Origin of the sequence: Streptomyces sp. NBC_01390 (assembly GCF_045040105.1) — a bacterium.
Taxonomy (GTDB): Bacteria; Actinomycetota; Actinomycetes; order Streptomycetales; family Streptomycetaceae; genus Streptomyces.
Genome location: NZ_CP109551.1, coordinates 4,478,032 through 4,535,296, shown reverse-complemented (window position 1 = coordinate 4,535,296; position 57,265 = coordinate 4,478,032). Strand labels below are relative to the sequence as shown.

The window sequence follows — 57,265 nt, the reverse complement described above, 5'->3', positions numbered from 1 at the left end:
CCGCGGTCAGCCCGGCGCCGCGCGGCCAGGCGTGCAGCTTGCGGCCGGGGCCGCCGCCGCGCACGGTCCCGGTGCGGTCGGCGTAGCCGTGGCAGAACCAGTCGAGGTCGGGGCCCGGGGGCAGGAACGCCTGGAGCAGCAGTCGGCTGCCCGCCTCCTCCGTCCGCAGATACAGCTCGCGTGCCTGCCGGGCCGAGCGCACGACGACCGTGCTGCGCAGGTCGCTGTCGGGCGGAAGCAGCCAGGGCCGGCTCCACTTCGCCACGGCTGGAAGCCCGAGGTGCCAGGCGGTGGCGGCGGCGTCGGCCGCGCTGTCCGGGATCAGTGTCAGCGGGTGCGGTACGTCCACGGCCGCGCACAGGGCGGCCAGTTCGGCTTTGTCGGCCACCCGTTCGGCCAGCGCGCCGGGCTGCTCCGGCAGCAGAAAGGCGGGCGCCAGCTCGGCCCGGGCGCGGCCCACCGCGACGGCGCTCGCGTCGTCGAGCGGGATCAGCACGGCGGGCCGCGCGATCTGGGAGGCGACCCGCAGCAGGGTGCGGGCGATGTCGGCGGGGGCGGCGCCGGGCGGCGGCGGATGCAGTTGGCGTACGAAGCGGGATCTGCGTACGGGACTTCCGGCGACGTCGGCGATCAGGTGGACGTCGACGCCCGCCCGGCCGAGTGAGCGTACGGCGCCCAGTGTTCCGTGGTGAAAGGGATTCCGGTCGGTCCGCACCAGGACGGCGGGGACGCGGGTGTCAAGCAGCGACACGGACATGTGTTTTCGGGTTTCCTTCGGGTCGGTTCACTCGTGCGGGCGAGCGGAACACTCGAAAGTCTCAAGCGCGGTGGCGGAATTCATACTCATATGACTGAGTGTCAGTAGGTGAAAAGACAGGACGAGAACAGGCAGTGCGGAAAGCAGTGCGAAAACAGGCAGTGTGAGAACAGGGAGTACGCGCGTGGAGGAAGGAGCAGGCATGGCCCCACACAAGCGACGGGCCCGCACCGGACGGCTGGCGTTCCTGGCGGCCGCGGTCGCCGCGTCGGCCGTCCTGGCAACGGGGCCGGGACACGCCGTGGGCGCGGGGGTGGCCGATCCTCCCGTCCCCGCACCGGACACGGTCACGCAGCCGGCACCGCCCACCGGGGTCGTGGCGCCGATCGCGCCCGTGACCCCCGAACCCCCGGTGGCTCCCGACCCCCCCAACCCGGAGCTGCCGCAGCCCCCCGAGCCCCCGGAACCGCCCCGGCTCCCGGCCTTCGGCGCCTACGTCGACTACGACGGCGCCCGGGGCGCGGCCAGGATCGCCGAGCTCAGCCGCTGGCTGGGCGGTGCCGATCTCAAGGTCGGGCACACCTACCTGCCGGGTGACCGGTGGAGCAACATCGAGGGGTCGCCCGGATTCCTCGACGTGTGGGCGGACTGGCGGCGGGCCGAGGAGGACCGGCTGTTCGTCCTCAACGTGCCCATGCAGGAGCGCAACGAGGAAGGCCTCTCCAATCGTCAGGTCCAGGTGCAGCTGAGGCGCGGCGCGGCCGGTCTCTACGATCACCACTTCCGCGCCCTGGCCGAGCGGCTGGTCGAGCTGAAGATCCCGGACACGGTGATCGTGCTCGGCTGGGAGATGAACGGCATCACGTACACCCATCGCTGCGGGCCGGACCCGGAGGCCTGGAAGAGGTACTGGAACAGGATCGTCACCACCATGCGGGCGGTGCCGGGCCAGAAATTCCGGTTCGATTTCAATCCGACCCGGGGCAAGGACGCCATTGCCTGGACGCAGTGCTATCCGGGGGACGACACGGTCGACATCATCGGCATGGACGCCTATGACCAGCCCCGGGGACTGTCATTCGACGAGCAGGTGAGCGAACCGTACGGACTTCAGGCGCATGTGGATTTCGCCAAGGCGCACGGAAAGCCCATTTCCTATCCGGAATGGGGACTGTTCCGTAACGGCGACAATCCGGAGTACATGCGGCGCATGCTCGCGTGGATGGACGAGCACAAGCCGCTGTACAACACGCTGACCGACTACTGCCCGCACGGCGTGTGGCAGTGCGGGAGCAATCCGAAGGCGTCCGAGGTGTACCGCCAGATCCTGACGGGCCGTAAGGACACCGAGCCGACTGTGCCGACACCGGTGCCGCCGGTGCCGACGCCGGTACCGACCCCCGAGCCGCCGAAGCCCACGGACCCGGTCACCCCGCCCGTGCCGCTGCCGCCGCCCAACTGCTCGCCGCTGGACCTGGGCGACTGGGTGGAGTACTGGATGGGCGGGAAGCTCTGCCTGAAGTTCGACTGGTTCTCGCGCAACCGGTGACCGCCCGGTGGCGGCGGGTCGTTCACGATCCGCCGCCACCGTCGTCGCCGCTGTTTCTGTTACCGGTTCCGTTTCCGTCGCGTTCCCGCAGCCGGCGCAGGAGTTCCTTGCCCCGGCTGCGGGCGGCGACATCGCAGACGACCGCCGACATCAGCGGTGCCGTCAGCCGCCGGGCCAGCAACAGCCGTTGGTTGACGACGGGTTCGGGGCGCCAGTGGTGCTTGTACGGCTCGTCACCGCGCAGCAGGCTCAGCGTGGCGTGTTCGCCGGACCCGGTGTGCTGGGCGCAGGCGTCGAGCAGCATCACGGCGACGTCCGCCTTCCGTTTCCGCAGGCCCGGATGGGCGCCGTACAGATAGCCGCCCGCGAGGCGCCCGGACAGCAGCGTCAGATCGACGGCGACCACACTGTCGTCGAGGCGGAACTCGGTGACCACTGCGTCCCCGGAGCGCACCATCGGCCCGACCGACCGGGCGAGGTGCTCACGGAACCGGGGCTGGAGATGCTCCGACGTCACCTTCCGTCCCTGCCACTGGAGTTGGTGCAGTTCGAGCAGACGGGCCAGGGCCGCGTCGACCTCGTCGGGGCGTACGACGCGGCGCTCGACGCCGAGCGCGGTCAGCTTGCGCAGCTTGGCGCGGACCCGCTGGGCCTTCGAGGAGGGGAGGCGGGAGACCAGGCCGTCCATCGAGACGGCGGGCAGCTCCAGACACACGGAGTCCCTGACCTGGCGGCGCGGACCACGCCAGCGCTCGTACACGCGTTCCGCCGCGCCGCCCGGCCGGACCTCGCGGAGGTCGATCAGCGCGGTACGGGCGGCGGCGGACAGGCCCTCGGCCAGGGCGGCGGCGGCCTCGTCGGCAGTCTCGTCGTCGAGGAGCACGTCACCGTAGTCGGAGATCGCGCCGCCGAGCGGCACGAGCGCGGGCAGCGGGCGGTGTACGCGCATCAGCGGGGCGGCGGCGAGGAGTTCGCCCTCCGGATCGCGGACCACGACGATCCGCAGCCGGCCCGGGACGCCGTACGACAGCCACCACGAGTGCAGCCAGGCATGGCTCTGGAACGGGGTCGCCGCGCCGCACCGCCGGTACAACCTCCCCCAGGCCGGGGCGAGTTCGGCGAAAGCGGTCTCGTCGCTGACGACTTCGGTGCGCAGGGCGCCCGTGGCCGTGACCGTCACAGCTGGCCATGTGCGTCGGCGGCGACGGCCGGGCCCGGTACGGAGGCGGCGAGTGCCGGTTCCTCCGTGCGTCGCCGGGGCCGTACCAACAGCACCAGTCCGCCGAGCAGCCCGCCCGCGCTCGCGCCGACCAGCCCGGTCACCGCGGCCGGGGCCGAGGACGGCTCGGCCGGCTTGACCGCGCGCGAGAACTGGAGCAGCTCCACGTGCGTGGACTGCTTGGTGTCGTTGGCGTGCCGGGTCAGAGAGCGGGCCACGGCGTTCGCCATGTCGGCGGCGAGGTCGCGGCGCGTGGAGGTGGCCGAGACGGCGACCATGGGCGCGTCCGGCGAGGTCGCCGTCTGCACGCTCGACCGCAGCGTCGACACCGGCACGCCCGCCCACACCTGGGCGTCCCCGAGCACCGCGAGCTGCGTGGCGACCCGGCCGTAGGCCTGGGCGAAACCGAGCGCGGACGCCGGGTCGGACTTCTCGGTCGGGACGGCGACGACGTAGCTGGTGGCCGTGTAGGTGGGCGCCTTGAGGGTGCCGTACGCGCCGCCGAGGAGGCCGCCGAGTACCGCGCCGGCCACGAGGAGGGACCAGGGGGGCAGGGCGCGGGTGCGCGAGCGGGGGGTGAGGTGGGGGACTCTGCTGGCGTTCTCGGTCATGAGGATGGGGCTCCCTGGGATGACGGGGACGGGTTGAGGGCAGGAGCGGTCGCCGCGTACACGTTCATGAGCTGGGCGGCGCTGCGGGTGATGTCGTAGTGGTGGGCCGCCGCGGGAGGCGTGCGGTCCCGTGGGCCCAGCGCGCGGGCCTCGGCGAGGGCGCGCGCGAAGGAGTCCGCGCCCCCGGGTACGCGCCGGGCGTTCTCGGCGGCCTCCGGGGGCAGGTCCTCGACCGCCGGGCAGGAGACGTACCGGACGGGCAGCCCGGCGGCCAGTGCCTCCACGACCGCGAGGCCGAAGGCCTCCTCCGGGCACGGCGAGGCGAGGACGTCCATCGCGGAGGTGAGGGAGGGCAGATCGGGGCCGGGGGTGCCGTCCGGTACGCAGGGCCGCTCGCCGGTGAACAGCACCCGGTCGGCCACGCCGGCCTCGCGCGCGGTGCGCCGCAGCGCGTGCTCCTCTGGGCCGCCGCCGACGAGCAACAGCCAGTAGTCGCCCGGGAGTTGGGCCAGGGCTTCGATGACGTCACCGAAGCGCTTGCCCGGCGCGAGCCGGCCGATGCCGCCGACGACGTACGCACCCTCGGGCAGCCCGAGCTGTTCGCGGGTGCGGCGGCGGGCGTCCGGGTCGAAGCGGAAGCGGGCCAGGTCGATGCCGTTGGGGACGACCTCGATTCGCGGCGCGGGTACACCCCAGCGGCGGAGCCGCTCCGCGACCGTGGGGGACACGGCGACGGTGGTACGGCCGAGCCGCTCACCGGCGAGATACAGCGCACGGACCCCGGCGGTGAGCCGCCGCCCCTCCATCTGGGAGTCGCCCAGGGAGTGTTCGGTGGCGACGATCGCCCGTACGCCCGCGAGCCGCGCGGCGATCCTGCCGTAGACGCAGGCCCGGTAGAGGTGGGTGTGCACGAGGTCGTAGCCGCCCGAGCGGATGACGTCGACCAGACGGGGCAGGGCGGCGAGATCCCGGTTGCCGGCCATGCCGAGGTGGACGACCCGGACGCCGTCGGCGACCAGACCGTCGGCGACCGAGCCCGGGTTGGTGAGCGTCACGACATCGCAGTCGACCGGCAAGTGCCGCAGCAGCAACCGCAGTTGCTGCTCGGCGCCGCCGACTCCGAGGCCGGTGATGATGTGCAGTGCCTTCACCGCCGTCACACTCCCTCGACCGGTCGGCGCCGCAACCGGTGCAGCCGGTACTTGAGCTGGAGGCGTACGGCGGTGTCGTTCTCGCCGATGTGGACGCGGGGGAGGGTATGGACGCTGCCCAGCTGCCCGGGGTCGATCGCGCAGCCGTATCCGTACCCGGCCGCCCGTACGGCATCGGCGGCCCGCTGGTCGACCGTCCCGTACGGATAGCAGAACCCCGCGACCGGAGCGCCGCTCAACTCCGCGAGCAGCGCTCTGCTTTCGGTGACCTCGGCGCGCAGCAGCTCGTCGTCCGCCTTCGTCAGGTCGACGTGCGTCAGCCCGTGCGAGCCGAGCTCGATCCCGGCCCCGGCGACGGCACGGATACCGTCCGCCGTCAGCAGCGGCTTGCGCGGGCCCAGCGGATCCCAGGCGTTCTCCCCGCCGAGCCGTCCCGGCAGCACGAACAGGGTGGCGCCGCACTTCCAACGCCTCAGTACGGGAAGGGCGTTGGTGACGAAGTCGGCGTATCCGTCGTCGAAGGTGAGCCCGACGAGCCCGCGTCCCTCGCCCCGGGAACGGGCGGCGAGCAGCTCGGCCACGCCCACACCCCGCAGCCCGCGTCGGTGCAGCCACCTCAGCTGGGCGTCGAGACGCTCGGGCGTGACCGTGACGCGGTACGGGTCGTCCGAGCAGTCGCCCACCGAGTGGTACATCGCCACCCAGGGGACGGAACCGGCGCGGGCGGCTCTTCGGGCGCGGTCAGCGGACCCGGTCGCGACGGCTGGGACGGGGGCGGGCGTGGGCGCGGGTGCGCTTGCGGACATACGGAAGCCTCCGGGTCATGGAGCGTGCGGAACGGAGTGCGAGGACGAAGCTCTGCACGGCCTGGGCCCGCATGAGCCGGCCGAGCAGGAAGTAGACGACGGCCACGGTCGCCGTACCGGCGGCGAGTCCCGCCACCGGCCCGTCGATCCGGCTGGTCACGAACGCCCCGGCGGCCGTCGCGCACAGCGCCGCGCGCACCGGCTTGCTCAGCTCGACGAGCACGTGCCGGGTCCGGATCGGCACACTGCGCGGGCCCATCCCGTACAGCAGCAGCGCCGCCGACAGCGTGATCCCGGCGGCGTTGGCCGCGGCGATCCCGCAGACACCCCACGGACCGACCGTCCAGGCCCCGATCCACGAGGTCGTGATGATGCCCGCGGTCATCGCGGCCAACGGGTACCAGGTGGGCCGGTTGGAGGAGAAGTACGAGCGGATGAGCGCGCCGACCAGGGTGTGTCCGAGCAGCCCGAGCGCGTACACCCGCATCACGGCGGCGGTCGCCTCGGTGTCCGCGGCGGTGAACGCACCGCGTTGGAAGAGGACTTCGATGATCTGCGGCGCACAGGCGATCACCGTGCCCGCGCCCAGCAGCACCACCCAGGCGGCCAGCGCGAGATCCCGCTCCACCCGGCTGCGGGCCCGCTCGGTGTCGCCCTCCGCGATGGCCCGCGCGACCACCGGGAAGGTGACCGTGCACAGCATCAGCGACAGCGTCATCGGGATCTGCGCCACCTTCTGCGCGTAGTTCAGGTGCGAGATGGCCCCGGCGGGAAGGGTGGAGGCGAGGAACCGCTCGACGAGCACCTGCGACTGCCGGGTCAGCGCGAAGAGCAGCACCGGCGCGACGAGCGCGAACGCCATCGGCGCCGCGGACGTCTCCTCCACCCCGACCTCGTCCGGCACGGCCGACCGGCGGCGCCGCAACTGCCGTAGCACGGAGGGCAGCTGGGTGACGACCATCAGCGCGCCGCCGACCGCCACCCCGACCGCCGCCGAGCGCACCCCCACGCTCGGGCCCAGCACGAACATCGCCGCGATGATGCCGGTGTTGTAGGCCACGTAGATCGCCGCCGGGGCCAGGAACCGCCGGTGTGCGCGCAGGGCCGCGCTGCAGTACCCGGCGAGGCCGAAGCTGAGGACGCAGGTGGCGGTGAGGCGGGTGCAGTCCACGGCGAGCGACGGGTCGGGCAGGCCTGGGGCGAGCGCCTCCACCAGGTAGGGAGCGGTGGCGATGAGCAGCGCGCCGACCGCCGCGAAAGCGAGCGTGAGCCGGGGCAGCGTCGTGGCGACCAGCGCCCGCACCGGGTCGCCCGGGGCACCGTGGGCGCGCCGGGCCAGCGCCATGCTGAACGCCGGGATGAGGATGAAGGCCAGCCCGTCCTCGATGAGTAGCGTCGACGCGAACTCCGGCACGGTCCACGCGACCAGGAAGGCGTCCGTGTCACTGCCGGCCCCGAACAGGCGGGCCAGCGACTGGTCCCGGACCAGCCCGAGCAGGGCCCCCGCGACCGAGAGCACGGCGGTGATGAGCGTGGCCTGGGCAAGGAACTTCCGTGAAACAGGGGCGAGTTCGGCGGGATCACCGCCGGCGTCGTGATCCCCTCCGTCTCCGTCCCCGTCTCTGCTGCCCTTCGGGACCGGCGCAGCGGCGCGTGCCGCGGGCAGCGTCACCCTGGTCTCTCCCTCGGCCCGAGGCGGCGTCGCGTTCATCGTGCGGAGGCCTCGGGGACGTCGTCGCTGCCGACGAGGGCCCACCAGGCGACGAGCCCGAAGAGGACGGCGGTCAGTACGGTCGCGGGTCCGCCGATGTCGGCGTACAGGAAGTCGATCAACTGCCAGATCAGCAGCCCGCAGGCGACGAGGGCGCAGTCGAGCCCGCTACCGGACGTCCACCGCCGGGTCCGCGCCAGCCCCCGCAGGCCGCACACCAGCAGCGCCAGCCAGCTGCCCCCGAGGGCCAGCAGCCCGACGAGCCCCTGCTCGCTCAGCACCAGCAAGTACATGTTGTGCGGGGACAGCAGCGGCTGCCTGCGGAACGCGGCGCCCGCGCCCTCCGTGTCGCTGCCCGAGGACAGGGCCAACGAGGCGTGTCCGTCGCGGTGTTCGGGGAAGCCCTTCAACCCGACGCCGGTGAGCGGGTGTTCGCTCCACATGTCGGTGGCCGCCGCCCACATCGTGTACCGGTCGGTGACCGACTGGTCGGGGGCGTCGGTGACCTGGGTGATGCTGCTGATCCGCTCCTGGAGCATCGCCGAGCCGAGGCCGAGGCCGCCGACGAGGATCACGGCCGTGGCGGCCACCACGGCGCCCACCTTCAGTGCGCGCCGCATCCCGGCCAGCATCAACTGCACTGCGCAGGCCGCCGCCGTGGCGATCCAGGCGCCCCGGCTGAAGGACAGGGCGAGCGGGGCGAGGAGCGCCAGGGCGCAGCCGGCGGCAACGGCCCGCTGCCGGGCGTCGGCCGACCCCAGGGCCAGTGCCAGCGCGCACATCAGCCCGAAGGCCACCACGGTCGCCATGCCCATCACGTCGGCGGGCCCGAAGGTGCCCACCGCGCGGATCTCCTCGCCCTGGTAGGAGGCGCCGGTCCCGGTCACGAACTGGTGCACCCCGACCGCCCCCTGGAACAGGGCGAAGGCGACGAACGCCCAGGCCAGCACCCGGAAGTCGCGCTTGTCCCGGATGAGCAGCACCACAGCTGCCGGGACCAGGACGAAGATCTGGAGGTAGCGCCCCAGGCCCCCGATCCCGGCCGCCGGCGAGGAGGCCCCGACGGCCGCGACCGCGAGCCCGACCACCGGCAGCCCGAGCACCACGGCCGCCGTACGGGACAGAGGGCGCCGCCGCTCCCGTACGAGCCGGATCGCGCAGTACAGGACCACCAGCCCGGAGACGGCGTCGGCCGGGGTCGCCCCGCCGTCGGTGCCCTGCGCGGCCGGCAGGGCGAGCAGGGCGACCACCAGGAGCACGGGCAGGAGCGGAGCGAACGACGCGAGGTGTGCGAAGGGCACTCGGCGCGGCAATGGCAGCGCGGGGCTGTGGCTCACTGCGCTCAACTTCCTGTCGGGCGGACGAGCGTGGCGGCGGTGCGGAGCAGGATGCAGATGTCCTGCCACAGCGACCAGTTGTCGATGTAGGCGTTGTCGAACCGGCAGCGGTCCTCGATCGAGGTGTCCCCGCGCAGCCCGTGGATCTGGGCGAGCCCGGTGATCCCGGTCTGCATCCGGTGGCGGGCCGCGTAGCCGGGATAGGTCTGGCTGAACTTGCCCACGAAGTACGGGCGTTCGGGCCTCGGCCCGACCAGGCTCATATCGCCCCAGAGGACGTTCCACAGCTGGAGGAGCTCGTCCATCGAGGTGCGGCGCAGGAGACGGCAGAACCAGTTCATGCGCTGCTCGTCGGCGACGCTCCAGCGGGTCGCCGCCTCCATCTCGTTCGCCGGGCGGTGGGTGCGGAACTTGAGGAGGGTGAAGGGCCGCCCGTCCTTGCCGATGCGCTCCTGCCGGAAGACGACGCCCCGCCCGCCGGTCAGCCGCAGCACCACCGCGCAGAGCAGCAGCAGCGGCGAGAACAGCAGCAGCAGCGTCCCGGAGACCGTCACGTCGAGCAGCCGTTTGCCGAGGCTGCCCGGCCGGTCGGGGCCCATGGCGAGCCGCCGGCAGGAGAACCCGGCGAGCCGCTCCGCGCTCTCGTACGAGGGCGACTCGGCGTCGATCTCCCACAGCGTGCAGCCCGACTCGGCCAACGCCCGCAGCAGGGGCCCCTGTTCGGCCCGTACGGAGGGATGGACGGTCAGCACGGCGCGTACGCCGTTCTGGATCAGCGCCCGCTGGACCTCCTCGCCGGTGGTCAGCACGGGCAGGCCCCCCACGCCGTCCGGATGGTCGGTGACCAGTCCCACCGGCCGTACTCCGCACGCCGGGTGGCGCAGGAACGCGGTGGCCACCCGCCGGGCGGTGCCGGCCGGTCCGATGACGAGGGCGGTGTGCGGGCGCCGCAGCAGTGCCCGGCGCCGCCGCCAGTGGATGGTCGCGCGGCCCGCCGCACTCGCCGCCGTCTGTACCGCCCAGCCCAGGACGAGGGTTTTCGCGGACAGCGGGTCGACGGGCTCGATCGCCCCGACCAGGGCCGCGAGGGCCAGCCAGCCCAGCGCGATCCGGCCACAGACGGCGGGCAGTTCGTCGAGGAACGCCGGCACGGACTCCGGCCGGTACAGCGAGGCCCGCGCGTTCAGCGCGACCACACCGATCAGCAGCGCGCCGACGATGACCGGGTGGCGCTGCGGTCCGGTGAGCGCCAGGACGCCGAGCAGGGCGGCGGTGCCGTCCGCGGCGAGCAGCGGCAGCGGGGAGGCCGGCCGGAGCGCGGGACGCCGGCCGGCCGGGAATCTGAAGCCGCCGACCGACTCACGGGGCGGGATGACCGAGACGGCCGACACTGTCGAGAACCTGTGCTCCCGCGGCCCTCCGCCGGGGGAAGGGACGGTACTTTCCGCAGTCACGAGTGGATGGACTCCCTGTACTCGGCGCGCACGGGCCGCACGGCGTGCGCGGTGATCAGCTCGCGGTACACGCCCGCGACGGCCTCGGCGGTGTGCCGTACGTCGTGCGCGGACAGGATGTGCCGACGCCCCAGCTGCCCCAGCGACTCACGCAGCGGGGGATCGAGCAGCAGTTCGGAGACGGTCCCGGCGAGCGCGGCGGGGTCCTCGGCCGGTACCAGACAGCGCGGTGCGAGAGCGGCGGGCAGACTCTCGCGCCCGCCGTCCACGTCGGTGACGACGACCGGACGCCCACAAGCCATCGCCTCCAGCGGCGCCAGCGCCATGCCCTCCCACCGCGATGGCAGGACGACCAGATCGGCGGCCCGGTACCAGGGGACGGCATCGGCCACGGCCCCCGCGAACAGCACCGAGTCGGGGGCGAGAGCCCGCAGCCGCCCGGCGTCCGGCCCGTCACCGACGAGCACGAGCCGGGCCCCCGGCACCCGCCGCGCCACCTCGCCCCACGCCCGGAGCAGCACGTCCTGCCCCTTCTGCCGGCACAGCCGCCCCACGCACACGACCAGCGGAGCGGCCGGATCGACCGACGCGAGCAACGGGATCCCGGCCCGTACGGAGTCCACGGGAGCCGGGTGGAAGCGCTCGGTGTCGATCCCGTTCGGGATCACCCGCCACTGACCGGCGATCCCGGCACGGACCCCGGTCGCCCGTTCGGCGTCGCTCACGCACACCACCCGGGAGGCCCAACGCGCCCCCCACCGCTCCCACTTCAGAGCCAGCGCCGCGGTGGGGCCGCCGACCGCCTCGAACGACCAGGCGTGCGGCTGGAACACCGTCGCCACCCGCCCCCGTACCGCCGTCCGGGCGGCGAGCCCGGCCTTCGCACTGTGCGCGTGCACGACATCCGGCCGCACCTCCCCGACCACCCGCCGAAGCCGCCGCACCTCCCCGACGAGCGAGGGCCCCGGCGCGCGCGTCGCGTGCCAGGGGCGTACGTCGGCGCCGAGCGCCCTCAGTCGCGCGGCGAGGTCACCGCCGTCCGGGCAGGCGACCGTTACGTGCAGACCGGCGGCGAGCTGGGCCCGCGCCAGGTCCGTCACGACCCGGGCCACCCCGCCGTCCACCGGCTGGGTGACGTGCAGGACCCGTGGCCGGGGGTCCGGTGCGATCAGTTGCATGCGCGGTTTCCTCGCTCAGGGATGGCGGTGCCGGACGCACCTCGGCTACTGCCGGGCGTCGACGGCCACGAAAAGTGCGCCGGCCCACGCCGCGTCCCGCTGGGAAACGAGCCGGAAGGCCAGCTGGTCACCACCCCGCCGTAGCGCCGTATCCAGTTCGAACACGTCCGAGTCGTAGCCGAGAGTGTTCGTGTACGCCGGAACGCGCTCCGGGACGGGCTTGCCGATGGTCGAATTCAGCACGTCGTCGAGGGGGTTGGCCGCGTCCCCCAGCGCCGTCGTACGCCCCGCGACCGACACTGTCAGGGAGTCTCCGGCGCTGCCGCGGTCTCCGTCGTAGGCGACCAGACCCGCGCGTCCGTTCGCGCCCGCCGGGAACGGCAGTTCGGCCAACCGGACCAACGGGGCGTCACCCGTCCGGTCCCGCAGCGCGTCGAACCCGTCCCACACGGCGAGGTGCCGCAGCGGCTCCGCAGCGTTCTCGTACGCGACGACCAACGTCCAGCCGCCCCATGCCCCGGCCGCCGACTTCCCCATCGCGACATTGAGCTGCGCGACGGTGTACAGCCCCGAACCGCTCTCCCGGACCAGCTTCGTGACATCGGCGGAGGCCTGGTACGCGTCGGCGCCGTGTGCCACCCGGTGCCCGACGACCGTGTCCGCGAGCAGCTCCTTGTACTGGCCGCCGGGCTCGGCGATCAGCACCCGCCCGTTGTCCTTCGGCGGCTTCTGCTCACCGACCTTGAGATTGCCGCCCCAGTACAGCCGCGCGTAGGTGGCCCGGCCGCCCTTCGGCATCCGGACCTCGGCCCGGCTGGAGTTGTAGGTGTTCGGGTCGCTGTCGACATCGACGTAGAACATGTCGAGGTCACCGTTGACCGCCGCCCGGCTGCCGCCGCCCGTTCCCGTCGCGAGGATCTCGCCCCCGCGGATGCCCGCGCAGGTCGCGAGGGTGGCGCGGCAGCTGATGGACGCGTTGGCCGCGCGGACGATCCCGCCGTGCTGGAGCACGCGGTAGCGCTGGGCGAACGGGAGTCGCACCGCCTCCTGGGCGGGCTCCTTGGATTCCCCGCCGACGGGCGGCGCGGCCGTCGACGTACCTCCCGGAGTCCAGATCGCGGCGAGGGCAAAGACGCTCACCATCGCACGGCGCAGCGGAAGACCCGGGGAGATACGCATGACCGGCGTTGCCCTTTCGGGAAAGAGGTCGTGGACCGTTGGACGGCTGGCGGTCGACCTTTTGGGTGGGTCTGGGGCGGCTGGCGGAAGGTGGGTAACTCTAGCCGCTATGCGTATTTATTGGTGATACATGCCTTCTGTGTCGGAATCGCGCGGTCGGACGATTCGAAGGATCACCCCATTGGCGGCACAACCAGGGGGCGCGCCACGCGTTGACACAGCGCTGGGCATTTCCGCCCGGACGTTTGTGACAACTCCCAAGGAGCACTTCTCCATGTCGCGTATCGCGAAGGGCCTCGCCCTTTCCACCGTTGCCGTCGCCGCCGTGGCGGGTACCGCCGGTGTCGCCGCCGCCGACAGCGACGCGCACGCCGTCGCTGCCCACTCCCCGGGTGTCCTCTCGGGCAACGTCCTCCAGGTTCCGGTCCACATCCCGGTCAACGTCTGCGGCAACACCGTCAACATCATCGGTCTGCTGAACCCGGCGTTCGGCAACACCTGCGTCAACGACTGACGTAAGTCGGCGCGGACCCTTCTGCCGGCCGCTCTCCCTTCGGGGAGGGCGGCCGGTTCGCGTTTGCCGGGTGGCTGCCCCGAATGGCGGGCCGGGCGGCCAACTCGCGAGGCGGGCTTGACACATGCCCTCACCAGCGATGACGCATGGAACCCTGCCGACGGACAGTCACTTTGCGTGCGCGACCGGTTGCGAATGGTGACGGTGGATCTGACGGTGGATCCGACAGCCCCTCACCGAAAGGAATCCTCCCCATGCGTGCTCTGCCCGCACGGCGTATCGCGTCGACCGCACTCTGCGCCACCCTCCTGCTCGGCATAGGCGCACCGGCCGCCCTGGCGGCGCACGGCGACACGGCCCGCGAGCGCGGTCACGCGGCTTCACAGGCACCCGTCCCCAACGCCGACGCGCTCCTCGCGCAGGTGGATTCGCTGGGCGACCTGGGCGGCGTACTGAACCCCGTCACCGATCTCCTGACCGCCGTACTCAAGGCGGACAACGGCCAGCTGCCGCTGGACGAGGCGACGAAGCTGGGCGACGGAGTGAAGACGGCCATCACCGCGGCCACGGCGCCGGCCCCGGCCACTCCGCCGGTCTCCCTCCCGGCGACCCCGGAGGCCCCGGCGGCTCCGGCGCTTCCCACGACCCCGGCGCTGCCGACCGCTCCGGCACTGCCGACGGCCCCTGCCCTCCCGGCGAAGCCCGCACTGCCCGCCGCCTCCACGCTCCCGGCGCCCGTCAAGGACGCCAGGGCGACCAAGGGCCCGCTCGACATCAAGGGGGACGCGCTCGCCGCGCTCCAGAAGTCGGTCGACACGCTGGTCACGGCGGCCACGTCCGGCGATGTCGCCAACGTCGTCCCGGCCGTCACCGGCGTGTTGACGAGTGTCGTCGGCTTCGTCGCCGCCACCCTGCTCGGCGGCGGCCTGCCGGCGCCGGAACTGGCGGGCCTGCCGCCGCTGCCGAAGCTGCCGGCGGCGGTGCCGCCGCTGCCGGTCCCGGTGTCGCCCCTGCCGACCCGCTAGGTCCCGGCCGTGGTGCCGACCGGTGGGGCCACCGGTCGGCACCACGGGTGTTCTTCCGCCCTTCTGCCGGGGCGTCAATTTCCATTTGTGCGTCAGTCTTCTGAGCCACATTCGTGTTCGCAATCACATGCACCGCAGAAATTTTCTGCTTACGGAGTTTCCGTCGCGACCAGGGATCGTTAGGCACGGCGACAGAATTCGCTCTGGTGACATGAGTTGCCGAAGAAAGGAACACGATGAAGTCCCTGAAGGCTGCCGCTGTTGTTGCCGGTTCCATGGTCATCGCCGGGGTCGCCGCGCCCGCGTTCGCCTACGAGACCGCCGACCTCACGCCCACCAGCCTCAACGGCGCCGTCAACACGCTCACCAAGGGCCCCCTCGACGTAGAGCAGCTGCAGCCGCTTCAGCACCAGTCGAACGCGCTCGACACCGAGAACAAGGACTCGATGCTCAGCACGGTCAAGGGCGCGACGACCGCCCTCAACTCGAGCGGCGGGCTGCTCGGCGGCCTCCCCCTCCAGGGCTGACACGAGTGTCGAAAGGACCGATTCCGCCGCGCGGAATCGGTCCTTCGTGCTGTTCGAAGCCTGTCCCTCTTTCGTGTGGATACCGGCGGGAAATCCCCCGGTCGAGTGAGAACGCGGCCGGACCCGTCGAATTCCGCCGATAGGGTTCCGCGGTGACCTCAACCTCAAGCGAAACGCGCCCTTTCCGCATCTCCGACCTGGGCACGCTCGTCGTGATGGCCTGGAGCGGTGAGGCCCCCGACGGCGACATGCCCTACCTCCTCGCCTACTCCCTCGGGGACGGCGAGGGCGGCCCGGAGGCCTCGACCGTCGCCGTCGAGCAGCTCCTCGCCAACACCGGTCTGCCGGTCGGCGGCGACATCGTCGACGGTTCCACCCGCCCGAGCCTGCCGGTAACCCTGCTCGTCGAGTCCGGTTCGGCCGTCGTCAACATGCCGCAGCTCAACGCCCAGTGCACGCCGCCCCCGGAGTGGCTCACCGCGGTCGCCGAACGGGGCTTCGCCTACCTGGTGTTCACCACCCGCCCCTGGCCCGAGGGCCAGCCCGGCAAGCCCATCGAGCCGGAGGCGCTGGCCGCATTCGCGGGCGCCGACGAGACCCTGACGGCCGCGGCCCACGTCATCCTCCCGGCCCGCAGCCTGCGCTGACGGCCGGGCCGGCTGTTCGAGCCGGTTCGCTCCTCCGGGCTGATCGGACGACTAATGCACCACTCGGGGGAATCTTGAGCTGATGCGGTTCCCAGGATCGTTACGCGATACGGACGTACACCCCCGATTCCTGTAAAGGACCGCACCTGCCATGAAGTCGACCACTCGAATCCTTGCCGCCGCTGTTCTCACCGGCGTGGCGGCGGCGGTGGGCTCCGCGGCCCCCGCCGTCGCGGCCGGCACGGTCCCCGTACCCGTACCGCTGGACGGCGTCGAGAAGTCCCTCAACGTGAGCCTGCCCAAGGTCGGCGGCGAACTGCCGCTGCTGACGCCGGGCGTGCCCCAGGGGCCGCGGTACGTCGAGGGGCAGATGATCCCGGCCAGCGCGCTGCCGCAGGTGCCGATGGGTGCGGCGCTGCCCGGTCTGTCGGCCCAGGCGCCGCTGCCGCAGGTGCTCGGCAAGGGCTTCGACGAGGCCGGCGTCAGCGTCCCCGCGGCCGACCTGCGGACCCTGACCCCCGGCCTGTCCGTCGACACCCCGCTGACCGCGCCCAACCCCGAGGTGTTCGGCCTGCCCATGCTCAAGCAGCCGCAGGCCGCCGTACTGACCCCGCTGCTGCAGACGTCCCCCACGGGCGTCCTGGGGCTCGGCTCCATGTAGCCAGGGCGGTCACGGAACCTGACGAACTGGACCCTCTGGACCCGGAGTCGACAGCCGGGCCCGGTCTCCGGGCGGTCGCCGCAAACGAACGAACCCGAACGAGGAGATGGGGAGAGAGTGTTGTTCGTCAGAAGAGAACCACGGGGCCCGGCAGGGCCCCGTGCCTGTTCCGGGACGCGGCGGGAGGCGCTGCGTGCCCTGTGCGTGTCGGCCCTCGCCCTGGCCGTCGTCCCGGTCGTCGCCGCCGCGTGGCCCCGGGGGAAGCCGGACGGTGACGAGGCGTCGTCCTTCGACGAGACGTACCGGGGCCGCCGACTGCGCGGTCTGAAGACCGACGCCGGGGGCGCGGATCACCTCGACCACATGGCGCAGGCGATGCGCGCGCCGGGCGAGGGGCGGTGGCACGTCACCGTGGACGGGCGGCCACTGCATCTGATGCGGCGCGCGGACGGGACGTATCTGAGCATGGTCGACCACTACCGCTCGTACCCCACGGCCCTGGAGGCGGCCCGCGCCGCCGTCGACGAGCTGGGGCCCGGGCGGCAGTTGACGGTCGCCGGCGGGGGAGAGGTCGGTCATGGCGTACACGCGTAAGGACGTCAGCACGCTGACGCGCGGTGAGCGGCGGCGGTTCGTCGGGGCGCTGATGGAGATCAAACGGCGGGGCGAGTACGACGAATTCGTGCGCACGCACATCGAGTACTACGTCTCCGACGGCGAGAAGGGCCTGCGTACGGCCCACATGGCGCCGTCCTTCCTGCCCTGGCACCGGCAGTTCCTGCTGGACTTGGAGCAGGCGTTGCAGCGCGTGGACCCGTCGGTGACGCTGCCCTACTGGGACTGGACCCGGGACCGGACGGCCGCCGGGTCCCCCTGGAGCGAGGATCTGCTCGGCGGTACCGGGCGCTTCTCGGACCAGCGGGTGATGACCGGGCCGTTCGCCTACGACCAGGGTGACTGGACCATCAACGAGAGCGTCACCGACGGCGAGTTCCTCACCCGGGATCTCGGCCGGGTCCGGGAGCCGATCGCGCTGCCGACCCGGCAGGACCTGGAGTCGGCCCTCGCCGATCCCGTGTACGACGTGTCGCCGTGGAACTCGACGTCCACGAAGGGGTTCCGCAACAGGCTCGAAGGGTGGGGGAGCGGGCGGGGCCCCGGCTCGTGGCGCAACCACAACCGCGTCCACCGCTGGGTCGGCGGGCACATGGTCGGCGGTGCCTCCGTCAATGACCCCGTCTTCTGGCTGCACCACGCCTTCGTCGACCTGTGCTGGTCGCGCTGGCAGCTCCGGCACGGGGCCGCTACCCGCTATCTGCCCGACCGGCCGCCAAGGGTCGGCGACCCCCAGCGCGGCCGGGTCGTCGCCCGGCACGAGAAACTGCCGCCGTGGGACCTGACCCCGGACGAGCTGGAGGACCACAGCGGCATCTACCGGTACGCCTAGGTCATGAGGTACGGATGCGGAAGAGCCCCGACGGTGGGTCCGTCGGGGCTCTTCCGGTGTGTGCCGTACGGCGTGTCAGCTGCCGTATCCGCCGGGGCCGGGGTTGCCCTTGTGGCCGTCGTGGTCGCTGACGTTGACGCAGGTGTTGCCGAAGGCCGGGTTCAGCAGGCCGATCACGCTGACCGAGTTGCCGCACACGTTGACGGGCACGTGGATCGGGACCTGCAGGACGTTGCCGGACAGGACGCCGGGCGAGTCGACGGCCGCGGCCTGGGCACCGGCGTCAGCCGTGGCCATACCGGCACCGCCGAGCACCACGGCACCGGTGCCGAGCGCGGCGACGGCTGCCTTCGCGATGCGAGACATCACGTTCTCCTTTGGTTCGATGAGTGCGGACGCTCGACTCGCGCCCGCACTTCCCCTACAACGCGCCCGCTCACGCCTGGTAACGGCGTTCCGCCCGGTGTCACCCTTTTCGAAGAGCGATCAGGAGAGCGGTCCGGGGAACGGTCCGGAGCGCGGGCGGGAAAAGGTGACGGGAAAAGTGGTGGGAGGCCGTCCGTGCACGCGTTAGCCTCGCGGGCATGGCATCCGAGCAAGCAGAGCAGTACGAGCGGCAGCAGATCGAGAACGTGTTGCGGACCTTCGTACGGGAGGACGGCTCACTCGTGCGGCTGCCCGCCCGCTGGAGCCGGAAGCTGATCGTGCTCCGGCACATCGCCGAGGAGACCTTCGAGCCCGGCATCGAGTACGCGGAGCGGCTCGTCGACGAGCGGCTGCGGGTGTGGTGCGAGGGCGCGAGCCGTATCGACCATGTGACGCTGCGCCGCTATCTGGTGGACCTGCAGCACCTGCGGCGCAGCGAGGGCGTCTACTGGCGGCCCGCCGAGGGCGGTTCAAGCGTCGCCGACGCCGCCTGAGAGCACGTACGGAGGGCCCGCTCCCCGGGAAACCGGGGAGCGGGCCCTCCGCGCGTCCGGGTGCCGTCGGGGTCCTGACCGTCGTGGGCCCGTTCGCGAATCCCTTGTGAAGGTCTCCAAGTAAGCGTAAGCGGAACCTTTTTGACGGTTACTTGACTGATAAGATCATCCCACTTTCAGTAGGCTGAGGCGCGCCACGCGCACGGGGGACAGTCTCTAAGGGCCCCCATCGCGAAGGAGTAGCTGAGTTGGTCCGCCGGTAAGGTTCGCCACCGGGCGGGGCCCTAGTTACGGGCCAGGACCCATCGGACTGCAACTGCTCCTGTCGCAAGGCGACTTGAAGAGAGTCTCATGACGTCATTGATCCAGGATCCACTGCTGTGGATCTTGCTCGTGGTCCTGGTCGCTGCGGTCGTCGCAGTGATGCGGGCCCGGAGAACCAACATGGCGCTCCGCAGGAAGAGCAACGACCTGCAGAGCGCCCGCGACGCCGCACAGAGTGAACGCGACCGCCTCTATGCGGAATACACCCAACTGAACGCACAGCACGCCGGCGACCTCGCGGCCGTGCGCAAGGACGCGGAGGTAGACACCAAGGCAGTCCTGAAGTCCGCGATGCGGACCCTCCAGGTACTCGCCGACGAACAGCAGCTCATCATCGAGAAGTCGCAGCGCCGTTACGGCGACGACGAACAGGTCCTCGGCGACCTGATGATGATCGACCACACCAACAGCCAGTTCGGCCGGCGTGCCCAGGGCATCGCCGTGCTGTGCGGCGGCTGGCTCGGCCGACGCGAGACCACCGCCTCCGTGTACGACGTGGCCCGCAGTGCCCAGGGCCGTATCAAGCACTTCGACCGCGTCACCATCAACACCCAGGTGAACGTCACGGTGGCCAGCCGGGCCGTCGAGCCCATCGCGGTCGTCCTCGCCGAACTGCTGGCCAACGCCACCAACTACAGCGCGCCCGGCACCCGCGTCGACGTCAACATCCAGGCAGTGCCCACCGGTGTCTGCCTGATCGTCGACGACGCCGGACTCGGTATGAACACGGAGGAGAAGGCACGCGCCACCGTCCTTCTCTCCCCGCAGGCACCGGTCGACCTCACGAGCCTCGGCGACCCGCCGAAGTTCGGCTTCGCCGTGTCCGGGATGCTCGCCACCCGGTACGGCTTCAAGGTGTCGGTCGATTCGGTGTCCCCCTACGGCGGCGTACGGGCGGTGATTCTCTTGCCAGAGAACCTGTTGACGACGGACGTTCCAGAGCCCGAACCCAGGGCCGCCGAGGCTGAGCCCAGGGCCGAGGTCCCGGTCGCCCCGCAGCGGCTGACCCCGGTCGCCACCCCCGGCGGACCACCGCGTCCGATCGGGACGACGGCGGGCGGCCTGCCCAAGCGGCGGCGGCGCGGCAGCCCGGTCGCGGTGGTGCCACCGCCGGCGGAACCGGCCCAGCCGGAGCACAACACAGAGGTGACGGCCTCACGTATCGGTGCGTTCCAGCGCGGAACGCTGCTCGGGCGGGACACGACGACCATGGAAGGACCACAGGACCAGTGAATCCCGATCTGTCGTGGGTGCTGAACGACGTGCTGCAGGTGCGCGGCGCCCGTCACGCGATCCTCGTCTCGGCCGACGGCCTCCTGCTGGAGCGGTCCAGTGACATCGAGCGCGACGCGGCGGAGACCAACGCCGCCGCCATGAGCTCGATGCAGTCCCTGAGCCGGGCCGTCGCCCCCTTCGTCGGCTTCGGACTCGGTCTGTGGAAGCAGACGCTCATCGAGTACGACGGCGGCTGGATCTTCCTGATAGCCGCGGGCAGCGGCGCCTACCTCGCCGTGTCGGCGGCGCTGGACGTCGACATGGAGGCCATGTCGTTCCGGATGCAGCAGCAGGTCGGGGCGCTCGGCAAGGCCATGACCACCCCGCCGCGTCAGAACGCCGGTGCGGACGCATGAACGCGCCCGGCGAGGAAGCTCCGGTCACGGTCACCAGCGACTTCGTCCGCTCGTACGTCATCACGGGCGGGCGACGGCTGCCGACCGCCGACGATCTGTCCCTGCACACCCTGGTCACACTGGCTCCCGACCGGGAGGTGCCGCTCGGCGCCAGCCCCGAGGTACGGGCCATCTGGGACCTGTGCGGCGGTGGCTACCTCTCCGTCGCGGAGGTCGCCGCACACCTGTCGCTGCCGGTGGGTGTCGCCCGACTCCTGCTGACAGATTTATTCGAACAGGGTCATCTCCTGCGCCGTGCCGCGCCCCCACGCGCCCAGTCCGTCGACAGAGGAATCATCGAAAAGGTGCTGCATGGACTCGAATCGCTCTACGGCTGAGACGATCTACGTCTCAGACGCGGTCACCACCACCGCGAAGATCCTTGTCGTAGGGCACTTCGCCGTGGGCAAGACCACGTACATCGGCTCGCTGTCGGAGATCGCCCCGCTGCGCACCGAGGAGAAGATGACCCAGGCGTCCGCCCACGTGGACGACCTGAAGGGTGCGCCGGACAAGCAGACGACCACGGTCGCGCTGGACTTCGGACGGCTCACGCTGAGCGACGAACTGGTGCTGTACCTGTTCGGTACGCCCGGTCAGCAGCGCTTCATGCAGCTGTGGGAGGACATGGCCCGCGGCGCGCTCGGAGCCCTGCTCCTGGTCGACCCGTCACGGCTGGCCGAAACGTTTCCGGTGATCGACCTGGTCGAGAAGTACGGCCTGGAGTACGCCATCGCCGTCAACACCTTCGACCCGGCGGGCGGCGACTTCGACGAGGACGAGATCCGCGAGGCGCTCGATCTGCTGCCCGACACCCCGGTCGTCTACTGCGACGCCCGGGACCAGACGTCCTCGGCGAGAGCGCTGATCGCCCTCGTCCAGCACCTGCTCACGCGCGCGGCCTGAGCACCGGTTCCTCTCTGTCGGTCCCCTCCCCGCACGGGGGGTCCGGACAGAGGGTCCGGCCAGGGGCCCGGACCATCCGGCACAGGGCCCCGCACAAGGTTTTTCCTCACCCCCGTCCCCCGCCCCCAGGCGTGGGGAACCCTAAGGAACCTCCATGGACACACAGCACGCGGGTGCCACGCCGAGCGCGCCCGCCAGATGCCCCATGCACGGCGCCGACTTCGCCGCCGAACCGCACCGCATCTACGACCAGTTGCGCACCAACGGCCCGGCGGCACCCGTCGAACTCGCCCCCGGTGTGGACGCCACGCTCGTCGTCCAGCACGAGATGGCCCTCAGGGTGCTCCAGAACACCACCCTGTTCTCCCGCGACTCACGCCGCTGGGCCGCGCTCAACGAGGGCCGTATCTCCCTCGACAGCCCGGTCCTGCCGATGATGATGTACCGGCCCAACGTCCTGTTCACGGACGGCGCGGTGCACCTGCGGCTGCGCAAGGCCGTCACCGAGAGCCTGGCCAAGCTGAGCATCAGCCGGATCCGGCGGGATGTCGAACCCATCGCCGACTACCTGATCGACCAGTTCAGCGAGCGGGGGCGGGCCGACCTCCTCAACGACTACGCCAAGCTGATCCCGCTCCTGCTGTTCAACAAGATCTTCGGCTGCCCGGCGGACATCGGCGACCGCCTCACCACCGGCATGGCCGCCATGTTCGACGGCCAGGACGACGCCATCAAGGGCATCGAACAGGTCGCCACCTGCCTCCAGGAGCTGATCACGCTCAAGCGCCGCGAGCCCGGCGACGACGTGACCTCCTGGCTCATCCAGCACCCGGCGGGCCTCAACGACGAGGAGCTGCGGGACCAGCTGATCGTGACGATGGGCGCGGGCCTGGAACCCCAGCGCAACCTGATAGCCAGCGCCCTGCTCCTGCTGCTGTCCGACGGCACCTCCGAGCGGGGCAGCGGCATGCTGGTCGAGGAAGCCATCGAGCACGTGCTGTGGAACAACCCGCCCATCGCCAACTACGCGACGCACTACGCGCTGCAGGATGTCGACCTCGGTGGCGTACCGGTCGAGGCGAACAGCCCGGTCGTCATCAGCTTCGCCGCCGCCAACAGCGACCCGGCGCTGAGCGAGGCCCGGCAGGTGGCCAGCAAGGGCGCGCACCTGGCCTTCGGCGCGGGCCCGCACGCCTGCCCCGCCAAGGACCCGGCCCAGGTCATCGCGCTCACGGCGATCGAGAGGATCCTCAACGCGCTGCCCGACCTGACCCTCGCGGTCCCGCAGGACAGCCTGCTGTGGCGTCCGGGCCCCTTCCACCGCGCGCTCGCCGCACTCCCGGTGCGGTTCAGCCCGACGCCGGCCACCCGCATGGCCGCGGCCCTGCGCAACCTGGCGCCGATGCCGGCGGCCGAACCGGCCCCCCGTCCGGTGCCGCAGCAGGCCCCGGCTCCGGCGGCCCGTCAGGAACCGCGCAAGAAGGGTTTCTGGAGCTCCTTCCTGGACGTTTTCCGGATCTGAGTGTTCTGAGTCGAGTGGTCTGGGTGCCCTGAGCGCCCTGTGTCCGAGGTGAGGTCGGCCTCGGGCGCGGGGCGCTCAGCCGTTTTCGCCGGGCAGCTGCTCGAACTCGGCCAGGGCGTGCGTGAGCCACTGGGTCCAGAAGGTCTCCAGGTCGATGCCCGCCCGCAGGACCAGGTGCCGCAGGCGGTCCTGGGGGGCGTCGCGGGCGGGCTGGAAATCGCGCTTCTCGATCTCCTCGTACTCGGCCAACTGGCTCTGGTGCAGGGCGAGATGGCGGCGCAGGTCGGCCTCGATGCCCTCGGTGCCGACGACCGCCGACGCGCGCAGCCGCAGCAGCATCGTGTCGCGGTACGGCTTCGGGTCCTGGGACGCGGAGGTCCAGCGGGCCAGTTCGGCGCGGCCCGCGGGCAGGACCTCGTAGCTCTTCTTCTGCCCGCGGGTCGGCTGCTCGGTGGGCAGGGCGCGGATGTGCCCGTCGGCCTCGAGTTTTCCCAGCTCGCGATAGATCTGCTGATGCGTGGCCGACCAGAAGTAGCCGATCGACCGGTCGAACCGGCGGGTCAACTCCAGCCCCGAGGACGGCTTTTCGAGCAGGGCGGTGAGGATCGCGTGCGGGAGGGACATGGCTCAATCCTAGGGAGCGGAGAGTTACCTGTGCGGGTGTCAGAGCGCCGCCGCCACCTCGGTGCCCTGCTTGATGGCGCGTTTGGCGTCCAGTTCCGCCGCCACGTCGGCGCCGCCGATCAGGTGCACGCTGCGACCGGCGGCGAGCAGCGCGTCGTACAGGTCGCGGCGCGGGTCCTGGCCGGTGCACAGGACGACGGTGTCGACCGGCAGGACGGTCGAGGTGCCGTCGACGGTGACATGCAGACCGGCGTCGTCGATCCGGTCGTACCGGACGCCCGGGACCATGGTGACGCCCCGGTGCTTGAGTTCGGTGCGGTGGATCCAGCCTGTGGTCTTGCCGAGTCCGGCGCCGACCTTGGTCGCCTTGCGCTGGAGCAGGTGGACGCTGCGGGGAGGGGTGGGGCGTTCGGGTGCGGCCAGTCCGCCCGGGGTGCGGTAGTCCGTGTCGACGCCCCAGGCGCGGAAGTACGCCGCCGGGTCCTCGCTCGCCTTGTCGCCGCCGTCGGTGAGGAACTCGGCGACGTCGAAGCCGATGCCGCCCGCGCCGAGGATCGCGACGCGGTCGCCGACGGGCGCGTTGTCGCGCAGTACGTCGAGGTAGCCGACGACGCTCGGGTGGTCGATGCCGGGGATGTCGGGGGTGCGGGGGCTGACGCCGGTGGCGACGACGATCTCGTCGAAGTTCGCGGCAGCCTCGTGGTTCGCCAGGTCGGCCGCTGTCACCGGGGTGTTGAGGCGTACGTCCACGCCGTGGGCGTCGAGCTGGTGGCGGAAGTAGCGCAGGGTCTCGTCGAACTCCTGCTTGCCGGGGACCTTGCGGGCCACGTTCAGCTGGCCGCCGATCTCGGGCGCCGCGTCGAAGAGGGTGACCTCGTGGCCGCGTTCGGCGGCGGAGACGGCACAGGCGAGGCCGGCGGGGCCGGCGCCGATGACGGCGACCCGCTTGCGGAGGCGGGTGGGGGTGAGGAGCAGTTCCGTCTCGTGGCAGGCGCGTGGGTTGACCAGGCAGGAGGTGATCTTCCCGCTGAAGGTGTGGTCCAGGCATGCCTGGTTGCAGCCGATGCAGGTGTTGATCGCCTCGGGACGCCCCTCGCGTGCCTTGGCGACGAAGAAGGGGTCGGCGAGCATCGGGCGGGCCATCGACACCATGTCCGCGAAGCCGTCGGCGAGCAACTCCTCGGCGACTTCGGGGGTGTTGATGCGGTTGGTGGTCACGAGGGGGATGCCGACCTCGCCCATGAGCTTCTTCGTCACCCAGGTGTACGCGCCGCGCGGCACCGAGGTGGCGATGGTGGGGATCCGGGCCTCGTGCCAGCCGATGCCGGTGTTGATGATGGTCGCGCCGGCCGACTCGACGGCCTTGGCGAGGGTGACCACCTCGTCGAACGTGGAGCCGCCCGGGACCAGGTCCAGCATCGACAGACGGTAGATGAGGATGAAGTCCTCGCCGACCGCTTCGCGTACGCGGCGGACTGTTTCGAGCGGGAAGCGCGTGCGGTTCTCGTAGGAGCCGCCCCAGCGGTCGGTGCGGTGGTTGGTGCCGGCGGCGATGAACTCGTTGATCAGATAGCCCTCGGAGCCCATGATCTCCACGCCGTCGTAGCCGGCCCGGCGGGCGAGGAGGGCGGCGTGGGCGTAGTCGTCGATGGTCTGCTCGACCTCGGCGTCGGTGAGTTCGTGGGGGGTGAAGGGGCTGATCGGGGCCTGGAGGGGGCTCGGGGCGACCAGGTTCTGGTGGTAGGCGTACCGGCCGAAGTGCAGGATCTGCATCGCGATCCTGCCGCCCTCGCGGTGTACGGCGTCGGTGATCGTCCGGTGCTGGTCGGCTTCGGCGTCGGTGGTGAGCTTGGCTCCGCCCTCGGCCGGGCGGCCGGCGTCGTTGGGGGCGATGCCGCCGGTGACGATGAGGCCTACGCCGCCGCGGGCTCGGGTTGCGTAGAACTCGGCCATGCGTTCGAAGCCTTGGTCGGCCTCTTCGAGGCCTATGTGCATGGAGCCCATGAGGACGCGGTTGGGGAGGGTGGTGAAGCCGAGGTTCAGGGGGGCCAGAAGGTGGGGGTAGTGGCTCATGGGGCTGCCTCCGGGGGCGGGGTCGTTGTTGCCCTTTGTGCCTTTGTAGAGGACGGGGATGGGGTTGTGCAACTAGTTGCATAATGGTGTGCGGCACATTGGGGGGTGTTGTTTCGCCCCCGCCGCCCCTACCCGTCCCGTCCTGTTCCTGGGGGCTGTGCCCCCAGACCCCCCATCGGCCCTGAAGGGGCCTCGTCCTCAAACGCCGGACGGGCTGGAGGGGCGGGCCGGCGCTGAGAGGGTGCCGGACGGGCTGAAGGTGCGGGACGGCACTGAGAGGGTGGCGGACGGGCTGAAGGTGCGGGGCGGCGCTGAAGAGGTGCCCGGTGGCGTGGCTCTCCTGGGATTTACTTGGACGTCCTAGTATCCTATTTACTAGGACGTCCAAGTAAATCCATGTCGCGCTCCCGGGCGCGTTTTGGGAAGGCCCCCATGACCGTGAACGATCTCCACCGTCCCGTGCATCCGGTTCGCCTGGTCACAGCGTCCGCGCTGTTCGACGGGCATGACGCCTCGATCAACATCATGCGGCGGATCTTCCAGTCCCAGGGGGCCGAGGTGATCCACCTGGGGCACAACCGGTCGGTGCGGGAGGTCGTGGACGCGGCGTTGGAGGAGGACGCGCACGGCGTGGCCGTCTCGTCGTACCAGGGCGGGCATGTCGAGTACTTCGAGTATCTGGTCGAGTCGCTGCGCGGGCAGGGTGCCGAGCACATCCAGGTGGTCGGGGGTGGCGGCGGGGTCATCGTGCCCGAGGAGATCGCCCGGCTGCGCCGCAGCGGCGTGACCATCTTCTCGCCCGAGGACGGGCAGCGGATGGGTCTCGCCGGGATGGTCAACTCGGTCGTGAAGGACTGCGACTTCGATCTCTGGGACAGCAAGGCCGTTGACGCCTCCGCTGTGCTCACCGGCGATCGGTTCGCCATCGCCCGCGCCATCACCGGTGCCGAACTGGGCAAGCTGCCACAGGAGTTGCTCAGTCAGGTGCGTGCCGCCGCTGCCGCGCGGGTCACGCCGGTGCTCGGTATCACCGGGACCGGCGGCTCCGGGAAGTCGTCGCTCACCGACGAACTCGTACGGCGGTTCCGGGTCGACCAGCAGGACAAGCTGCGGATCGCCGTGATCGCCGTCGACCCGACCCGGCGCCGGGGTGGCGGGGCGCTGCTCGGTGACCGCATCCGGATGAACTCCCTGGACGGCAGTCGGGTCTTCTTCCGGAGCCTGGCCACGCGTGGGAGCCGTGAGCTGCCCGAGCACCTGTCCGACGTGATCGATGTCGTCAAGGCCGCCGGGTTCGACCTGGTGATTGTGGAGACGCCCGGAATCGGGCAAGGTGACGCCGCCATCGTGCCGTACGTCGACACCTCGATGTACGTGATGACGCCGGAGTTCGGTGCCGCCTCGCAGTTGGAGAAGATCGACATGCTCGACTTCGCCGACGTCGTGGCGATCAACAAGTTCGAGCGGCGCGGTGCCAAGGACGCGATGCGTGACGTGGGGCGTCAACTCGTCCGTAACCGTGAGGCGTTCGGGCAGAAGCCCGAGGACATGCCGGTGTTCGGCACCTCCGCCGCCACCTTCAACGATGACGGTGTCACCGCGCTCTACCAGCATCTGCGGGCCGGTCTGGCCGAGCGGGGGCTGCCGCTGGTCGACGGCGCCCTGGCGCCCGTCGCCGTACGGCACTCCTCCGGCATCCGGCGGGTGGTGCCCGCCGAGCGGGTGCGCTACCTCGCCGAGATCACGGAGGCGGTACGGGCGTATCACGACCGGACCGAGGTGCTTGCCGACGCGGCCCGGCGGGTGCAGCGGCTGGACGCCGTCCGGGGCGAGCTGGTCGAGGCGGGAGCGGATGCGGGAGGCGTGGAGGCGCTGCTCGCCGATGCCCGGCGCGGTCTCCCGCACGAGATCGGGGACCAGATCCAGAACTGGCCGGCGGTCGTGGCGTCGTACTCCGGCGAGGAGCAGGTGGTGAAGGTGCGGGACCGGGAGATCCGTACCCAGCTCAGTCGGGAGTCTCTCTCGGGGAATCGGATTCCGCGTGTCGCGCTGCCCGCCTTCACCGACCACGGTGAGCTGGTGCGGTTCTGGCGTCGGGAGAACCTGCCCGGCCTCTTCCCGTTCACCGCCGGGGTGTTCCCCTTCAAGCGCGACGGCGAGGACCCGGCGCGGATGTTCGCCGGGGAGGGGGACCCGTTCCGTACGAACCGGCGCTTCAAGCTGCTGTCGGAGGGCCAGCCAGCCACCCGGCTGTCCACCGCCTTCGACTCCGTCACCCTCTACGGCCGTGACCCCGACGAACGCCCCGACATCTACGGCAAGGTCGGCACGTCCGGCGTCTCCGTGGCCACCCTCGACGACATGAAGGCGCTCTACGACGGGTTCGACCTCGTCGCGCCGACGACCTCGGTGTCGATGACGATCAACGGCCCGGCGCCGACCGTGCTGGCGTTCTTCCTCAACACCGTCATCGACCAGCAGGAAGCGAAGTTCCGGGAGGCGGAGGGGCGCGATCCGTCGCCGGAGGAGGCCGCCGAGCTGCGGGCGTACGCGCTCGCGAACGTGCGCGGCACCGTGCAGGCCGACATCCTGAAGGAGGACCAGGGGCAGAACACCTGTCTGTTCTCCACCGAGTTCTCGCTGCGGATGATGGCCGACATCCAGGAGTGGTTCATCGAGCAGAAGGTCCGCAACTTCTACTCCGTGTCCATCTCCGGCTACCACATCGCCGAGGCCGGGGCGAACCCGATCAGCCAGCTCGCCTTCACCCTCGCGAACGGGTTCACGTACGTCGAGGCCTATCTCGCGCGCGGGATGGCCATCGACGACTTCGCGCCCAATCTCTCCTTCTTCTTCTCCAACGGGATGGACCCGGAGTACTCCGTCCTCGGCCGGGTCGCGCGCCGGATCTGGGCCGTCGCCATGAAGGAGCGGTACGGGGCGGGGGAGCGCAGCCAGAAGCTGAAGTACCACGTACAGACCTCGGGGCGCTCCCTGCACGCCCAGGAGATGGACTTCAACGACATCCGCACCACTCTGCAGGGGCTCATCGCCATCTACGACAACGCCAACTCGCTCCACACCAACGCCTACGACGAGGCCGTCACGACCCCGTCCGAGGAGTCGGTGCGGCGGGCGCTGGCGATCCAGCTGATCATCAACCGGGAATGGGGGCTCGCCATGAACGAGAACCCGCTCCAGGGGTCGTTCATCATCGACCAGCTCACCGACCTGGTCGAGGAGGCCGTGCTCGCCGAGTTCGATCGCATCAACGAGCGGGGTGGAGTGCTGGGCGCCATGGAGACCGGCTACCAGCGCGGACGCATCCAGGACGAGTCGATGCTGTACGAGCAGCGCAAGCACGACGGCACGCTGCCGATCATCGGCGTCAACACCTTCCGCCGTCCCGGCGGCGAGGGGGCGCCCCACGAGGTCGAGCTCGCCCGTGCCACGGAGACGGAGAAGGAGTCCCAGCTCGCGCGCGTCCGCGACTTCCAGAACGCGCACGGAGCGGAGGCCGCGCAGGCGCTCGCCCGGCTGAAGGAGGCCGCCGTGGGCGGCGAGAACGCCTTCGAGGCACTGATGGGCGCGGCCAGGGTGTGCACGCTGCGCCAGGTCACCGAGGCGTTCTTCGAGATCGGGGGTCAGTATCGGAGGAACGTCTGAGCAGCCTCCAGCTCCTTGACCGTGGCCCGGCGCTCCCCGATGCTGTGTTGCGACAGATGAGATGCGTGCCGTAATGAGCAACGTAATGCAGCAAGGTACGGCTCGGATCTCTCGTTCCAGTCGAGGAGTGGTCATGACTCACCAGGTCCGTGCTGTCGTCGCGCGGGGCAAGGGTGCCCCCGTCAGCCTGGAGACGATCCTCGTGCCGGACCCCGGTCCGGGCGAGGCGCTGGTCCGGATCCAGGCCTGCGGGGTGTGCCACACCGACCTGCACTACCGCGAGGGCGGGATCAACGACGACTTCCCCTTCCTGCTCGGCCATGAGGCCGCCGGGGTCGTGGAGTCGGTGGGCGAGGGGGTCACGGACGTGGCTCCCGGTGACTTCGTGATCCTCAACTAGCGTGCTGTGTGCGGGAGTTGTCGGGCATGTCTGCGTGGGCGCCCGTGGTACTGCTTCAACACGCACAACGCCAAGCAGAAGATGACCCTGCTCGACGGCACGGAGCTGTCGCCGGCCCTCGGTATCGGCGCCTTCGCCGAGAAGACCCTGGTCGCGGCCGGGCAGTGCACCAAGGTCGACCCGGCCGCCTCGTCCGCTGTCGCCGGGCTGCTGGGGTGCGGGGTGATGGCCGGGATCGGCGCCGCCATCAACACCGGGAACGTCGGTCGCGGCGACTCCGTCGCGGTCATCGGCTGCGGTGGGGTCGGGGACGCGGCCGTCGTCGGGTCGAACCTGGCCGGCGCCGCGAAGATCATCGCCGTCGACATCGACGACAACAAGCTCGCGACGGCCCGCAAACTGGGCGCCACGCACACGGTCAACTCCAGGGAGACCGACGCCGTCGAGGCGATCCGCGAGCTGACCGGCGGCAACGGCGCCGATGTCGTCATCGAGGCGGTCGGCCGCCCGGAGACGTACAAGCAGGCCTTCTACGCCCGTGACCTCGCCGGGACGGTGGTCCTGGTCGGCGTGCCGACGCCGGAGATGAAGCTGGAGCTGCCGCTGATCGACGTCTTCGGGCGCGGTGGCTCGCTGAAGTCGTCCTGGTACGGCGACTGCCTGCCCTCCCGCGACTTCCCGATGCTCATCGACCTCTATCTCCAGGGGCGCCTTCCCCTGGACGCCTTCGTGACCGAGACCATCGCGCTCGACGAGGTCGAGAAGGCGTTCGAGCGGATGCACGGCGGCGACGTACTGCGCTCGGTGGTGGTGCTGTGACGGCCGGCGGCGCTCGTATCGACCGGCTGATCACCTCGGGCACGTTCTCGCTCGACGGCGGCACCTGGGACGTCGACAACAACGTGTGGATCATCGGGGACGAGAGCGAGGCGGTCGTCATCGACGCCGCCCATGACGCCGACGCCATCGCGGCGGCTCTCGGCGGGCGCGCCCTGCGGGCCATCGTGTGCACCCACGCCCACAACGACCACATCGACGCCGCGCCCGCGCTCGCCGCGCGCACCGGCGCCCCGATCCTGCTCCACGGCGACGATCTGCCGCTGTGGAAGCAGACCCACCCGGAGCGGGAACCCGACGCCACGCTGACCGACGGCCAGGTGCTGACCGTCGCCGGGATCGAGCTGACGGTGCTGCACACGCCCGGCCACGCGCCGGGCGCGGTCTGCCTGTACGCACCCGCCCTGAGCGCCCTCTTCGGCGGCGACACGCTCTTCGCGGGTGGCCCCGGGGCCACCGGCCGCTCCTACTCCCACTTCCCGACCATCGTCGACTCGATCCGCGACCGGCTGCTGACCCTGCCCGCCGACACCGTCGTATACACGGGGCACGGGGACACCACCACCGTCGCCGCCGAGGCCCCGCACCTCCAGGAGTGGATCGACCGGGGTTTCTGACCCCTGACGTCTGCCTGATGTCCGCTGATGCCTGCCTGATGCCTGCCCGATGTCTGTCCGAGCTGCTTCGACGCGCTCGGTCCGGCATCGGGCTCGCTTGGTCTCACGTTGTGCAATGTGCGCGAAGTTGTTCATGGCGCAACTCGCGCCTTGGGCTCATCCCGGTCTCTGGACTTCTTGACAAGGGTTCTGGGCGCCCTCAAACTGACGTTGCGCTTACCGCAATCCGTTTCGCTATACGCACCGAGGTGTCATGATGATTCCCGCGTGCCGTCTCGCGGATCTCCCGCGAGGTGAGGCTCTCCGGCTCGACATCGACCCGCCCGTCTCGGTGTTCCACACCGACGACGGCGAGGTCTTCGCCATCGACGACACCTGCACCCACCAGGATGCCTCGCTCGCCGACGGCTGGCTCGAGGGCTGCGAGGTGGAATGCCCGCTGCACGCCTCGAAGTTCGACCTGCGCACCGGCGCCGTCGACTCCCCGCCGGCCAAGCTGCCGGTGCGGACGCACGAGGTCGTCGTCGAGGACGGCATGATCTACGTCCAGGTGTCCACGGACGCCCCCAACCTGCCCCCCTGTGTCGCGGCCCGGCTCGCCGGGGGTCCCGCGTGAGGACGGTGGCCGTGGTGGGCGCCTCGCTGGCCGGACTGTCGGCGGCGCGCTCCCTGCGCAAGCAGGGCTATGACGGACGGCTGGTGCTGATCGGCGACGAGGCCCATCGCCCGTACGACAGACCGCCGTTGTCCAAGGAGTTCCTGGCCGGAACCCTCGGCGAGGCGGAGCTCGGACTGGAGGCGGACGGCGAGGACCTGGGCGCGGAGTGGCTGCTCGGCACCCGCGCGATCGGCCTCGACCGCACCGACCGGTCCGTCCGCCTCGCCGACGGCCGGGGCGTACGCGCCGACGGCATCGTCATCGCCACCGGCGCCGCCGCCCGCACCCTGCCGGGCGCCGACGGCCTGACCGGCGTGCACACCCTGCGCACCCTCGACGACGCCCGCGCCCTGCGCGACGAACTGGCCCTCGGCGGACGGCTGGTGGTGATCGGCGGCGGCTTCATCGGCGCCGAGGTCGCCTCCACCGCGTACGCCCTCGGCCTCGACGTGACGGTCGTCGAGGCCGCGCCGACACCGCTCGCCGGACCACTCGGCGAGACCATGGGCGCCGTCGTCTCCGGCCTGCACGCCGATCACGGCGTACGGCTGCTGTGCGGGACCGGGGTCAAGGGGCTGAGCGGGGAGCGGCGGGTCGAGGCCGTGCTGCTGGCCGACGGGCGCAGCGTGCCTGCCGACATCGTCGTCGTCGGGGTGGGTGCCCGGCCCTGCGTCGACTGGCTGGCGGGGTCCGGCGTGGCCCTGGAGAACGGCGTCAAGTGCGGCGCGGACGGTCGCACCAGCCTGGCCGGTGTGGTCGCGGTCGGCGACTGCGCCAACTGGTACGACCCCCGGGTGGGCGCGCATCGACGCGTCGAGCACTGGACAGGGGCGCTTGAGCGTCCCGCTGCTGCCGTGGCTGCCTTGTTGGCCGGGGGGGCGGTGGAGCCGGGTGTGCCTCGGCCGCCGTATTTCTGGTCCGATCAGTACGGGGTGAAGATCCAGTTCGTGGGTTACTCGGGCGGCGCGGACAGTGTGACGGTGGAGGAGGGGGCTGTCGGTGACCGTAACGTCCTTGCCGTTTATCGGCGGGGCGGGGAGCCGGTTGCCGCTCTTGGGATGAATCAGCCCCGGCTGTTTGTGCGGTGGCGGAAGCAGTTGGCTGCGCCGGCGGTGCGGTGATTCGTCTGCGGGCCCGTGGGGGCTGGGCGCGCAGTTCCCCGCGCCCCTAGCTGGTGCGCCCCTGCGGGGCGCTACCCGCCAGGCGCGCTGCGCCATATCTAGTTGACCGGATTTATACGACGACGTTCTCCGAGGAGTGCACTGTGACCTCGACCGGCCTGCCCGACAGTCTGATCGCCACCCTGCCCGGCTCCTCCTACACGGATGCGGGGATCTTCGCCCAGGAGCAGGAGCGCATATTCGAGAACATGTGGTTCTGTGTCGCGCGCGCCTCCGAACTGGCGAAGCCCGGCGCCTTCAGGACCGTTGACGTGGGCCGCGAGAGCATCCTCGTGACACGGGCGCGGGACAACTCGATCCGCGCCTACTTCAACGTCTGCCGGCACCGTGGCGCCAAGCTCTGCACGGAGGAGACCGGCGAGGTCAAGCGGGCCTTCCAGTGCCCGTACCACGCCTGGACGTACGGCCTGGACGGCAAGCTCGTCGCCGCGCCCAACCTCACCAAGATGCCCGACGTCGGCCGCACCGAGTACGGCCTGGTCAGCGTGGCCGTACGGGAGTGGCTCGGCTATGTCTGGGTCTGCCTCGCGGAGAACCCGCCCTCCTTCGAAGAGGACGTCATCGGCGAGGTCATCGGCCGGCTCGGTGACGTCGAGTCGATCGAGCACTACGACATCGACAACCTCTCGGTCGGCAAGCGGATCGTCTACGACGTGAAGGCCAACTGGAAGCTCATCATCGAGAACTTCATGGAGTGCTACCACTGCGCCACGATCCACCCCGAACTCACCGAGGTGCTCCCCGAGTTCGCCGACGGCTACGCAGCCCAGTACTACGTCGGCCACGGCGCCGAGTTCGGTGACGAGGTGCAGGGGTTCACGGTCGACGGCTCCGAGGGGCTGGACCGTATCCCCGGGGTCGCCGAGGAGCAGGACCGCCGCTACTACGCGATCACCATCAGGCCGCAGGTGTTCATCAACCTCGTACCCGACCATGTGATCTTCCACCGCATGTACCCGGTGGCCGCCGACCGCACGATCGTCGAGTGCGACTGGCTGTATCTCCCGCACGTCGTCGAGAGCGGCAAGGACGTCAGCCGGTCCGTGGAACTCTTCGACCGAGTCAACCGCCAGGACTTCGAGGCCTGCGAGCGCACCCAGCCCGGGATGCACTCCCGCCTCTACGCGAAGGGCGGCGTCCTCGTCCCCAGCGAGCACCACATCGGCGCCTTCCACGACTGGGTCAACGAGCGACTGGGGGCGCGGTAGCGCCCCTCAGGGGCGCGGGGAACTGCGCGACAAGCCCCCCACGGGCCGGCAGCCAACGAACTCACCCCAGATACCCCATCCGATGACTGATCTCCGCAGCCCCCTTGACCAACAGCGGCGACATCTCGTGCAACCGCTCCGTGGTGAACCGGTAAGAAGGCCCCGACGCACTCACCGCCGCGACCACCGCTCCGGTGTGGTCGCGGATCGGCGCCGCCATCGCGTGCAGCCCGATCTCCAGCTCCTCCTGCGTCCACGCGTACCCCCGCTCCCGCGCCTCCGCGAGGTCCTTCTCCAGCTTCGTCTTCGCGGTGATGGTGTGCGGGGTGACCTTCTTCAGGCCGGCCCCGTTCAGCAGCGCGGCGCGCTCCTTCGCGGGCAGGTGGGCCAGCAGGATCTTGCCGCTGGAGGTGGCGTGCAGCGGGGTCAGCTGGCCGACCCAGTTGTACGCGCTGACGGCCCCGGGGCCGCGTGCCTCGAACAGGTTGACGGCGTAGTGCTCCTGCATCACGGCGATGTTGACGGTCTCGCCGATCTCCTCGGCGAGCTGCTCGCAGACCGGGCGGCCCTGCTGCGTGATGTCGATACTGCCGGTGACCGCGCCGGCGAGGCGGACGATGCCGAAGCCGAGACGGTACTTGCCGCGCTCGCCCGCCTGTTCCACCAGCCCGCGTGCCTCCAGCGCGCCGAGCAGCCGGAAAGCGGTGGATTTGTGAACATCTATCTCGGCCGCGACCTCGCTGACGCCTGCCTCGCCGCGCTGGGCCAGGATTTCCAGAACGCTGATCGCGCGGTCGACCGACTGCACTCCGCCGGCCTGTGTACTGGACGTTTCGGTGTCTGTGCTGTGGTTGCTCACAGCGAAACTATACGCGCAGTAAACAACACCCTTGCAAGTAACAACTCCGAAACCAAGACCTTGCATGTTGCGCGTCCCGCAACCTGGTGCGTATAGCGCTACTCGATTAGCATGCCTCGCGTATCTACGGCGCGAGCGAGACGAGAGATCATGGCTCCCCTGCAATACGACTTCGTCATCGTCGGCGGCGGATCGGCCGGCAGCGCACTTGCGAACAGGCTCTCCGCGGACCCTGCGAACCAGGTGCTCGTCCTGGAGGCCGGCCGGCCCGACTACCCGTGGGACGTCTTCATCCACATGCCCGCGGCCCTGACCTATCCCATCGGCAGCCGCTTCTACGACTGGAAGTACGAGTCCGAGCCAGAGCCCCACATGGGCGGCCGGCGTATCTACCACGCCCGCGGCAAGGTGCTCGGCGGGTCCAGCAGCATCAACGGCATGATCTTCCAGCGCGGAAACCCCCTGGACTACGAGCGCTGGGCTGCCGACGCCGGCATGGAGAGCTGGGACTACGCGCACTGTCTGCCGTACTTCCGGCGGATGGAGAACTGTCTCGCCGCCGACCCGGACGACGAGTTCCGCGGCCACGACGGTCCCCTCGTCCTCGAACGCGGCCCGGCCACCAACCCCCTCTTCGGCGCCTTCCTCAAGGCCACCGAGGAAGCGGGGTACGCGCCCACCGACGACGTCAACGGGTACCGGCAGGAGGGCTTCGCCAAGTTCGACCGCAACGTCAGCCGGGGGCGCCGACTCTCGGCCTCCAAGGCGTACCTCAAGCCCGTCCGCAAGCGGCCCAACCTCACGGTGAAGACCCGCGCGCTGGTCACCCGGGTCCTCTTCGAGGGCAAGCGGGCCGTCGGCGTCGAGTACCAGCGCGGCAAGGGGGCGCTCCAGCAGGTCCGCGCCAAGGAGGTCATCCTCTGCGGCGGCGCCATCAACTCCCCGCAGCTGCTCCAGCTTTCGGGCGTGGGCAACGCGGAGGAGCTGAGCGCCCTCGGTGTCGACGTAGTCCACGACCTCCCGGGCGTCGGCGAGAACATGCAGGACCACCTTGAGGTGTACATCCAGTACGCCTGCAAGCAGCCGGTGTCCATGCAGCCGTACCTGGCGAAGTGGCGCGCCCCCTTCATCGGGCTCCAGTGGCTGTTCCGCAAGGGACCGGCGTCTACGAACCACTTCGAGGCCGGCGGCTTCGCCCGCAGCAACGAGGATGTCGCCTACCCCAACCTGATGTTCCACTTCCTGCCCATCGCCGTCCGCTACGACGGCTCGTCCCCGGCAGGCGGCCACGGCTACCAGGTGCACGTGGGCCCCATGTACTCCGACGCCATCGGCTCGGTGAAGATCAAGAGCAAGGACCCGCGCGACCATCCGGCGCTGCGCTTCAACTACCTCTCCACCGAGCAGGACCGGCGGGAGTGGGTCGAGGCGGTCCACGTCGCGCGGGGGCTCCTCAACCAGCCCGCCCTCGCCCCCTACAACGACGGCGAGGTCTCGCCGGGCGAGAAGGTGGCGTCGGACGAGGAGATCCTCGACTGGGTCGCCAAGGAGGGCGAGACGGCTCTGCACCCGTCCTGCACCTGCAAGATGGGGCCCGAGACGGACGAGATGGCCGTCGTCGACCCGGAGAGTCTGCGGGTGCACGGGGTGGAGGGGCTGCGGGTCGTCGACGCGTCCGTCATGCCGTACGTCACCAACGGCAACATCTACGCGCCGGTGATGATGATCGCGGAGAAGGCCGCCGACCTCATCCTCGGCAAGGAGCCGCTGCCCGCCTCCAAGGCCGCGTACTACCGCCACGGCGACGCCGACGCCCCGCAGGCCGGGTAGCGGGTGGGCGCCACGGGACTGAGGGCGCTGCTGGAGCGCGTCCGCTACGAGGTGCTGCCCGCGAAGGCGACCGAGGAGAAGGTCCTGGCCCACCTGCCGCGCGATGCCGTCGTCACGGTGACGGCATCGCCGGTCAAGGGCCTGGAACCGACTCTCGACCTGGTCGGCCGACTGGCGTCGCACGGATACCGCGTCGTCCCGCACGTACCGGCCCGGCTGCTACGGGACGACGCCCACCTCAAGGACGTCGTCGACCGGCTGCGCGAGGTCGGGGTGGACGACGTCTTCGTACCGGCGGGCGACGCGGATCCGCCCGCCGGGTCCTACGAGGGTGCCTTGCCGGTGCTGCGCAGGCTCGGTGAGCTGGGCGGCCCGTTCACGCACGTCGGTGTCACCGGATACCCCGAGAGCCATCCGCTCATCCACGACGACATCACCGTCCAGGCCATGTGGGACAAGCGCGAGCACGCCACGTACATCGTCAGCAACCTGTGCTTCGACGCGCGTGTGCTGGGGGAGTGGGTCGGGCGGGTGCGACGCCGGGAGGTCGCCCTGCCGGTGTACGTGGGTGTCGCGGGCCCGGTGCAGCGGGCCAAGCTGCTCTCCATGGCGACGAAGATCGGGGTGGGCGAGTCGACGCGCTTCCTGACCCGGCACCCCCTGTGGTTCCTGCGGTTCGCGGCGCCCGGGGGGTACTCGCCGGAGCGGCTGCTCTCGCGGGCGGAGGGCGCGTTGACGGCACCCGGGGCGGGGGTGGCGGGGCTCCACCTGTTCACGTTCAACCAGGTGGAGGAGACAGAGCGGTGGCGGCGGGCGTTGCTGGAGCGGCTGGGTGGGTGAGGGGGCCTTGGGGGCGCCAACTCCTGCACGCGGTCCCGGTGACCCGACCCGACCCTGACTCTCACTGGGACAGTCAGGGGCCACCGACCGTGTCAACGAGTCTCCAGCCGTCATGGGGCCCTGTCCTGGGACCTCGGTGAGAGCCCAGGCAGTATGGGTCCATGATTACGCTCACGAAGGAAGACGGCCCGGCGGACCTGGACGGGGTGACCCATCTGTCCATCGGGGCCTCCTGGGACCCCACCTCCGGCGCGAGCGGCGGAGTGATGGGCAAACTCCGCCGCAAGACCGGCACCGACCTCGACCTGATCGCCATCGCCCTGCACGACGGCGACCCGGTGCGCCTGGCGGGTCTCGACTCGCTCGACCCCATCGGCAACGGCTCCCTGCGCCACAGCGGGGACAACCAGACGGGGCACGGGGACGGCGACGACGAGACCGTCACGGTCGAGTTCGCGAAGATCCCGCCCCACATCACCTCGATCGTGTTCGTCGCCGCCGCCTACAAGAAGGGCAGTTCCTTCCAGAAGGCGCGCAACATCAGTTTCAAGGTGTACGACGCGAGTGGCGGCAGCACCCAGCAGGTCGCCGACATCTGGCCCAGCATGCTCACCACGGACAACGGCTGCGCCGTCGCCAAGGCCGTGCGGTCCGGCTCCGCCTGGAAGCTTGAGGTGATCAACGTGACGGGGAAGATCAAGCAGGGCGACGAACTCGCCCTGATGCGCTTCGCCGCAAGCAAGTAGACGTACATCGCAGGGAGTGAGGGGTCGTCGGCCTGTCGTCGGCGACCTCCCTGCGGACGCTTCACTCCGGCTGATCACACCGTCAGAAGCGGCGTATCACGAGTACGAGGTGGACGGACCGGGTTGTGAGGCGTCTGGCGCTGTAAACGGACGCGTACCCCTCGTACGGTGGCGCCTAGCTGTGCGACCGGAACAACGGCGGCGCGTTCCTGCACCATGTCCCGCTCGTCGACAACGCGTGCCGTACATGGCCGCCGCCACCAACCACTTCGAGGCAGCTCAGGGGTGCCCGGGCGTGGGGAGCGTACTGGGGTCGCCCACGAACAGCGCGACCGGATCCGCACGGCCTACCTGGTCCACGTCGACGGTTCATGGGCCCGGCGCCCGCCGAGTGGACCGACCCGCCGGAAGTCCACCAGGGCGGACCACAACGGCTCCGGACCGCGCTGGAACGCATCCGCAACCGCCTCAACGCGGAAGGGTCGTTGCCACTGCTCGGCGCCCAGGTCCGCATCACTCCTGACGGGGTGTGCCATCTGTCCCGCGGAACGTGGAGCGCTGCTGTGGGTGCCCGATAGGGCCCGGGCGGACTGGAGGGTCGGAAGGCTGCTGAAAATCCCGGGTTCTGGCCCCGGCTCGGGCGAGCTGTGGTGGAAAGCGGGATGGGGCGATTGTTCGGGGCCTACGCTCGGACGATGTTCGCGCAGCGCACGTGGAGCCCGGCTGTTCGCAGGGTCTTCCCGCAGGTGGTAGACCTCGTCTACGCGGTGGTGTCGGTCTGGCTGTCGAGCACCGCGCTGCGTACCTGGTCCGACCCGCACGGCTACTGGCGGCACACGGATGTATGGGCCTACGTGCTGATCGCCCTGGTCTATATGCCGTTGGTCTTGCGTCGCCGGGCTCCCCTGACCGTGTTCATCGGCACGGTGGCTTGCGTGCTGTGTTACTTCACCCTGGCCTACTACCACGTGGTCGTTGTCAGCGGACTGTGCCTGGCGTTCTACACCGTCGCGGCGCGGTGCCCGCGCAGGGTCGCCGCGAAGTGTGCGGCCGTGTCGCTGGTCGTGCTGCTGTGGGGCGCGCGGCTGGCCCAGCCCGGGAGCGGCCTGTTCAGTGTGGCCTTCGTGACCGTGATGGTCGCCGTCACCTGGGTGACCGGCGACCGGTTCCGCAGGCTCGCGGAGCGCGGCGAACGGCTCGCGGTGCTCACCGAGCAACTGCGCCTGGAGCAGGAGGAGAAGGCGCAGCGGGCCGTCATCGCTGAGCGGATGAAGATCGCCCGTGAACTGCACGACGTGATCGCCCACCACGTGTCCGTGATCTCCGTCCAGACGGGCCTGGCCGACTACGTCTTCATCTCCGACCCGAGGACGGCCCGTGCGGCGCTGAAGATCATCGCGGGCAGTGCTCACGAGGCCATGGCGGAGATGCGCCGCATGCTGGTCGTCCTCAGGGAAGGGACCGAGCGTGCCCAGGAGGAAGAGGATGGCGACCACACCCCCGCCCCCGGACTCGGGCGGCTGGACCAGCTGGCCCGGCGCGTCGAAGCCGCAGGCGTCCCCGTCGCCGTCCGGATCACGGGCGCCCCGTTCGCGCTGCCGCCAGGTGCCGACCTGTGCGTCTACCGGGTCATCCAGGAAGCTCTCACCAATGTCATAAAGCACGCGCCGACGGCGAACGCGAGCGTCGCGGTGCACTACGACGAGGCCGCGGTCCGTGTCCGGGTGGCCGACGACGGACAGGCAACTCCCGTCGCCACCACCCCGGGACCCGCCGGCCATGGCCTGGTCGGGATGCGTGAGCGGGCCGTTATCTACGGCGGGACGGTGACCGCCGGCCCCGGCCCGCAGGGCGGCTTCGAAGTCGAACTGATGGTTCCGGTGTCCCGCGACAGGTGAACAAGCGTCTCGGCACCCGGCCGGGCAGCCGCGAGGAAGGCGACGCCACGCCTGCCCACAGTGCTCGTCGATCCGCGCGGAGAGCGGAGATCCGTGACCACGAGTCGTCCGAGCCGACCTCCGGCCAGGGAAACGCGCAGGTCAGTCTTCGCCGCTAGACGGCCAGGAGCTCCAGGAAGGCCATCCGGTCGCCCAGTGAATGCCGGGAGCCCGCCCGGAGCGGTTGGCGGTGTACCACCTGAGGTGTAGCTGTGGTGGAAAGCGGGGTGGGGCGATTGTTCGGGGCCTACGCTCGGACGATGTTCGCGCAGCGCACGTGGAGCCCGGCTGTTCGCAGGGTCTTCCCGCAGGTGGCAGACATCGTCTACGCGGTGGTGTCGCTCGGCATCATGGGCGCCATGCTGCACAACTGGCCCGACCGGCAGGGCAACTGGCGGCACACCGATGTGTGGGCCTACGTGCTGATCGCCCTGGTCTATCTGCCGCTGGCCGTGCGCCGCCGGGCTCCCCTGACCGTACTCGTCAGTACGGCGGCCTGCGCGCTGTGCTATCTCACCCTGAGCTACTACCACCCGGCCGTCTTCTGCGGAATGTGCCTGGCGTTCTACACCGTCGCGGCGCGGGGCCCGCGCAGGCTCGTGGCGAAGTGCGCTGCGGGGTCGCTGGTCGTGCTGCTGTGGGGCACGCGGCTCGCCGGGCCCGGGATCCGCCCGCAGAGTGTGGTCTTCGTGACCGTGACGGTCGCCGTCCTGTGGGTGACCGGCGACCGGTCCCGCAGGCTCGCGGAGCGCGGCGAGCGCCTCGCGGTGCTCAGTGAGCAACTGCGCCTGGAGCAGGAGGAGAAGGCGCAGCGGGCCGTCATCGCCGAGCGCATGAACATAGCCCGTGAACTGCACGACGTGGTCGCCCACCACGTGTCTGCGATCTCCGTCCAGACGGGCCTGGCCGACTACGTCTTCGTCTCCGACCCGAGGACGGCCCGTGCGGCGCTGGAGACCATCGCGGGCAGTGCTCACGAGGCCATGGCGGAGATGCGCCGCATGCTGGTCGTGCTTAAGGAGGGGACCGGGCGTGCACGGGAGGAGGGAGCGGGCGACCATGACGCGGCCCCTGGACTCGGGCGGCTGGACCAGCTGGCCCGGCGCGTCGAAGCCGCGGGTGTCTCCGTCGCCGTCCGGATCACGGGTGCGCCGTTCGCGCTGCCGCCGGGCGTCGATCTGTGTGTCTTCCGGGTCATCCAGGAAGCTCTCACCAATGTCATAAAGCACGCGCCGACGGCGAACGCGAGCGTCGCGGTGCACTACGACGAGGCCGCGGTCCGTGTCCGGGTGGCCGACGACGGACAGGCAACTCCCGTCGCCACCACCCCGGGACCCGCCGGCCATGGCCTGGTCGGGATGCGTGAGCGGGCCGTTATCTACGGCGGGACGGTGACCGCCGGCCCCGGCCCGCAGGGCGGCTTCGAAGTCGAACTGATGGTTCCGGTGTCCCGCGACAGGTGAACAAGCGTCTCGGCTCCCGGTGTATGGACACCACCTGAGGTGGGGGAACGGCCATGTCGGCAAAGGCGCCAGGGAGCGAAAAAGGGGCGCGACCGCCGCCCGGCCCTCGCGGCCCGGCGCGGCGAGTGGGAGATGACCGAAGCCGTCGCAGCGGGGCCCGGCGCCGCGAGGACCCGACCGGTGGGACAAGCGCGGGACCTGGGCCGCACTCACCCGGCCCGTATACGACAGCCTCAGCGGAAGACCACCGTCCGGCTTCCCTCCACCATCACCCTGCTCTCGCTGTGCCACTTCACCGCGTGGGCCAGGACCTGGGCCTCCACGTCCCGGCCCACTGTCACCAGCTCGCCGGGGTCGAGTGAGTGGTCCACTCGTACGACGTCCTGTTCGATGATCTGGCCCTCGTCCAGTTCGGATGTCACATAGTGCGCCGTCGCGCCGACCAGCTTCACTCCACGGTCGTACGCCTGCTCGTAGGGGCGTGCGCCCTTGAAGCTGGGGAGGAAGGAGTGGTGGATGTTGATCGCCCGGCCCTCCAGTTCCTTGCACAGGTCGTCGGAGAGGACCTGCATGTAGCGGGCCAGTACCACCAGGTCGATGTCCAGGTCGCGGACGAGTTCCAGCAGCCGTGCCTCCGCTTCCGGCTTGGTGTCCCGGGTCACCGGGATGTGGTGGAAGGGGATGCCGTAGCTCTCCGCCAGGCTCTCGAAGTCACGGTGGTTGGAGACGATCGCCGGGATCTCGATGTTCAGGCCACCGGTGTGGCGGCGGAACAGGAGGTCGTTCAGGCAGCCTCGACAGCCGCGGCCAACTGGAAGACGGTCGCCGGATGGGGCAGGCTGCCCAGCGAAGCGACGACCCTGCTGCTGGCGAACTCTCGCTGGGCGGCGGTCACGCTGGGGTCGATGGCGCACTCGGCCTGTACGTAGACGAAGTTCAGGTCCGTTGCGAACAGCATCGAGAATGACTGCGGGCCTTTGACGGCGGCACGTCCTCCGGCGTTCCGATAGGCAGCGTCGAACTTCGCGCGGATGAGACGGTCCATGTCGTCGGGCAACTGACCATCCGGGGCATCAGCAGGCCGCTGTCCCTCACCGCCCGTCTGGTCGGCGTCGACGCCGCCGACGCGCTCACCCTGGACGCCGAATTCCCCGTGGACCGCGCCCAGTTCGGCGTGGACTGGAACCTGCTCGGCATGATCCGCGGCCACGCCACGATCACCGCCACCCTCAGGTTCGTGCGAACGGCGGTCTGAACAGTCCCCGGGGTGAGGTGCGGTTGGTCAGACGCCGGACGGGCTGGTACCGCGAGGCGTGCCGTGCCAACGCCACTTGGTGAGGCGGGGGTGGCCGGGGAGTTCCGTGCGGCCGGTGGCCCAGAGGAGGGTGGGCCAGCGGTCCGTGTCGGTCGGGGCGTCGGGGAAGAGGCGGGCCAGTACGCGGTCGCACAGGTCGGCGGGCGGTGTCCAGGCGGCGCCCAGGCCCTCGGCGACGTCGTGGGTGTGGACCAGGGTCTCGACGATGCCCATCGCGGCGAAGCCCTCGGGGTCGGCCTGGCCGAAGATGTGGTGCGCCCGGACCGTGGGCGGCGTCGTACGGACGATCGCCGTCAGCAGGGCGCCGCTGGCATCCAGTACCTGCAGCAGACCGGCCGGGCCGGCCTCACGGTCCGCGAAGACGGCGTTCGCCGGGCCGCCCGGCCGCTTGCGGCTCCACGCGAAGGGGACGTGGGTGTCCAATGGCGGGTTCGCCGGGCCCAGTTGGACGGCGTAGGAGAACAGGTCGTCGGCGAGGTGCTCGACGGTCTCCCAACAGTCCCACTCGAGGGAACCGGCCTTGACACTCCAGTCCGGCGCGTTCGCCCCGCGCAGCGACATGAGCGCCAGGCGGACGGCGTGTTCGACGTCGTCGGCGGTGACCGGGGCGGTCGTTGGTCCCTGTGCTTCAGTCATTGCGGGACCGTATCAATGATCGTCTGAGGTCTCTGTGGTCTCTGCGGTGTCTCAGGCTGCAAGGAGGCAGTTGATCGGCTGCCGTAATCTCCTGCCGTGGCGAACTGGTGGCGGTCTCTCGGCAGGGCGTTCTGGGCTGTGGACGCGGTCTTGGGAGGGCAGCGACTTCCGACTCGGACGCAGAAATGGGTGGCTCGGCATCCGGTCGACCTCGGTTTCTGCGTGGCCGTTCCCTTGACGCTCTTCCTCTTGGCGCTGTCACGTGAGGAGGAGCCCGACGATCCTGTGTTCGCTGTGTTCGGCGGGCTGGCCATGGGACTTGTCTTCGCGCTCACCGCCGTTGTGGAGCGGCTCCGGCAGCGCCGGCTCAAGCGGTTGGGGATCTGGGACGGATCGTGAAGGTCGGCGAAAGGTTCCATCGGTGAACGGGGTTACCGCTGCGCGTCGGCTTGTGCGCGGGCGCGTTCGATGTCGGGGACGTGGCTCTCGGCCCATTCCCGGACGGCACGCAGGGGCGCCAGCAGTGACCGGCCGAGGTCGGTGAGGGCGTACTCGACATGCGGGGGATTCGCGGGAATCTCCGTGCGGGAGATCAGACCGTCGTACTCCATCGCTCGAAGCGTCTCGGTGAGCGCCTTCGGTGTGATCCCCCGGATGTGCGCCTTGAGCTCGGTGAATCGCATAGGCCCGTTGTCCAGCGCGTTGACGATGAACACCGTCCAGCGCGCCCCGATCCGGTGCAGAACTGTGCGACTGGGGCAGGTCGCGGCCATGACGTTGTAGGCGTTACCCATGCACGACTCCCGGTAGCGTTGTAGATACCGGTATAGAATCTATACCTTCTCGGTCGTGTCCATTCCTGATTTCGCGGTCCGTCCCTCGACAGCCAGGCACGGCCGTTTCGTCGCGGCGATCGTCATCGACTCGATCGGCACCGGTGTCTTCATCCCCGTGACGATGCTGTACTTCCTGGCCACGACGTCGCTGTCGCTGGTGCAGGTGGGCGCGGCACTGACGACGGCCGGGCTGCTGGCGCTCCCGGCGGGTCCACTGGTCGGAGGACTCGTCGACCGGTACGGCGCCAAGCCGGTACTGCAGGCGGCGAACCTGGCCCAGGCGCTCGGCTTCGCCGGGTATCTCGTCGTGGGCCAGGCATGGCAGATCGCCGTCTGCGCCTGGTTGAACAGTGCAGGGCGGGCGGTGTTCTTCAGCTGCTACGGCGTGACTGTCACGGAGTTGGCCGCGCCCGGCCAACGCGAGCGCTGGTTCGGTCTGCTGGGATCGGTACGCAACCTCGGCTACGCGCTCGGCGGGCTCCTCTCCGCCGTCGCCGTCAGCTTCGGCACTCACGGCGTCTACGCCGGGATCGTGGTCGTCAACGCCCTGTCCTATGTCACCGCCTACTTTCTGATGCGGGCCGTGCCGAACGTCCGTCCCGAGGCGGGCCAGGACACCGCCGGCGGCTGGGGGCGCGTACTCCGGGACCGGCGGTATCTGTCACTGGTCGCGCATCAACTGTGCTTCGCGATCTCCTTGTTCGCCCTCAACGTCGCGATACCGGTCTACGCCGTCGACGTGCTGGGACTGCCCGGCTGGACTGCCGGCGCGGTCTTCGTGCTCAACACCCTGATGGTCGGCTTCGGACAAGGCATCGTCGTCGGGTGGCTCGGCGGGCGGATCCGCAGCCGCGTCCTCGTCGCCGGACACGTCTGCTTCGCGGTCGGCTACTTCCTCTTCCTCGCCGCCGACCGCCTGACCGCGCTCACCCTCGCGGTCGGCGTCGTGCTGCTCGGTGCGGGCACCTACACCGTCGGTGAGATCCTCTGCGCCCCCATCACGTCGACTCTCGCCGCGGAGAGCGCCCCGGACGCTCTCCGGGGCCGGTACCTGGCCCTCAACCAGCTCGCAGTGACTGTCGCGGGAGCGGTCGCTCCGGCCGCGCTCTCCGGGTTGCTGTCCACCGGGGCCGCCGCGATCTGGCTCACCCTGGTCGGCATCAGCATCCTCGGAGTCACGCTCGCCATCACCGTCGGCAGAGCGGTGCCGGCGGCGCGGAGCCGCATCGGTGGTGTCCAGCGCGGTGACCGCGTCGGTTCGCCGCGGTGGCGGTCAGGGCGGCCATGAGCCGCACGCCCTCGGCCGACCTCAGGTATGGGGGTCGATCTCGGCTGTGGTCAGGTCCGCGAGTCGTTGTGCGGTGTTGAAATGGGGGGTGAGACGGGTCTTGGTCAGGGCGAAGGAAGTGCCGGTGGCCGTGTCGGCATAGACGTAGCTGCCGCCGCCACCGACCCAGCCGAACGTGGTGGGTGCTTCGTCCGGCGGAGTGCCGATGCGGCCGAGTGGATAGCCCAGGGCCAGCCGCGCATGGTTGCCGAAGACCTGGTCGGTGCCCTCGAAGGCCACCGCCGTCAACTCCTCGAGCTGGTGTGAGTCGATGAGCCGGCCGTCGAGGACCGCGGCGTTCATGGCGGCGATTCCTCGCGCGGTGAAGGTGGCGACCGACGGGATGTCCGCCTGCCGGATCTCGTGGCTGTTGCCCATGGCCGCGGTCGGTTGCCGTTCCCAGGGCGCGAGAACGGCATCGTCGTCAGGTGGGCCGACCGGGGGCGGTTCGGCGTCTTCGAGTCGCGCCAGCCGGGCCAGGTCGGTTCGGGGCACAGCGAAGTACAGGTCACCGTCGATGCCCAGGGGCAGGGTGACCCATTCGCGTAGGAGCTGCCGCATCGGTTTGCCCGTGGCCCGGCGTGCGATCTCCCCGACGAGGAAGCCGAAGGTGAACGAGTGGTACCCCGTCCTGGTCCCGGGTCGCCACCGCGGCTCGGCGTCGGCGATCGCGCCGCAGACCCGCGCCCAGTCGGTCAGGTCGGCGGGGCCGATGCCACGAGGCATCGCCGGCACGCCGACCGAGTGTGTCAGCACATGTCGAAGAGTCGCGGTCTCCTTGCCGTGGGTACCGAACTCCGGCCACAGGTCGACCACCGGTGTGTCGTAGCCGACGGCACCGGTCCTGACGAGCAGGTGGGCGATCAGCGACGTCATGACTTTGCCGGCTGAGAAGCTGAAGAACGGCGTGTCCGGGGTCGCCCTGCGCCCGGTCCGGCCGTCGGCGACTCCGGCGACGGCGTCGGCGACAAGAGCACCGCGGTGGTAGACGGCAACCTGCAGGCCGGTCTCGGCTCCGGTGTCGACGAGTTCGTCGAGGACGCCTTGGACCTTGTGCTGCAGTGCGGGCATCGTTGTCACCGGCTCGGCCACGTGTAGCGGGTCTGGCTGGACGTAGGCAGCTTGCCGAAGGCGAATCCGCCGGTCGGCGCGACTCGGTACAGCCTGACGTCGCCGGCGATGACAGCCTCGCCGAGCCGGTACCAGGCACCCTCGGGGCTGGTCAGATGCGGGCCGTACTTCCGCTCGAAGTCGGCGGCAGCCTCCTCACGCTCGGAGCGCTCGTCCACCAGGGACGCGACGCCCTCGATGACGACGTCCACACCGGTCAGAGCATTCGTGCCGGTCGTCAGCACACAGCGGGGATTGTGCTCGAGATTCCGCGCCTTGCGCTCCTGGCCGCCAGTGGTGAAGCACATGCCACCCAGGCTCCAGGCCGCCAACAACGGCGTCACGTGCGGTTGCCCGTCAGGCCGCACCGTTGAAAGCCAGAACACCTCGGCCTCGCCGAGGACCGCCAACGCCGACGCCCATGGCGTCGCCTGCGCGCCCGGAGACGAGTACGGTCCCAGCACGGCATCCGGTTCGTCGGCCAACATGTCGCATCCCTAGGTCAATGAGGCATGCTCGGCCAACTGGTACTGGTGAAGCAGTGACGGCGAGCCGAGCCATCATGCCCTCCGGTAGATACGTGCCGTCGGGATGATGACCCGAACGCGCCGAGAAACTCATCGGTCTGCGCGCGTATTCCGGAGCGCCTTCGGCACCCGCCGCGGCTGCGTCCCGGCGGATGCGCCCGCCGCAACGGCCGGTCGGCCCGTATACGACAGCCTCAGCGGAAGACCACCGTCCGGCTTCCCTCCACCATCACCCTGCTCTCGCTGTGCCACTTCACCGCGTGGGCCAGGACCTGGGCCTCCACGTCCCGGCCCACTGTCACCAGCTCGCCGGGGTCGAGTGAGTGGTCCACTCGTACGACGTCCTGTTCGATGATCTGGCCCTCGTCCAGTTCGGATGTCACATAGTGCGCCGTCGCGCCGACCAGCTTGACCCCGCGGTCGTACGCCTGCTCGTAGGGGCGTGCGCCCTTGAAGCTGGGGAGGAAGGAGTGGTGGATGTTGATGGCCCGGCCCTCCAGTTCCTTGCACAGGTCGTCGGAGAGGACCTGCATGTAGCGGGCCAGTACCACCAGGTCGATGTCCAGGTCGCGGACGAGTTCCAGCAGCCGTGCCTCCGCTTCCGGCTTGGTGTCCCGGGTCACCGGGATGTGGTGGAAGGGGATGCCGTAGCTCTCCGCCAGGCTCTCGAAGTCACGGTGGTTGGAGACGATCGCCGGGATCTCGATGTTCAGGCCACCGGTGTGGCGGCGGAACAGGAGGTCGTTCAGGCAGTGGCCGAACTTCGACACCATGATCAGGGTCCGGGTCGGGGTCGACGCGTCCCGCAGGGTCCACGAGATGCCGTAGGCCTCGGCGACGGGGCCGAATCGGTAACGCAGGATTTCCAGGTCCGCGTTCGGATCGGAAACATCGAAGTGGACCCTCATGAAGAAACGGCCCTGGAGACGATCATCGAACTGCTGGCTCTCCAGGATGTTTCCCGAGTTCCGGACGAGAAAGCCGCTCACGGCGTGGACCAGCCCCGAGCTGTCGGGGCACGAGAGGGTGAGGACGTACTCACTGCCGGTTACGGGGCGAGGAAACTTGGGGGACACGTCGGCCTCCGTTGGTGCGTATTGCACAACATGGTGAGCGATACGCAACATGGTCGGCGCGGTGGCCCCTCCGGTCAAGGGTGGAGTCCCGCGACGGGGTGCGGCGCGGGCCGCTGGTGAGTCGCTGACGGATCACTGTTGGATCACTGTCGAAATCGTCATCCGCCAACCACTTGACGTATGTCTGCACATTCGCGAGGGTGTTCCACCACAAGCAATTGGGTGCACGATGCGCAACGAATTTCTGTTGAAAGGCTTGGCGCGTGGCAGACCTGTATGTGGACGGTGAATGGCGGGAGCCGGTGGCCGGTGGCCGCCGCGAAATCCGATGTCCCGCTGACGGCAGGCTCGCCGCGACCGTTTCGGAGGGGACACGTCCCGACGCCGAGGCCGCGATAGCCGCCGCCCGCCGTGCCTTCGACACAGGACCCTGGCCGCGTACCCCCGAGCGGGAGCGCGGCCAACTGCTGCTGCGCACCGCCGACATCATGGAGCGCGACGCCAAGGAGTTCGCCCGCGCCGAGTCGCTGGACACCGGCAAGCGGCTGGTGGAGAGCGAGTACGACATCGCCGACGTCGTCTCCTGTTTCCGCCACTACGGCGGGATCGGGGGCACGGACGCCGGGCGCGTGATCGACACCGGGCGGGATGACGCCGTCAGCCGGGTCGTGTACGAGCCCGTTGGTGTCTGTGGGCTGATCACCCCCTGGAACTATCCACTCCTGCAAGCCAGTTGGAAGGTCGCTCCGGCCCTGCTCGCCGGTAACACCTTCGTCCTCAAGCCCAGTGAGCTCACCCCCTCCACCTCCATCCTGCTGATGAAGGCGTTGGCGGAGGCCGGGCTCCCCGCCGGCGTCGCCAACCTCGTCCTCGGGGCCGGGCCCGAGGTCGGGGCGCCGCTCTCCGAGGATCCCGCCGTCGACATGGTCTCCTTCACCGGGGGCCTGGAGACCGGCAAGCGTGTCATGGCCACCGCCGCCGCGGGCGTGAAGAAGGTGGCCCTGGAACTCGGCGGCAAGAACCCCAACGTCGTCTTCGCCGACGCCGACTTCGAGGCGGCCGTCGACTTCGCCCTCACCGCCGTCTTCCTGCACTCCGGGCAGGTCTGCTCCGCCGGTGCGCGGCTCATCGTCGAGGACTCCCTGCACGACCGGTTCGTGGACGAGGTCGTCCGGCGGGCGCGGCAGATCCGGCTCGGCGGGCCCTTCGACGCCGAGGCCGAGACCGGCGCGCTGATCTCGGCCCAGCACCTGGCGAAGGTCGAGGCGTATGTCGCCGCCGGCCTCGCCGAGGGTGCCGTACTGCGCTGCGGCGGTGAGCGGCCGGACGATCCCGCGCTCGCCGGCGGCCACTACTACCCGCCCACCGTGCTCGACGAGTGCACGCAGGCCATGCGCGTGGTGCACGAGGAGTCCTTCGGGCCCGTGCTCACCGTCGAGCGCTTCAGGAACGGGGACGAGGACGACGCCGTACGCATCGCCAACGACACCGAGTACGGACTGGCGGGCGCCGTCTGGACGCAGGACGCCGGGAAGGCCCAGCGGGTCGCCCGGGCGCTGCGCCACGGCACCGTATGGATCAACGACTACCACCCCTATGTGCCGCAGGCGGAATGGGGTGGTTTCGGACACTCGGGCGTGGGTCGGGAGCTGGGACCGAGCGGCCTGGACGAGTACCGAGAGCCCAAGCACATCTGGCAGAACATCCAACCCCGGCCGCAGCACTGGTTCCGCGGCTGAACGCCGAAAAGAGGTCGATCGTGACCCCAGTACAGACCGAGGTGCCGCAGCGGCGCGGCACGCCCCAGGATTCGGACGGCACGCCGGTCATCTCCGTGCGCGGCCTGTGGAAGGTGTTCGGGCCGAAGGCCGAGCGGGTGCCGGAGTCGGAGGAGCTGTGCGGGCTCACCCGGCGCGAGCTCATGGACCGTACGGGATGCACCGCCGCCGTACGGGACATCGACTTCGACGTGGCGCCCGGCGAGGTGTTCGTGGTCATGGGTCTGTCGGGTTCCGGCAAGTCGACCCTGGTGCGATGTCTCACCCGGCTGATCGAACCCACCGCCGGTGAGATCGTCTTCGAGGGCGAGAACATCCGCGACGCCGACGAAAAACGGCTGCGTGAGCTGCGCCGCCAGAAGTTCTCCATGGTCTTCCAGCACTTCGGGCTGCTGCCGCACCGGCGGGTCGTCGACAACGTCGCCTTCGGGCTCGAGATACGCGGGATGGGCCGGGCCGAGCGCATGAAGCGGGCGCTGGAGGTCGTGGAGCTGGTCGGGCTCTCCGGGTACGAGAACTCCTACCCGGACCAGCTCTCCGGCGGTATGCAGCAACGCGTGGGCCTGGCACGGGCGTTGGCCGGTGATCCGGAGGTTCTCCTCTTCGACGAGCCGTTCTCGGCGCTCGACCCGCTGATCCGGCGCGACATGCAGAACGAGGTCATCCGGCTGCACCACGAGGTCGGCAAGACGATGGTGTTCATCACCCACGACCTCTCCGAGGCCCTCAAACTCGGCGACCGCATCCTCATCATGCGCGACGGCAAGATGGTCCAGTGCGGGACGGGCGACGAGCTGGTGGGCGCTCCCGCCGACGACTACGTACGCGAGTTCGTGAAGGACGTGCCGCGCGCCGACGTCCTCACCCTGCGCTGGATCATGCGCCCGCCGGTGGACGGCGACGCTCTCGACGGCCCCGAGCTGGGTCCGGACGTCGTCGTACGGGAGGCCACCCGGGCTGTCCTCGCCGCCGAGAAGCCGGTCAAGGTCGTCGAGAACGGCAAGCTGCTCGGCATCGTCGGCGACGAGGAGATCCTCGCGGTGGTCGCCGGACAGGAACCGGAAGGCGGCGACGTGCGATGACCGTCGCCATGGAGAAACCTCCGACGCCGGAGGCGCCCGAGCCCGCGGACGCGGTGCCCGAGGCCGCCGCGCCCGTCGCGGCCGTACGCCGGGTCAGCAGGCGCATGGCGGTCGGGGCGATCCTGCTCGTCTGGCTGGTGCTGTTCGCCGTACTGCGCGGCACGAACACCCTCACCCTCGCGGCGGCGGACCTCACCGACCTGCACCGGTGGCTGAACGACGTCTACGACTCGATCGGCGCCAACCGCAACTCCAACCCGCTCTTCCTCTACTTCTTCAACGAGATCCGCCTGGTCATCGACAACCTGACGACCTTCGTCCAGCACCTGATCTCCCAGCCGTCCGACTCGCGGCCGCTGCCGCAGATCGGGTGGCTCGGGGTCGTCGGGATCGCCGGGTTCGTGTCCTGGGCCGTGGGCAACTGGCGGGTGGCGCTGCTGACCGTCGCCGGGTTCGTCTTCTTCGGGCTGCAGGGGCTGTGGCAGGAGAGCATGGACACGCTCGCCCTGACGCTGTCGGCGGTGTTCGTGGCGCTGCTGTTCGCGATCCCGCTGGGCGTGTGGGCGGGGCTGTCCGACCGGGGCAACAAGGTCATGACGCCGTTCCTGGACTTCATGCAGACGATGCCCACCATGGTCTACCTCGCCCCGCTCACCCTGTTCTTCCTGATCGGCGGCGCCTCCGCCGTCATCGCCACCGTCATCTACGCGGCCCCGCCAACGATCCGGATCACCGCGCACGCCATCCGGTCCGTACCGGAGACCACCGTCGAGGCGGCCGACTCGCTGGGCGCGACCCGGTGGCAGTCGCTGCTGAAGGTCCTGCTGCCGATGTCGAAGCGGACCGTGGTCATGGGGGTCAACCAGACCATCATGGCCGCCCTGGCCATGGTGACCATCGCCGCCCTGATCGATGCGCCCGGCCTCGGCAAGACCGTCATGCAGGCCCTCGAGTCGCTCGACGTGGGTACGGCCTTCAACGCGGGTCTCGCGATCGTCGTCCTGGCCATCGTCCTCGACCGGGTCACGACCGCGGCGAGCGGACGTGCGGAGGCGGCCCGGCGCTCGGGCGGCCGACTCCTCGCCTGGCGGCGGCAGTTGGTGGTGGCGGGAGCGGTTGTCGCCGCCGTCCTCGTCTATCTGTCGCACACCTACGTGTGGGCGGCGAAGTTCCCCGGCGAGGGCAGTGTCGGCAGTTCCGTCGCGAGCGGCGCCGACACCGCGAGCACCTGGGTGCAGGACAACCTGTCGGGCCTCACCAACGCCTTCCGCGACGCCCTCACCAACGGCCTGCTGAACCCCTTCCAGACCCTGCTCACCGACTCGCCCTGGTGGCTCGTCGGCGCGGTCCTGGTCGGGATCGGGTCGGTACTGGGCGGATGGCGGTCCGGGGTCACCACGGCCGTGTGCGTGGGGCTGCTGGTCGCCACCGGTGTCTGGTCGGACAGCATGACGACGCTGGCGTCCACGCTCGTCGCCACGGTCATGACGATGCTGCTGGCCGTCCTCGTCGGTGTGTGGATGGGACGCAGCACGCTCGCCGACCGGCTGATCCGGCCCACCCTGGACGCGGCGCAGGTCATGCCGCCGTTCGTCTACCTCGTACCGTTCCTCGCGCTGTTCGGCGCGACCCGCTTCACGGCGATCGTCGCGGCCATCGTCTACGCGGCCCCCGTCGCCATGAAGATCATCGCGGACGGGATACGGAACGTGCCCGAGACGACCGTGGAGGCGGCCACCTCCGCCGGGTGCAACACCTGGCAGATCATCACCAAAGTCCAGCTGCCGATGGCACGCGGAGCCCTGACCCTGGCCACCAACCAGGGTCTGATCTACGTGCTGTCGATGGTTGTTGTGGGCGGCCTGGTAGGCGCGGGCGCCCTCGGCTACGACGTCGTGGCCGGCTTCTCGCAGGGGCAGCTGTGGGGGAAGGGGCTGGCGGCGGGGCTGGCCATCGTCCTTCTCGGAGTCATGTTCGACCGGATCACTCAGGCAGCGGCGCGGCGTGCAGGCGCGTAAGGAGCTAACCACCATGGCAAGGCAAGCAACACAGTGGAGAGTCGGCGCGGCCGGCATGGCCGTCCTCGCTCTCACCCTTACCGCCTGCGGCGGCGCGAAGGTCGGCGACGACTCCGCGGGCTCGGGCTCCGACACCTCTTCCGGGTCCTCCGCGAAGTGCGGGACCTTCAACCTCGCGGTCAACCCGTGGGTCGGCTACGAGGCGAACGCGGCGGTCGTCGCGTACGTCGCGGAGCAGGACCTCGGCTGCAAGGTCACCAAGAAGGACCTGAAGGAAGAGATCGCCTGGCAGGGCTTCGGGACGGGCGAGGTGGACGCCGTCATCGAGAACTGGGGCCACGACGACCTGAAGAAGAAGTACATCACCGGCCAGAAGACCGCTGTCGAGGTCGGCGCGACCGGCAACGAAGGCCTGATCGGCTGGTACGTGCCGCCGTGGCTCGCCAAGGCCCACCCGGACATCCTCGACTGGAACAACCTCGACAAGTACGCGGCGAAGTTCAAGACCTCCGAGTCGGGCGGCAAGGGCCAGCTCCTCGACGGCGACCCGTCGTTCGTCACCAACGACGAAGCGCTGGTCAAGAACCTGAAGCTGGACTTCAAGGTGGTGTACGCGGGCAGCGAGACCGCCCTCATCCAGGCCTTCCGCAAGGCGGAGAGGGACAAGGAATGGGTGATCGGCTACTTCTACGAGCCCCAGTGGTTCATGTCCGAGGTGCCCCTCGTCAAGGTCAAGCTGCCCGACTACAAGGCGGGTTGTGACGCCGACGCGGAGAAGATCGCCTGCGACTACCCCGTGTACAAGCTCGACAAGATCGTCAGCGCGAAGTTCGCCAAGTCGGGCAGCCCGGCGTACAACCTGGTCAAGAACTTCACCTGGACGAACGACGACCAGAACACCGTGGCCAAGTACATAGCCGAGGACAAGATGACCCCGGAGGCGGCGGCGAAGAAGTGGGTCGACGCGAACAAGGCGAAGGTCGACGCCTGGATCAATTGACTTGCTCCGCGGGTTGAAGCCCGCGGATTGTGGCTTTCTCGTCCGGATCCTGTGCTGCTACGCGGCACGGGGTCTGGTCGGGATTCCATGGCTTCCTGTTTCTTCGCGCTGTGCCAGGACGAGTCCTGGTCCTACCGGCGCTCGACAGGCTGCTACCGCCAGTCCGGCGGCCGTTTTGACGTTGATCGCGGCGTTGTGGTCCCGGTCGTGAACCGCGCCGCAGGCGGTGCAGGTCCACTCCCTCACGTGCAGGGGTTTGGGGCCGTCCTTGACGCCGCAGGTGGAGCAGGTCTGGGAGGTCGGTTCGAACCGGCCGATCTTGATGAGAGTGCGCCCGTACCGGGTGGCCTTGTACTCCAGCATGTGCACGAACTGTGCCCAGCCGGCGTCGTGCACGCTCTTGGCCAGTCGGGTGCGCGTGAGTCCTTTGACCGCCAGGGTCTCCACGCCGATCGCTTGGTTGTCGCGGATCAGCTGTGTGGAGAGCTGGTGGTGGAACTCGCGGCGCGCGTCGGCCACCTTCGCGTGCGCGCGGGCGACCTTCAAGGGGGCCTTCTCACGGTTCTTCGACCCCTTCTGCTTGCGGGACAGGTCTCGCTGGGCCTTCTTCAGTTTCTTCTCCGCCCGGCGCAGGAACCGCGGGGAGTCGATCTTCGTGCCGTCGGAGAGGACGGCGAAGTGTGTCAGCCCCAGGTCGATGCCGACCGTCTGGGCGGTATCGGGCATCCGGTGGGCGTCGGCGGCGGGGTCGGTGTCGATCACGAACGAGGCGAAGTACCGTCCGGCTGCGTCCTTGATCATGGTGACGGAGGTCGGGGTGGCGGGCAGGGTGCGGGACCACTTCACCTTCACCGCGCCGATCTTCGGGAGGTTCAGCCTCCCGGAAGCGGTGATCGACCAGTGGGCGTTGGCCGTGAAGCGGATCGACTGACGGCTGTCCTTGCGGGACTTGAAGCGGGGCGTACCCACCCGCGTGCCCTTCCGCTCGCCCTTGAGGGACGCGAAGAAGTTCCGGTACGCGGATTCGACGTCACGCAGGGACTGCTGGAGCACGACCGCGGAGACCTCACCCAGCCAGGACCGTTCCACCGTCCGTTTCGCCTCGGTGATCAGACGCTTGGACAGCTCCCCGGCCTTCGGGAACGGCAAGCCCGCCGCGCGGGCGTCCTCCCGGGCGCGCACGGCATCGTTGTACACGACGCGGGCGCACCCGAACGCCTGGGCCAGCGCGAGGCGTTGGCGCGGTTCCGGGTACACCCTGAAGGCGTACCGAAGCTGCATGCGGTGATCGTACGAACGAGCACTCCCCATCACCAGAGGGAACATATGTACGGCCGGTACCCCTTGAGTCGGGGGAACGGAACAGGCCGAACGGGACAGGCGTCACCTGGTCAGGCCCGAGTCCTGTCGAGTACGGCTGCCCGGTGGGCGGCGCGCGAACGTGCGCGCCGCCTGCCGGGCATTGCTGTGTTTCGCCCCCGCCATCCTCGGGGGCGCTGCCCCCCGAACCCCCTTTGTCGCGCTGAACGCGCTCGTCCTCAAACGCCGGACAGGCTGAATACCCAGCCCGTCCGGCGTTTGAGGACAAGGCCCGTTCAGGGCCGTAGCGGGGGTCTGGGGGCGCAGCCCCCAGAGATGGGAACGGGTAGGGGCGGCGGGGGCGAGAACCTCTTGACACCCACCTGCACGACAGGCACATTGAGTTGCGCAACCTGAGTCATGTTGCGTAGACAGCAACCGGAGGTGCGGCGATGGCGGGACCCCGAGTGGTCATCATCGGAGCGGGCGTCGTAGGCGCGGCACTCGCTGACGAGATCTCCGCACGAGGCTGGACCGAAGTGACCGTGGTCGACCAGGGGCCGTTGCCCGCCACCGGGGGATCGTCGTCGCACGCGCCCGGCCTGGTCTTCCAGACGAACTCGTCCAAGACGATGACCGAGCTGGCCCGCTACACCGTCGAGAAGTTCTGCTCCCTGGACGTCGACGGCCAGCCCTGCTTCCTCCAGGTCGGCGGCCTCGAAGTGGCCACGACCCCCGAGCGCCTCACCGAACTGCACCGCCGCCACGGCTGGATCACCTCCTGGGGCGTCGAGTCCCGCCTGCTGACCCCCGAGGAGTGCGCGGAGCAGCACCCGCTGCTCAACCCCGACCGGGTCCTGGGCGGCCTCCTGGTCCCCACGGACGGCCTCGCGAAGGCCGTCCTCGCCGTGGAAGCCCAGATCCGCCGGGCCACCGAACGAGGCGTGACCTTCCTGCCCCGCCACGAGGTACTGGACGTCCAGCAGACCGACGGCCGCGTCACCGGCGTCGTCACGGACCAGGGCGAGATCCCGGCCGACATCGTCGTGTGCTGCGCCGGCATCTGGGGCCCGAAGATCGCCCGCATGGCCGGTCTCAACCTCCCCCTCACGCCCCTGGCCCACCAACTGGCCTGGACCGGCCCGGTCCCCGCCCTCGCCGGCCAGACCCAGGAGGCGGTCCGCCCGATCCTGCGTCACCAGGACGC

At 70.2% G+C, this 57,265-nt stretch carries 50 protein-coding genes and 4 pseudogenes (2 of these 54 running past the window's edge); 33 read left to right on the top strand and 21 right to left on the bottom strand.

The window, feature by feature from the left end; genetic code table 11:
• Positions 1-751 carry the 5' portion of an ATP-grasp domain-containing protein gene (locus tag OG241_RS20210; RefSeq protein WP_405826326.1) on the bottom strand. 557 nt of this gene lie to the left of the window's left edge, so 751 of the gene's 1,308 nt are visible here — the first part of the coding sequence; the start codon lies at positions 749-751; its stop codon lies beyond the left edge, outside the window.
• 208 nt (positions 752-959) lie between these two features.
• Here OG241_RS20210 and OG241_RS20205 point away from each other — a divergent pair, with 208 nt between their 5' ends.
• A complete protein-coding gene (locus OG241_RS20205; RefSeq protein WP_405816934.1) occupies positions 960-2,306 on the top strand; it encodes a glycoside hydrolase family 26 protein in 1,347 nt (448 codons plus the stop codon).
• Positions 2,307-2,328: 22 nt separating this feature from the next.
• On the opposite strand, the gene OG241_RS20200 is transcribed toward OG241_RS20205, so the two are convergent.
• The 9 genes from OG241_RS20200 to OG241_RS20160 are packed head-to-tail and all read right to left on the bottom strand — an operon-like array spanning position 2,329 to position 12,952.
• Positions 2,329-3,486 carry a GNAT family N-acetyltransferase gene (locus OG241_RS20200; RefSeq protein WP_405816933.1) on the bottom strand — a complete coding sequence of 386 codons (1,158 nt, stop codon included), beginning with the start codon at positions 3,484-3,486 and terminating at the stop codon, positions 2,329-2,331.
• Entirely contained in the window at positions 3,483-4,136 is a 654-nt protein-coding gene (locus tag OG241_RS20195; protein ID WP_405816932.1) for a lipopolysaccharide biosynthesis protein, read from the bottom strand. The genes OG241_RS20200 and OG241_RS20195 overlap by 4 nt, the downstream gene beginning before the upstream one ends.
• Positions 4,133-5,287: a glycosyltransferase gene (locus OG241_RS20190; RefSeq protein WP_405816931.1), complete on the bottom strand. Its 1,155-nt coding sequence runs from the start codon at positions 5,285-5,287 to the stop codon at positions 4,133-4,135. The genes OG241_RS20195 and OG241_RS20190 overlap by 4 nt, the downstream gene beginning before the upstream one ends.
• A 5-nt stretch (positions 5,288-5,292) precedes the next feature.
• Positions 5,293-5,982, bottom strand: a complete 690-nt coding sequence (locus tag OG241_RS20185) for a polysaccharide deacetylase family protein (protein ID WP_405826324.1) — start codon at positions 5,980-5,982, stop codon at positions 5,293-5,295.
• A 46-nt stretch (positions 5,983-6,028) separates the two neighbouring features.
• Complete coding sequence (murJ, locus tag OG241_RS20180; protein WP_405816930.1) at positions 6,029-7,804, bottom strand: murein biosynthesis integral membrane protein MurJ; 1,776 nt, start codon at positions 7,802-7,804, stop codon at positions 6,029-6,031.
• On the bottom strand, positions 7,801-9,141 hold the full coding sequence (locus OG241_RS20175) for an O-antigen ligase family protein (protein WP_405816929.1): 1,341 nt from the start codon (positions 9,139-9,141) through the stop codon (positions 7,801-7,803). Before OG241_RS20175 ends, murJ begins: the two co-directional genes overlap by 4 nt.
• A 5-nt stretch (positions 9,142-9,146) precedes the next feature.
• Positions 9,147-10,595 carry an exopolysaccharide biosynthesis polyprenyl glycosylphosphotransferase gene (locus OG241_RS20170; RefSeq protein WP_405816928.1) on the bottom strand — a complete coding sequence of 483 codons (1,449 nt, stop codon included), beginning with the start codon at positions 10,593-10,595 and terminating at the stop codon, positions 9,147-9,149.
• Positions 10,592-11,773: a glycosyltransferase gene (locus OG241_RS20165; RefSeq protein WP_405816927.1), complete on the bottom strand. Its 1,182-nt coding sequence runs from the start codon at positions 11,771-11,773 to the stop codon at positions 10,592-10,594. Before OG241_RS20165 ends, OG241_RS20170 begins: the two co-directional genes overlap by 4 nt.
• Before the next feature lie 45 nt (positions 11,774-11,818).
• Complete coding sequence (locus tag OG241_RS20160; RefSeq protein WP_405816926.1) at positions 11,819-12,952, bottom strand: DUF3344 domain-containing protein; 1,134 nt, start codon at positions 12,950-12,952, stop codon at positions 11,819-11,821.
• A 274-nt stretch (positions 12,953-13,226) separates the two neighbouring features.
• Here OG241_RS20160 and OG241_RS20155 point away from each other — a divergent pair, with 274 nt between their 5' ends.
• From OG241_RS20155 to OG241_RS20125, 7 genes are all read left to right on the top strand, one after another.
• On the top strand, positions 13,227-13,466 hold the full coding sequence (locus tag OG241_RS20155; RefSeq protein WP_405816925.1) for a chaplin: 240 nt from the start codon (positions 13,227-13,229) through the stop codon (positions 13,464-13,466).
• Between the two features lie 254 nt (positions 13,467-13,720).
• Positions 13,721-14,491 (top strand): hypothetical protein, encoded by a 771-nt coding sequence (locus OG241_RS20150; protein ID WP_405816924.1) that lies wholly within the window; start codon positions 13,721-13,723, stop codon positions 14,489-14,491.
• A 236-nt stretch (positions 14,492-14,727) separates the two neighbouring features.
• Complete coding sequence (locus OG241_RS20145; RefSeq protein WP_405816923.1) at positions 14,728-15,018, top strand: hypothetical protein; 291 nt, start codon at positions 14,728-14,730, stop codon at positions 15,016-15,018.
• Positions 15,019-15,170: 152 nt separating this feature from the next.
• Positions 15,171-15,665: a DUF5949 family protein gene (locus OG241_RS20140; RefSeq protein ID WP_405816922.1), complete on the top strand. Its 495-nt coding sequence runs from the start codon at positions 15,171-15,173 to the stop codon at positions 15,663-15,665.
• 151 nt (positions 15,666-15,816) lie between these two features.
• A complete protein-coding gene (locus OG241_RS20135) occupies positions 15,817-16,326 on the top strand; it encodes a hypothetical protein (RefSeq protein ID WP_405816921.1) in 510 nt (169 codons plus the stop codon).
• Between the two features lie 117 nt (positions 16,327-16,443).
• Positions 16,444-16,920: a tyrosinase family oxidase copper chaperone gene (locus tag OG241_RS20130; protein WP_405816920.1), complete on the top strand. Its 477-nt coding sequence runs from the start codon at positions 16,444-16,446 to the stop codon at positions 16,918-16,920.
• The gene (locus tag OG241_RS20125; protein WP_405816919.1) at positions 16,904-17,773 is read left to right on the top strand and encodes a tyrosinase family protein; all 870 of its coding nucleotides are present in this window, start codon (positions 16,904-16,906) and stop codon (positions 17,771-17,773) included. The genes OG241_RS20130 and OG241_RS20125 overlap by 17 nt, the downstream gene beginning before the upstream one ends.
• A 75-nt stretch (positions 17,774-17,848) precedes the next feature.
• Here the strand turns inward: OG241_RS20125 and OG241_RS20120 are convergent, their stop codons facing one another.
• Positions 17,849-18,139, bottom strand: a complete 291-nt coding sequence (locus OG241_RS20120) for a chaplin (protein ID WP_405816918.1) — start codon at positions 18,137-18,139, stop codon at positions 17,849-17,851.
• A gap of 266 nt (positions 18,140-18,405) precedes the next feature.
• Between OG241_RS20120 and OG241_RS20115 the strand changes: the two are divergent.
• The 6 genes and pseudogenes from OG241_RS20115 to OG241_RS20090 form a co-directional block, all read left to right on the top strand.
• Positions 18,406-18,693: pseudogene (locus OG241_RS20115) on the top strand (DUF2087 domain-containing protein); the annotation flags it as partial.
• Between the two features lie 351 nt (positions 18,694-19,044).
• Complete coding sequence (locus OG241_RS20110; RefSeq protein ID WP_405816917.1) at positions 19,045-20,250, top strand: ATP-binding protein; 1,206 nt, start codon at positions 19,045-19,047, stop codon at positions 20,248-20,250.
• Positions 20,247-20,648, top strand: a complete 402-nt coding sequence (locus OG241_RS20105; protein ID WP_319090109.1) for a roadblock/LC7 domain-containing protein — start codon at positions 20,247-20,249, stop codon at positions 20,646-20,648. Before OG241_RS20110 ends, OG241_RS20105 begins: the two co-directional genes overlap by 4 nt.
• Positions 20,645-21,025 (top strand): DUF742 domain-containing protein, encoded by a 381-nt coding sequence (locus OG241_RS20100; protein ID WP_405816916.1) that lies wholly within the window; start codon positions 20,645-20,647, stop codon positions 21,023-21,025. The genes OG241_RS20105 and OG241_RS20100 overlap by 4 nt, the downstream gene beginning before the upstream one ends.
• The gene (locus OG241_RS20095; protein WP_405816915.1) at positions 21,000-21,593 is read left to right on the top strand and encodes a GTP-binding protein; all 594 of its coding nucleotides are present in this window, start codon (positions 21,000-21,002) and stop codon (positions 21,591-21,593) included. The genes OG241_RS20100 and OG241_RS20095 overlap by 26 nt, the downstream gene beginning before the upstream one ends.
• Positions 21,594-21,798: 205 nt before the next feature.
• Complete coding sequence (locus OG241_RS20090; protein ID WP_405826322.1) at positions 21,799-23,115, top strand: cytochrome P450; 1,317 nt, start codon at positions 21,799-21,801, stop codon at positions 23,113-23,115.
• Between the two features lie 75 nt (positions 23,116-23,190).
• Here OG241_RS20090 and OG241_RS20085 read toward each other — a convergent pair whose 3' ends face one another.
• Together OG241_RS20085 and OG241_RS20080 are read right to left on the bottom strand one after the other, a co-directional pair.
• Positions 23,191-23,739 (bottom strand): PadR family transcriptional regulator, encoded by a 549-nt coding sequence (locus OG241_RS20085; RefSeq protein WP_405816914.1) that lies wholly within the window; start codon positions 23,737-23,739, stop codon positions 23,191-23,193.
• 39 nt (positions 23,740-23,778) lie between these two features.
• Complete coding sequence (locus OG241_RS20080; protein ID WP_405816913.1) at positions 23,779-25,812, bottom strand: FAD-dependent oxidoreductase; 2,034 nt, start codon at positions 25,810-25,812, stop codon at positions 23,779-23,781.
• Between the two features lie 438 nt (positions 25,813-26,250).
• On the opposite strand from OG241_RS20080, the gene icmF reads away from it, so the two are divergent.
• The 6 genes and pseudogenes from icmF (at position 26,251) to OG241_RS20050 (ending at position 34,379) form a co-directional block, all read left to right on the top strand.
• Complete coding sequence (gene icmF / locus OG241_RS20075; protein WP_405826320.1) at positions 26,251-29,478, top strand: fused isobutyryl-CoA mutase/GTPase IcmF; 3,228 nt, start codon at positions 26,251-26,253, stop codon at positions 29,476-29,478.
• 133 nt (positions 29,479-29,611) lie between these two features.
• Positions 29,612-30,697 (top strand): annotated as a pseudogene (locus tag OG241_RS20070) (S-(hydroxymethyl)mycothiol dehydrogenase).
• Complete coding sequence (locus OG241_RS20065; RefSeq protein ID WP_405816912.1) at positions 30,694-31,332, top strand: MBL fold metallo-hydrolase; 639 nt, start codon at positions 30,694-30,696, stop codon at positions 31,330-31,332. Before OG241_RS20070 ends, OG241_RS20065 begins: the two are co-directional and overlap by 4 nt.
• A 253-nt stretch (positions 31,333-31,585) precedes the next feature.
• Positions 31,586-31,948 carry a bifunctional 3-phenylpropionate/cinnamic acid dioxygenase ferredoxin subunit gene (locus OG241_RS20060; protein ID WP_405816911.1) on the top strand — a complete coding sequence of 121 codons (363 nt, stop codon included), beginning with the start codon at positions 31,586-31,588 and terminating at the stop codon, positions 31,946-31,948.
• Positions 31,945-33,111 carry an NAD(P)/FAD-dependent oxidoreductase gene (locus OG241_RS20055; protein ID WP_405816910.1) on the top strand — a complete coding sequence of 389 codons (1,167 nt, stop codon included), beginning with the start codon at positions 31,945-31,947 and terminating at the stop codon, positions 33,109-33,111. The genes OG241_RS20060 and OG241_RS20055 overlap by 4 nt, the downstream gene beginning before the upstream one ends.
• Positions 33,112-33,254: 143 nt before the next feature.
• The gene (locus OG241_RS20050) at positions 33,255-34,379 is read left to right on the top strand and encodes an aromatic ring-hydroxylating dioxygenase subunit alpha (protein WP_405816909.1); all 1,125 of its coding nucleotides are present in this window, start codon (positions 33,255-33,257) and stop codon (positions 34,377-34,379) included.
• A 61-nt stretch (positions 34,380-34,440) separates the two neighbouring features.
• On the opposite strand, the gene OG241_RS20045 is transcribed toward OG241_RS20050, so the two are convergent.
• Positions 34,441-35,187: an IclR family transcriptional regulator gene (locus tag OG241_RS20045; RefSeq protein WP_405826318.1), complete on the bottom strand. Its 747-nt coding sequence runs from the start codon at positions 35,185-35,187 to the stop codon at positions 34,441-34,443.
• A gap of 201 nt (positions 35,188-35,388) precedes the next feature.
• Between OG241_RS20045 and betA the strand changes: the two genes are divergently transcribed.
• From betA to OG241_RS20020, 5 genes are all read left to right on the top strand, one after another.
• Positions 35,389-37,068, top strand: coding sequence for a choline dehydrogenase (gene betA, locus OG241_RS20040; RefSeq protein WP_405816908.1), 1,680 nt, complete (start codon positions 35,389-35,391; stop codon positions 37,066-37,068).
• Between the two features lie 3 nt (positions 37,069-37,071).
• Positions 37,072-37,908, top strand: a complete 837-nt coding sequence (locus OG241_RS20035) for a 5,10-methylenetetrahydrofolate reductase (RefSeq protein ID WP_405816907.1) — start codon at positions 37,072-37,074, stop codon at positions 37,906-37,908.
• Positions 37,909-38,069: 161 nt separating this feature from the next.
• On the top strand, positions 38,070-38,654 hold the full coding sequence (locus tag OG241_RS20030; RefSeq protein WP_405816906.1) for a TerD family protein: 585 nt from the start codon (positions 38,070-38,072) through the stop codon (positions 38,652-38,654).
• 695 nt (positions 38,655-39,349) lie between these two features.
• On the top strand, positions 39,350-40,552 hold the full coding sequence (locus OG241_RS20025) for a sensor histidine kinase (RefSeq protein ID WP_405816905.1): 1,203 nt from the start codon (positions 39,350-39,352) through the stop codon (positions 40,550-40,552).
• 299 nt (positions 40,553-40,851) lie between these two features.
• Positions 40,852-42,054, top strand: a complete 1,203-nt coding sequence (locus OG241_RS20020; RefSeq protein ID WP_405816904.1) for a sensor histidine kinase — start codon at positions 40,852-40,854, stop codon at positions 42,052-42,054.
• A 233-nt stretch (positions 42,055-42,287) separates the two neighbouring features.
• On the opposite strand, the pseudogene OG241_RS20015 reads toward OG241_RS20020, so the two are convergent.
• Positions 42,288-42,845 (bottom strand): annotated as a pseudogene (locus OG241_RS20015) (formyltetrahydrofolate deformylase); the annotation flags it as partial.
• A gap of 215 nt (positions 42,846-43,060) precedes the next feature.
• Here OG241_RS20015 and OG241_RS20010 point away from each other — a divergent pair.
• Positions 43,061-43,309, top strand: a pseudogene (locus tag OG241_RS20010) (YceI family protein); the annotation flags it as partial.
• 27 nt (positions 43,310-43,336) lie between these two features.
• On the opposite strand, the gene OG241_RS20005 reads toward OG241_RS20010, so the two are convergent.
• A complete protein-coding gene (locus tag OG241_RS20005) occupies positions 43,337-44,005 on the bottom strand; it encodes a hypothetical protein (RefSeq protein WP_405816903.1) in 669 nt (222 codons plus the stop codon).
• A gap of 249 nt (positions 44,006-44,254) precedes the next feature.
• Here OG241_RS20005 and OG241_RS20000 point away from each other — a divergent pair, with 249 nt between their 5' ends.
• Positions 44,255-44,404, top strand: coding sequence for a hypothetical protein (locus OG241_RS20000; RefSeq protein WP_405816902.1), 150 nt, complete (start codon positions 44,255-44,257; stop codon positions 44,402-44,404).
• A 32-nt stretch (positions 44,405-44,436) separates the two neighbouring features.
• Here the strand turns inward: OG241_RS20000 and OG241_RS19995 are convergent, their stop codons facing one another.
• Positions 44,437-44,799: a winged helix-turn-helix transcriptional regulator gene (locus tag OG241_RS19995; protein WP_405816901.1), complete on the bottom strand. Its 363-nt coding sequence runs from the start codon at positions 44,797-44,799 to the stop codon at positions 44,437-44,439.
• Between the two features lie 55 nt (positions 44,800-44,854).
• Here OG241_RS19995 and OG241_RS19990 point away from each other — a divergent pair, with 55 nt between their 5' ends.
• Complete coding sequence (locus tag OG241_RS19990; protein WP_405816900.1) at positions 44,855-46,129, top strand: MFS transporter; 1,275 nt, start codon at positions 44,855-44,857, stop codon at positions 46,127-46,129.
• Positions 46,130-46,150: 21 nt separating this feature from the next.
• Here the strand turns inward: OG241_RS19990 and OG241_RS19985 are convergent, their stop codons facing one another.
• The 3 genes from OG241_RS19985 to purU form a co-directional block, all read right to left on the bottom strand.
• Positions 46,151-47,239: a serine hydrolase domain-containing protein gene (locus tag OG241_RS19985; protein WP_405816899.1), complete on the bottom strand. Its 1,089-nt coding sequence runs from the start codon at positions 47,237-47,239 to the stop codon at positions 46,151-46,153.
• A gap of 5 nt (positions 47,240-47,244) precedes the next feature.
• Positions 47,245-47,766, bottom strand: a complete 522-nt coding sequence (locus OG241_RS19980) for a pyridoxamine 5'-phosphate oxidase family protein (RefSeq protein WP_405816898.1) — start codon at positions 47,764-47,766, stop codon at positions 47,245-47,247.
• Between the two features lie 233 nt (positions 47,767-47,999).
• Complete coding sequence (gene purU / locus OG241_RS19975) at positions 48,000-48,881, bottom strand: formyltetrahydrofolate deformylase (RefSeq protein WP_405816897.1); 882 nt, start codon at positions 48,879-48,881, stop codon at positions 48,000-48,002.
• A gap of 263 nt (positions 48,882-49,144) precedes the next feature.
• Here purU and OG241_RS19970 point away from each other — a divergent pair, with 263 nt between their 5' ends.
• From OG241_RS19970 to OG241_RS19955, 4 genes are read left to right on the top strand one after another with little or no spacing between them, the layout of a single operon-like run.
• Complete coding sequence (locus OG241_RS19970) at positions 49,145-50,620, top strand: aldehyde dehydrogenase family protein (RefSeq protein ID WP_405816896.1); 1,476 nt, start codon at positions 49,145-49,147, stop codon at positions 50,618-50,620.
• Positions 50,621-50,640: 20 nt separating this feature from the next.
• Positions 50,641-51,741, top strand: a complete 1,101-nt coding sequence (locus OG241_RS19965) for a glycine betaine/L-proline ABC transporter ATP-binding protein (protein ID WP_405816895.1) — start codon at positions 50,641-50,643, stop codon at positions 51,739-51,741.
• The gene (locus OG241_RS19960) at positions 51,738-53,759 is read left to right on the top strand and encodes an ABC transporter permease (protein ID WP_405816894.1); all 2,022 of its coding nucleotides are present in this window, start codon (positions 51,738-51,740) and stop codon (positions 53,757-53,759) included. Before OG241_RS19965 ends, OG241_RS19960 begins: the two co-directional genes overlap by 4 nt.
• A gap of 13 nt (positions 53,760-53,772) precedes the next feature.
• The gene (locus OG241_RS19955) at positions 53,773-54,759 is read left to right on the top strand and encodes an ABC transporter substrate-binding protein (protein ID WP_405816893.1); all 987 of its coding nucleotides are present in this window, start codon (positions 53,773-53,775) and stop codon (positions 54,757-54,759) included.
• Positions 54,760-54,816: 57 nt separating this feature from the next.
• Here OG241_RS19955 and OG241_RS19950 read toward each other — a convergent pair whose 3' ends face one another.
• Positions 54,817-56,040 carry an RNA-guided endonuclease InsQ/TnpB family protein gene (locus OG241_RS19950; RefSeq protein WP_405816892.1) on the bottom strand — a complete coding sequence of 408 codons (1,224 nt, stop codon included), beginning with the start codon at positions 56,038-56,040 and terminating at the stop codon, positions 54,817-54,819.
• Positions 56,041-56,510: 470 nt separating this feature from the next.
• On the opposite strand from OG241_RS19950, the gene OG241_RS19945 reads away from it, so the two are divergent.
• Positions 56,511-57,265: the 5' end (the start) of an FAD-dependent oxidoreductase gene (locus OG241_RS19945; protein WP_405816891.1), read on the top strand. 1,693 nt of this gene lie beyond the right edge of the window; only the first 755 of its 2,448 coding nucleotides appear in the window; its start codon is at positions 56,511-56,513; its stop codon lies beyond the right edge, outside the window.

What these genes read in the sequence shown, in the direction of transcription:
- OG241_RS20205 (WP_405816934.1), top strand. Translation starts at nt 960, where the DNA reads ATGGCCCCACACAAGCGACGGGCCCGCACCGGACGGCTGGCGTTCCTG.
- OG241_RS20195 (WP_405816932.1), bottom strand. Translation starts at nt 4,136, where the DNA reads ATGACCGAGAACGCCAGCAGAGTCCCCCACCTCACCCCCCGCTCGCGC.
- OG241_RS20185 (WP_405826324.1), bottom strand. Translation starts at nt 5,982, where the DNA reads ATGTACCACTCGGTGGGCGACTGCTCGGACGACCCGTACCGCGTCACG.
- murJ (WP_405816930.1), bottom strand. Translation starts at nt 7,804, where the DNA reads ATGAACGCGACGCCGCCTCGGGCCGAGGGAGAGACCAGGGTGACGCTG.
- OG241_RS20165 (WP_405816927.1), bottom strand. Translation starts at nt 11,773, where the DNA reads ATGCAACTGATCGCACCGGACCCCCGGCCACGGGTCCTGCACGTCACC.
- OG241_RS20160 (WP_405816926.1), bottom strand. Translation starts at nt 12,952, where the DNA reads ATGCGTATCTCCCCGGGTCTTCCGCTGCGCCGTGCGATGGTGAGCGTC.
- OG241_RS20155 (WP_405816925.1), top strand. Translation starts at nt 13,227, where the DNA reads ATGTCGCGTATCGCGAAGGGCCTCGCCCTTTCCACCGTTGCCGTCGCC.
- OG241_RS20150 (WP_405816924.1), top strand. Translation starts at nt 13,721, where the DNA reads ATGCGTGCTCTGCCCGCACGGCGTATCGCGTCGACCGCACTCTGCGCC.
- OG241_RS20145 (WP_405816923.1), top strand. Translation starts at nt 14,728, where the DNA reads ATGAAGTCCCTGAAGGCTGCCGCTGTTGTTGCCGGTTCCATGGTCATC.
- OG241_RS20135 (WP_405816921.1), top strand. Translation starts at nt 15,817, where the DNA reads ATGAAGTCGACCACTCGAATCCTTGCCGCCGCTGTTCTCACCGGCGTG.
- OG241_RS20125 (WP_405816919.1), top strand. Translation starts at nt 16,904, where the DNA reads ATGGCGTACACGCGTAAGGACGTCAGCACGCTGACGCGCGGTGAGCGG.
- OG241_RS20120 (WP_405816918.1), bottom strand. Translation starts at nt 18,139, where the DNA reads ATGTCTCGCATCGCGAAGGCAGCCGTCGCCGCGCTCGGCACCGGTGCC.
- OG241_RS20110 (WP_405816917.1), top strand. Translation starts at nt 19,045, where the DNA reads ATGACGTCATTGATCCAGGATCCACTGCTGTGGATCTTGCTCGTGGTC.
- OG241_RS20100 (WP_405816916.1), top strand. Translation starts at nt 20,645, where the DNA reads ATGAACGCGCCCGGCGAGGAAGCTCCGGTCACGGTCACCAGCGACTTC.
- OG241_RS20095 (WP_405816915.1), top strand. Translation starts at nt 21,000, where the DNA reads ATGGACTCGAATCGCTCTACGGCTGAGACGATCTACGTCTCAGACGCG.
- OG241_RS20090 (WP_405826322.1), top strand. Translation starts at nt 21,799, where the DNA reads ATGCACGGCGCCGACTTCGCCGCCGAACCGCACCGCATCTACGACCAG.
- OG241_RS20085 (WP_405816914.1), bottom strand. Translation starts at nt 23,739, where the DNA reads ATGTCCCTCCCGCACGCGATCCTCACCGCCCTGCTCGAAAAGCCGTCC.
- OG241_RS20080 (WP_405816913.1), bottom strand. Translation starts at nt 25,812, where the DNA reads ATGAGCCACTACCCCCACCTTCTGGCCCCCCTGAACCTCGGCTTCACC.
- OG241_RS20060 (WP_405816911.1), top strand. Translation starts at nt 31,586, where the DNA reads ATGATGATTCCCGCGTGCCGTCTCGCGGATCTCCCGCGAGGTGAGGCT.
- betA (WP_405816908.1), top strand. Translation starts at nt 35,389, where the DNA reads ATGGCTCCCCTGCAATACGACTTCGTCATCGTCGGCGGCGGATCGGCC.
- OG241_RS20030 (WP_405816906.1), top strand. Translation starts at nt 38,070, where the DNA reads ATGATTACGCTCACGAAGGAAGACGGCCCGGCGGACCTGGACGGGGTG.
- OG241_RS20025 (WP_405816905.1), top strand. Translation starts at nt 39,350, where the DNA reads ATGTTCGCGCAGCGCACGTGGAGCCCGGCTGTTCGCAGGGTCTTCCCG.
- OG241_RS20020 (WP_405816904.1), top strand. Translation starts at nt 40,852, where the DNA reads ATGTTCGCGCAGCGCACGTGGAGCCCGGCTGTTCGCAGGGTCTTCCCG.
- OG241_RS20005 (WP_405816903.1), bottom strand. Translation starts at nt 44,005, where the DNA reads ATGACTGAAGCACAGGGACCAACGACCGCCCCGGTCACCGCCGACGAC.
- OG241_RS19995 (WP_405816901.1), bottom strand. Translation starts at nt 44,799, where the DNA reads ATGGGTAACGCCTACAACGTCATGGCCGCGACCTGCCCCAGTCGCACA.
- OG241_RS19985 (WP_405816899.1), bottom strand. Translation starts at nt 47,239, where the DNA reads ATGCCCGCACTGCAGCACAAGGTCCAAGGCGTCCTCGACGAACTCGTC.
- OG241_RS19980 (WP_405816898.1), bottom strand. Translation starts at nt 47,766, where the DNA reads ATGTTGGCCGACGAACCGGATGCCGTGCTGGGACCGTACTCGTCTCCG.
- OG241_RS19960 (WP_405816894.1), top strand. Translation starts at nt 51,738, where the DNA reads ATGACCGTCGCCATGGAGAAACCTCCGACGCCGGAGGCGCCCGAGCCC.
- OG241_RS19955 (WP_405816893.1), top strand. Translation starts at nt 53,773, where the DNA reads ATGGCAAGGCAAGCAACACAGTGGAGAGTCGGCGCGGCCGGCATGGCC.
- OG241_RS19950 (WP_405816892.1), bottom strand. Translation starts at nt 56,040, where the DNA reads ATGCAGCTTCGGTACGCCTTCAGGGTGTACCCGGAACCGCGCCAACGC.